We start from the raw sequence: 57,671 nt of genomic DNA, 5'->3' as shown, positions 1-57,671 counted from the left end.
CGGTGGTTCGTTCGCCTGAGCGGAAGTATAGGTTCGGGGTACTTGTTCTTACAGTTTGCTGCCAAAGGAGAGGTCGCCGGCGTCGCCGAGGCCAGGCACGATGTAGGCGTGCTCGTTCAGCCGTTCATCGATGGCGGCTACCCAGAGGTTAGCTTCGGGGATTTCGCGGGCCACGTAGGCCAAGCCTTCGGGCGAGGCGATAACGGCAGCAATGTATACCTGACGCGGCATGCCGAAACGCAGCATAGCACGGTAGGTTTGCACAAGGCTTTTGCCAGTGGCCAGCATGGGGTCGGCCAGAATCAGGACCCGCTCGTCGAGGCTAGGCGCCGAGAGGTAGTCGACCTGTACCTGCACCTGGGCCGTGCCCTCAATGCGGTAGGCCGCCACGAAGGCGCTGGGCGACTGGTCGAAGTAGTTCAGAAAGCCTTGGTGGAATGGCAGCCCGGCCCGCAGCACGGTGGCCAGGATGGGGAAATCGTGCAACAGCTTCCCGGTGGTTTCGGCCAGCGGCGTCTGAATGGTTTGCTCGGTGTAGCTGAGGTGGGCGCTGATGCGGTAGGCAATGATTTCGCCCAGGCGCTGGAGGTTACGGCGGAAGCGCAGGCTGTCTTTCTGCACGTCTTTGTCGCGCAGCTCGGCCAGGAAATGGTTGGCGATGCTGGGCTCGGCGCACACGACGTGGACCCTGGCTACGGCTTCGGCGGTGGCATCATCGGCGGCGGTGGGAACGGGTGGAACGTCCGAAGCAGAAGAAAGAGGAGTCGAAGCCATAGGAAAGGAGAAATTATAGAAAGTGAAACCGGACCCAAAACCCGGTCGGCAACCCGAAGTTGGCACACAAACCGGGGTCGGGCAAAAAATAGGCATAGGCAGACTTGCTTGCGGAGGCTCGCCATCGAGGCCACCCAGCCATTGGCACCGGGCCAGCATGCGGCGTCGGATGCCCGCCAACGGCTTGCTGCGTAGGTTTGTTAAAAATTGGCCGGCTTTTGTTTTAGCCGCACCAGTCATCCTGGCTTTTATTACTACGCTATTCGTTTCTATGCATAAAATTTTGCTCCTGCCTTCTTCTATAATGCTATTGGCAGGGCCGCTGGCAGCGCAAACGGTGCCCGCCACGGCTACTCCCCCGGCAGAAAAGTCCCCTTGGCTGGTGTTTGACCAGCCGCTGGACAGCATTCCGGCTTCGCATCCCAACAAGAACAAGGTAGACGCCACGCAGGGCGCTAACTATGTGCCGCTCGACCAGGATGTTTATCGCTTGATTGACCGTTACGCCATCAAGTTCGGGCCCGACGCATTAAATGACCCGCATACCAGCGTGCGGCCGTATTCGCGGGCCGCGGCGGCCCACTTGGGTGAGCGGATGCTGTCGGGCGATAGTAGCGCAGCTTATACTGGTGGCCTGTCGCGGGCCGACCGTTTCAATGCCCAATACCTGCTGAAGGACAACTGGGCCAACAGCGCCCGGGGCGAGGCCATCAATGCCAGCGCCAAACCGGTGCTTACCTATTTCTACCGCGACCAGACCGACCTTTATCACGTCAAGACACCGGACTTCACGCTACGTGTGAACCCGGTGCTGCTGCTTTCGGCCGGCAAGGACAACGACATCAGCGGGCTGCGCTACGTGAACACACGCGGGGTGCAGATTGAGGGCAATATCGACCAGCGGCTGGGTTTTTATACCTTTCTGGCCGATAACCAGGAGGCCGTGCCGCAGTACGTGCAGGCGCGCATTCAGCGCGACCAGATTGTGCCGCACGAAGGCTACTGGAAGTACTTTAAAACCCAAGGCGGCAGCGCCTATGATTTCTTCACGGCCCGGGGTGGCATCACGTATGCGGCCACCAAGCACATCAACCTGCAGCTGGCCCACGACCGCAACTTCATCGGCAACGGTTACCGCTCGCTTATTTTATCGGACTACAGCGCACCGTATTTCTTCCTGAAGATTAATACCCGCGTCTGGAAATTCAACTACCAGAACCTGTTTGCCGAGCTGACTGCGCAGAAGGAAAACGCCGACCAGGTGTACCCTAAGAAGTACATGGCCCTGCACCACCTCAGCTTCGACGTAGCGCCGAACTTCAACATCGGGCTGTTTGAGAGCACCATTTTGGGCGGACGCTACCAGACTGACAGCTTGGGCCAGCGCGTGCCGGGCAGCACCCGCCGGGGCTTTGAGCTGCAATACCTGAACCCGGTCATTTTCTACCGTGCCATTGAGCAGCAAGTGGGCTCGGCCGACAACGCGATTCTGGGGCTGGATTTTAAATGGAACATCAAACACACGGCACAGCTTTACGGGCAACTGGTGCTGGACGAGTTTAAGGTAAGCGAAATACGTGCCCGCAACGGTTGGTGGGGCAATAAGCAGTCGGTGCAGCTGGGCGCCAAATACGTGGACGTGGCCGGCCTGCGCAACCTGGATTTGCAAGTGGAAGTGAACTATATCCGACCTTACACTTACCAGCACGAAGATATTTACACTAACTACCAGCACTACAACCAGCCCCTGGCGCACCCCATGGGTGCCAACCTGACCGAAGTGCTGGGCGTGCTCAGCTACCAGCCCCTGCCCCGCCTGATGCTGGTGGGCAAGGCCATCTATTCGGAGCAAGGCCTCGACTTAGTCAACGGCGACGTGGCCCTGCAGAATTACGGCGGCAACGTGCTCAAAAGCTACAACACCCGCGTGGCCGAATACGGCAACCGCACCGGCCAGGGCAATAAAAGCCGGCTGCTCCACGGCGATTTTACAGCTATCTACCAGCCCCGCCTCAACCTGTTTCTGGATGCCAAGCTCATTGCCCGGCATCAGACCTACTCGCTCACGCCCGAGCTCGACGGCAACGAAGTGTACGCCTCGCTGGCCGTGCGCTGGAACATTGTGCAACGGTTACATGAATTCTAGGCCATGCCTGAAACCACTTATCTATACCGCCCCGTCAACCAGCAGGAGCTGGACCTGATTGCGGCCAGCAACTGGCGCAGTTTTCCGCCGCGTTTGCCCGAGCAGCCCATTTTTTACCCGGTGTTGAACGAGGAGTATGCCGTGCAAATCAGCCGCGACTGGAACGTGCCGTACTACGGCGTGGGCTATGTGGTGCGGTTTGCGGTTGAATCTGAATACCTCGCGCAATTTGCTGTGCAGAACGTGGGCGACCCCATGCACAACGAACTGTGGGTGCCCGCCGAGCAGTTGACCGAATTCAACCAGCACATCGACGGGCTAATTGAAGTAACCGCAGAGTTTCGGCGTCCTTAACCTGGCTTGCCGCCCTTGCCTATGAAAACGTACCTCCGCATCCTACAGTACGCTCGGCCGCTGATGGCTTTTTTGCCGCAGTACTTGCTGTACACGGTGCTCACCATCTTCTTCAGCATTGGCAACTTCACACTGATTATTCCGCTGCTGAGTGTGCTGTTCGATAAGACCGACAAGGTGCCAATGCGCGCGCCCGACCACCTACCGGCCTTCAAGCCTACCATTCAGTGGGTGACGGATACGTTCAACTACTTCTTTGCCGATGTGCTGGTCGACCATGGCAAGATGGGTGCGCTGGCCTTTGTGTGCGGTGTGGTGGTGGTATCGGTGCTGCTGAGCAACGTATTTCGCTACATGAGCCTGCGGCTGTTGGCCAAAGTGCGGGCCCGTGTGATTCGCAACCTGCGGCACGACTTGTACCACCGCATCATTGGGTTGCAGCTGAGCTTTTTCGCTGGCGAGCGCAAGGGTGATTTGATGTCGCGCTTTACGGCCGATGTGCAGGAAGTGGAAACGTCGGTGGTGAACACTTTCACCGCCGTTATCAAGGAGCCGCTCACCATCATTGCCTATTTTCTGGTGCTGTTTCACATGTCGGTGCCGCTCACGCTATTCACACTGGTGTTGTTACCGATTTCAGGTGGCATCATTGCCACCATTGCCAAGCGGCTGCGCACCCAAGCCAAGCAAAGTCAAAAAACTCTCGGCACCATGCTATCTGTGATTGACGAGACCCTGGGCGGCATTCGGGTTATTAAGGCATTCAACGCGCAGGAGTACATCAAGGGCAAGTTTGAGGAGCAGAACGACCAATACGCCCGTACCTCGCGCAACATTGATAATACCCGGGATTTGGCCTCACCTTTTTCGGAATTTGCCGGAGTTTCGGTGGTGGCAGGCCTGCTGTATTTCGGCGGCACGCTGATTCTGGGTGGACAGTCGGCGCTCGACGGCGAGACATTCATTGGGTATGTCATCCTCTTTTCGCAGGTGCTCACGCCGGCCAAGGCACTCTCGTCGTCGTTTGGCAACATCCAGCGCGGGCTCGTGGCCGGCGAGCGGGTGCTCAGCATCATCGATACCGAGCCGGCCATTCGCGACCGGCCCGATGCGAAAGTGCTGCCGCCGTTCGAGCGTGAGATTGAGTTTCACGACCTCAACTTCAGCTATGGCGAAACGCCGGTGCTCCACGATATCAACCTGACCATCAAAAAAGGCCAGACTGTGGCGCTGGTGGGCGGCAGCGGTGGCGGCAAAAGCACCTTGGCCGACCTCCTCCCCCGCTTCTACGACCCCAGCGCCGGCCAGATTCTCATCGACGGCCACGACCTGCGCGCCTGTTCTCTACACTCGGTGCGCGACCAGATGGGCATTGTAACCCAGGAAAGTATCTTATTCAACGACACGATTTTCAACAACATCCGCTTCAATACCGCCGCTACCGAGGCCGAGGTGATGGAAGCTGCCCGCATTGCCAACGCCCACGACTTCATTGTGGCCAGCCCCGACGGCTACCAAACCGTGATTGGCGACCGGGGCTCGCGCCTCTCGGGGGGGCAGCGGCAGCGGCTGAGCATTGCACGCGCCATTCTGCGCAACCCGCCCATCCTCATCCTTGACGAAGCAACGTCGGCGCTCGATACTGAGAGTGAAAAGCTGGTGCAGGAAGCCTTGCAGCGCCTCATGCAAAACCGCACCTCCCTCGTCATTGCCCATCGCCTAAGCACCGTGCAGCACGCCGATGAGATTGTGGTATTGCAACACGGCCGCATCGTGGAACGTGGCACTCATGATGCACTGATTCGGCGTGAAGGCGGGGTATACCAGCGCCTTAGCTCGATGCAGACCAACGCGGCGCTGGTTTAGGTCCAGGGAAGTAGGATTAACAGCTCAGCCGTCGAACGACCACTCCATCCTGGTTTCGGCGGTCGAATTGCGCCTCCGGAATGCTCGTTCTGCGAAAGCCAGCGTATAAGAAACCCTATCTTTCGCCCTCAAACCAGCCTTACCGCCATGCTTGCCCTCAAACGCATTATCACCGTCGCCGTCATGATTTACCTCTTGCTGGCGCTGCTATTCATCCTCGCGCCTGCCGTCCGGTCGTCGGTAATGGGCATGGGTCCGGGTCTATCGGTCATTGAGCAAGAGCGGCAGTTTTTCTACGTCATGTTCATCATTGGAGCAGTTCTTCTGGCGCTTCACATGGTAACCGAAAACCTCGATAGTGTGCTGTTGCGCCGTTCGGTGAGCCAGCACGAAGGCAAAATCAACGAGTTGAAAGCCAAGCTCTACGACACCCAGCAGCGGGCCACTGCCCCAGCAGCCATGCCCACCAGCCGCACCGTCGATGGCCGCCTGCCCGTGGCCCCGGCAGAAGGCCGCGTAGCCCACAGCAACACCGAGAACCGCACGCCCGACCACCTGCCCCAACCCACTTTCCCGCAGAGCGACCCCAGCCTGAGCAACACCCCGCCAGCCGACCGGCCGCCGCTGGCATAGGGAACCTGTCATGCTGAGCAGCACGGATGACCTTATCACGGCTGAATTTTCGAAAATCACTGCAAATCCTCCGTCAGCGGCAAGGTCCTTCGCGCTGCTCAGGATGCCGGATTTGAAACCTAATTACCGACCACCACAACAGTGTCCGCCTCCACCCTCCCCGACCTCATCCACGCCGAACTGACCGAAGCCAGGGCCGTGCTCGACCGCTTTCTGGCCGACCCAGCCCACATCGCCAGCATCGCTGCCGCCGCCGAGCTAATGGCGAACAGCCTGAAGAACGGTGGCAAAATCCTGACCTGTGGCAACGGGGGCAGCCTTTGCGACGCCCAGCATTTTGCCGAAGAACTCAGCGGCCGCTACCGCCAGAACCGCCGTGCCCTGGCCGCCATTGCCCTCACCGAAGCCTCGCACATGACCTGCGTGGCCAATGATTTTGGGTTTGAGTTCGTGTTCAGCCGCTTCGTGGAATCCCTTGGCCGGCCCGGCGATGTGTTGCTGGCCATCAGTACCAGCGGCAACTCGCCCAATATTCTACGCGCTGCCGAAGCCGCTAAGGAACTAGGGATGCAGGTAGTTTCCCTGACTGGTAAAGACGGCGGCCAGCTCGCCAGCTTGAGCGACGTAGAAATCAGAGCCCCGCACTCAGGCTATGCCGACCGGATTCAGGAAATCCATATCAAGGCGATTCATATTATTATTATGCTGATTGAAAAATTGGTAGTTGGGTAGAAATTGGTTTTTCATGCAGTGTCCCGCAGTGTTAAAAACGCAATGTCTCACAGGGTAGAATCACACCAGGAGGCTTTGCCTTTTTTAACGCTGCGGGACACTGCGTGAGAGGCTATTGGGCTTGCGGCTCTTAGCTTTACGCAACCGTTGTTTTCGCCCGCCTTTCTTTTCGCTACCGCAACCTCATGCTCACCAAAACTTTCGGCTCGGCCGTGCAGGGCGTCAATGCCTACACCATTATCATCGAAGTGGTGGTTTCGGCCGGAACGGGGTTCAACGTAGTGGGCTTGCCGGACAATGCCATCAAGGAAAGCCAGCAGCGAATCGAGGCTGCGCTGAAGTTTCGGGGCTACCGCATGCCGCGCACCAAAACGGTGGTGAACATGGCTCCGGCCGACATCAGGAAGGAAGGTGCGGCCTATGATTTGCCCATTGCGCTGGGCATTCTGCATGCCTCCCAGCAATTGCAGACCGACCGGCTGCCGGAGTATATTATCATGGGTGAGATGGCCTTGGATGGCGAATTACGCCCCATTAAAGGCGTGTTGCCCATTGCCATTCAGGCCCGTAAGGAAGGCTTCAAGGGCATTATGCTGCCAAAGGAAAACGCGGAGGAAGCCGCCATCGTGAACAACCTTGATGTGATACCGGTGAGCAGCATGCAGGACGCTATTGATTTCTTCGAGGGCCGGCTGGAAATAACGCCTACCACGGTGGATACCCGCGAGCTGTTCCAGCATTCCGTTAATAAATACACGGCCGATTTTGCCGATGTGCAAGGCCAGGAAAACATCAAGCGCGCCCTGGAAATTGCAGCGGCTGGCGGCCACAATGTCATCATGATTGGGCCGCCCGGTGCGGGCAAAACCATGCTAGCCAAGCGCCTGCCCAGCATCCTGCCGCCCCTGAGCATGCAGGAAGCGCTGGAAACCACCAAAATCCACTCCGTTGCCGGCAAGCTGGCCGGCGGTGGTTTGCTGAGCACAAGGCCGTTTCGGGCGCCGCACCATACTATTTCGGATGTGGCACTGGTGGGTGGCGGCAGCAACCCACAGCCCGGCGAAATCTCGCTGGCGCACAATGGCGTGCTGTTTCTGGACGAATTACCCGAGTTCAAGCGTTCGGTTTTGGAGGTAATGCGCCAGCCGCTGGAGGAGCGCCGCGTCACCATTTCACGCGCCAAAGTCAGCATTGAGTTTCCGGCAAATTTCATGTTAATAGCGAGCATGAATCCGTGCCCGTGCGGCTATTACAACCACCCGGAAAAGGAATGCGTGTGCGGTCCGGGGGTGGTACAGAAGTATTTGAACAAGGTTTCGGGGCCGCTGCTCGACCGGATTGACTTGCATGTGGAGGTGACGCCGGTGACGTTTGACCAGATGACGGAAACGCGCAAGGCCGAAACCAGCGCTGAAATTCAGCCCCGCATCGATAAGGCCCGCGTGGTGCAGGAAACCCGTTTTCAGGACTTCACCGACATCCATTCCAACGCCATGATGCCGCCGCAGATGGTGAAGGACATTTGCGCCATCAGCGAGGAAGGCCGCACGCTGCTAAAAACGGCTATGGAGCGCCTGGGCCTGAGCGCCCGCGCCTACGACCGGATTTTGAAAGTGGCCCGCACCATCGCCGACCTGGCTGGCACCGCCGATATTCAGATTCAACACCTGGCCGAAGCCATTCAATACCGCAGCCTCGACCGCGAAGGCTGGGCCGGATAATCCCTGCTATGTATAAAGCTCTCGTCAAACCCCTCCTTTTTCAACTCGACGCCGAGCGCGCTCACCACGTCGTGTTCAACAACCTGCGCCGCGCCGCGCAATTGCCGGGCACTAAGGCCCTGTTGCGCAGCCTGTACAATTTCCAGCACCCCAACCTAACGCGGGAAGTTTTCGGACTGAAGTTTCCAAACCCGGTGGGCCTGGCGGCAGGGCTCGACAAGAATGCAGTGCTCACCGATGAACTTGCTACCATGGGCTTCGGCTTCGTAGAAATTGGGACGGTGACGCCCCGGCCACAGTCCGGCAACCCGCAGCCGCGGCTGTTTCGCCTGCCACAGGACGAAGCGCTGGTGAACCGCATGGGCTTCAACAATGATGGCGCGGCGGCCGTGGCGGCGCGGTTGGCCCGGCGTCAGAACCGGCAGCTCATCATCGGCGGCAACATCGGCAAGAACAAAGACACCCCCAACGAGCGCGCCGCCGAGGACTACGTGGCCGGCTTCGAAGCGCTGGTCGAAGTTGTTGACTATTTCGTGGTGAACGTGAGTTCGCCCAACACGCCCAATCTGCGCCAGCTACAGGAGAAAAAGCCGCTCATTGAGCTGTTGCAGCAAGTGCAGGCCCGCAACCAGGCCCGGGCCACGCCGCGCCCGCTGCTGCTCAAAATCGCGCCCGACCTCACCGATTCGCAGCTCGACGACATTTTGGAAATAGCCCGCGAAACCAAGCTGAGCGGACTGGTAGCCACCAACACCACTATCAGCCGCGACAATCTGCGAACCGATTCGACTTATGTTTCCAGCCTCGGCGCAGGTGGCCTGAGCGGCCGACCGCTACGGGCCCGCGCCACAGAAATAATCCGTTACCTGCATCAGAAATCCGGCGGCTCATTGCCCATCATTGGCTCCGGCGGTATCCATTCTGCGGCTGATGCGCAGGAAAAGCTGGCGGCTGGCGCGACGCTCATCCAACTCTACACTGGCTTTGTCTATGAAGGGCCAGCGCTGGTGAGAAGGATTAATGAGCAGTTGGCAGCTTATTCCCACGTACCCGCCGGTGCCACCACATGATGAGCGGCACGCCCAATACGGTGGGCCAAAGGAAATTGAAAGGGAACGGGATTTCGTAGTGACCCGGCAGGAAGTGGTGCAGGCTGGTAACTGAAAACGCCGATACTGCCGCGATGTACGAAGCCAGAAAACCCGAAATGTGGTTGAGCAGCCACTGGTTTTTGGTCCAGTGCCCGGCGTTGGCATAGCCGCGCAGCTGGCGGAAGGCGGTGCCGGCGCCCAGTGCCCCAAATACGCCAACTGCAATGTTCTTCGACAGCACGGCATAAGCTACCGTGCCGAGGAAGGCCAGCAACCCCACACCCGCCACGGCCCAGTCGAAGGCGGCCACGCGGGCATCCCAGGCCAGCTGCTTCAGAAATAAAGAGCGGTAGCCGAAGCCCGCCATGTAGAGGCTAAATATCGCCGTGAGCAGGAGAAAGGTGCTGTGAATGTGCTGGGAGCCCGCTATGGCCGTGGCGCCAGCCACCACCATTGCCCAGAAAAACACCAGCCCCCAACGCCGATGCGCTGGCCCGCCCTTGCGAACGACCAGGGCTACAGGTGCCACAAAAAAGCCCGTGATGCCAGCCGCAATGTGCAGGTAGCGGTTGAGGGTGAAGAAGGTTTCCATGGCTGAAGACGCGGCTTTAATTGAACCACAGCCGAAAGATGAAAGCCAAGCGCGACTCACCCAAACCGGGGTTTCTGAAGCAGCAAAAAGGGCATCCGAAACACCCTGCCTGGCCAGCTGAAGCGCGCCAGCCCGCTACAACTTAGCGCCCACTTTGAACTCAATCACGTCGGCCGCACCACGGTGAATTTTCAAATCAATGGCCCCAAACAGCAGGTTGGTGAAGTGGTATTTCAAGCCCAGCCGCTCATAGTAGGCCGTGCTCGATTTATAGGGCGCGTACACGTAGAAGCCCAGATGTGAGTCGAAGGCCAGCCGGCCAAACAGCAGCTCATGGCCGACAAATACGCCGGCTTTTTTCACGTCGGGCTGCTTGCCGCCGGCGCGGGTAGTGTCCTCCAACGTGGCTTTCAGGCTGCGGTCGTTGAAGCCTTCCACGCCCAACAGAAGGTTGGATTTGCGGTTCATGCGCCGGCCCACGGCCAACGTGACCGAGTTTACGAGGTACTTCTGCTTGTCGCCTTCGGTGCGCTGCTTGAAGCCCAGGCTGGTGCTCACGTTGAAAAACGTGCGGCCAATGTCGTCGGGCAGAGGCGCCGGGTTATGGTAGGTTGGTGCCGGCCGCTGCTCGTGGTAATTCAGCCCCAACACCAGCGAGGGCAGGTTTACACCGAAGTTCGGCTTGGTGGTAGCGCCGTTGGAATAGTGGTTCAGCCCAATGCCGGCTAGCAAGCCCAAGTGCGGCGTGAGGGCATAATCGTATTCAAACCGCATTTGCAGCGTGGCGTTCAGGGCCGAGCTGGCGATGGTATTTTTGTGGTTCGTTTCCTGGTTGTACGGGTTGGTGAGATAGGCTAGGCCCGCTCCCAGCCGGAAGCTAAAATCGTGCTTTGGACCGCGCGAAAACGTCTTGCTGATGTACGGACTAGCCGCAAACACATAGCCCAGGATTGGGTTGTGAAAATCGTAATACGTGAGGGCCAGGCCCACTTTAGGGTACTTGTACCACTCGTGCCATGGGTCTGCACCAGTCGTCTGGCGTTGTATATTAATCTCAAACCCAGTGGGATGCGAAGCCACCAAATGCTTAATAGCGTAGGTATGAGCCATTATTATACTGCCCTGCGCATATGCCCCAATCACCAGCGGTGCCCGTGGCACTTTTGCCGTCGAATCGATTATTTGGGAAGCCGCCGACTGCGCCATCAGGCCTGTCAGCAACATTAGTACCAGCACTCTACGGACAAAAACAACCTTCATACACCTTAATTGGGCCAACTCCAAAAATACACCCAAGTCGCTTGATTGCTGGATTATGAAGGAATTATGAGCAAAAAAATAGTTGCTGGAATTATGAAACCCTACCCCCTTTCCAGCCGATATAAGCCCATACTGAAAGACACTACACAGATTGTCTTCAGAATTAATTATATCATTTTCTTAATCATGAAAAAAGTAATCCTATCACTGGGCCTGTTAGTTGGCATGGCTGGTGTTGCTAACGCTCAGACCTCTACTAAGTTTGGTGTTAAAGCTGGTGCCAACTACACGAAGTTCTCCGGCGATAACCTGGGCGACATCGGCTATAAGTTCGGTTTTGTTGGTGGTCTGGCTGCCAATTTCGGTCTGTCGGAGTCACTCTCTATCCAGCCCGAATTGCTTTACTCCATGAAAGGTGCCGAACTCAAAGGCGCTCCATTTGACGACTACAACTTCAAGCTCAACTACATAGAGCTCCCGATAATGTTCCGCTACACCCTGAGCGACGGCAAAGGTCCTTTCTTGCAGGCAGGCCCACAGATTGGCTACTTGGTGAACACCAAACTATCGGACGGCGACGGCAACGAAATTAAATTCGATAACGACAGCTTCCAGAAAATGGAACTAGGCTACGTTGCTGCCATCGGGTACCAGTCAGCTATGGGCCTGGGCATTGAAGCTCGCTTCAACGGTGGCATCAACAGCATCGGCAAAGACGACGATGCCTATGACCAACAGCGCAACCGAGTATTCTCGCTGCAGCTTGGCTACATGTTCGGCGGTAAGTAACCCCAATTCGTATTTCTGACCTAAGAAAGGAGCCAATTCTTAATTGAATCGGCTCCTTTCTCTTTTTAGCCCAATAAAGTATTGGCAAATACCTATTGTTATTGACTTAGAAATTTCCGCTAGCTTTGTATTGAAATTCACCTCTCTCGTTTCAATCATGAAAAAAGTAATCCTCTCTCTTGGTCTACTTGTAGGCTTGGCTAGTGCCGCTAATGCCCAAGAAATTCATTTTGGCGTAAAAGCTGGAGCTAGCCTGTCTTCACTTTCGGGTGATAATACTGGCGACGCTAAAAGTACGCTCGGCTTTGTTGGCGGCTTAGCTGCCAACTTTGGCTTTTCTGACCTCATCTCGCTACAGCCTGAATTGCTGTATTCGATGAAGGGCTTCAAACAGGAATCTGGCAGCGATAAAATCAATAGCCATTTGAATTACTTAGATATACCGGTGCTACTTAAAGTGAATGCCGATGGCCTTTTCTTCGAAGCTGGTCCACAGATTGGTTTCTTGCTTAGTCAAAAGACCACTTTCGATATTCAGGGACAAAGTATTCCTGACAATACGAGCACAACCGGCCTCCGTAAGACTGACCTTGGATACGTAGTAGGTCTGGGCTATCAGTTATCTAGCGGCCCTAGCATCGGCATTCGTTACAACGGTGGCATCTCAGATATCAGCGACCCGTCAGTAACTGGAGATAAACAACGCAACTCAGTATTCCAATTGCAATTGGGCTACATGTTCGGCGGCAAATAAATTGCCCCAATCCTCGTTTAAAAAAGCCCGGCTTCTCTTGAAGCCGGGCTTTTTTTATTTCATCAGCTGAGAAATTGGAACGCTGGATGGTGCATTGTCAATAATTTTTTAAACTTTTGTTAAATCAAACCTAATTTCCGATTTGAAAAGTTACTTAACACATTTATAGAAGTTGCCGTAGAAGGCGGCAATACACTCTCAATTATTGCTTTTTGTAATGCTTACTGTTCGCCCATACTTCAGCTTTCACATGAAAAAATCCTTACTCAGCCTGGCTATTGCGACCCTTGCTGTTTCTGGCGCACATGCGCAGCTTCATTCCCGCAGCAACTCCTTTGCGGGGTTCAAAGCGGGTGGTTCGGCAGCGTCCTTTGTTGGCGACGGGGCCAAAAACATGCAGTATGTATATGGCTTCCAGGCTGGCCTGTTTGCCAACCTGGCTTTGAATCGGCCATTTTCGATTCAGCCCGAGCTGCTGTACTCTATGAAGGGAGCCAAAACGCCGGCTGGCTACATCACCCAGTCGTCTATCTGGCTTAACTATATCGATGTGCCAGTGGCATTTCGCGCTACCACCAAGGACGGCCTTTTTCTGGAAGCTGGCCCTCAGGTAAGTTTTCTGATTAATGCCAAAAGCGACGCCTCAGGCGAAAAAGTGAGCGTTAAGAACAGCTATAAGTTTGTCGATGTTGGCTTCGTGCTTGGCGCGGGCTACCAGCCTCTCAAGGGCGGGCTGGGCATTGGGGGGCGCTACAACGCCGGCTTTGGCACGGCATTGAAGGCGGCAACCGACAGTCGGGTTGTGACGCCGGACCTGCGCAACAGCGCCTTTCAGGTGTACCTCACCTACTCCCGGCCCACTATCCACAAGCGAACCAAGAAGAAGGAATAACAAGCCTTTGTCATTCCCGAACGCATGAGCGCCCGGCTTCTCCCAGTAGAGGCCGGGCGCTCATGCGTTTGGAGCGGAGACGGGCCACTTTGCACAACTCGGCAAGCGGTGGGGCAGTATAACACCACTACAATTGCTTTACCCTAATAATCAACACTTTATTCATCAAAACTTCATGAAACCGACCGTTGTATTAATTGCTTTATTGGCTGCCGGCGTTGGCACTGCCTACGCCCAGAAACCAGCCCCTGCTGTGGGCATTATGGTGGCCTATGGCCGCGACCGGATTCTGAGCAACAACCAGTATACCTCCGTCAGCCATTCGGCTTACCAGGCGGGCCTCACGGCTGATGCGTACGTGAGCAGTTCCTTCTCCTTCCACCCGGAGGTGCTGTACACCATGCGGTACTTCGACACCAGCAACGACGAAGACCTGAACCGCGACCTCACAACCATTGATGTGCCGCTGCTGGCCCGCTACCATGCTGGCGGGCTGTATCTGGAGGCCGGCCCGGAAATAGATGTACCCATCAAGGCAGTAAACGAAGCCGGCGACAACGTAAAAAGCGAGGTTAACAGCATTGCCCTCAACTATGTGGCAGGTGTAGGCTACCGGTTTGGCCACGGGCCGTCGCTAGGGGTGCGCTACGATGGCGGCGCGTCGAATGTCTTCAAGAGCAACGCAACGACTGTGCTAGGTGCGGGCAAGTTTAAGTCGAGTGCGGTCTTTGTCGTACTGGGATATTCGTTTGGTGGCTAATTTCCACCTGATACGAACAAAGTGCCCGATTTCTTATGTAAGAAGTCGGGCACTTTGCTTTGAAGCCGGCCATGGATACTTAGCTTTGTCATTCTGCTTAACCTGAGTAATCATGCAAAAAACCCTTCTTACCCTTGCTTTGGTGGCCGGCTTGGCTGGTGCTGCCAATGCCCAGCGCAGTATCCGGGCACGCAGCCAGCCTTCGAGCGGCCTGTCGTTGGGCGTGAAAGCCGGCGGCTCGCTTTCCCAGTTGAACAACACTGATGATGTGAAATATGAAAGCATCTACGGCTACCACGCGGGTGTTTTCGCTAATATTACCCTAAGCAAGTACTTTGCCTTCCAGCCCGAGCTGCTGTATTCGCAAAAAGGCGCGAAAATCGTCATTAACGCCCCTTACGACTATACCCGGCGCTTGCATTATGTAGACGTTCCGCTGCTTTTCCACGTCAACACCGGTGGCTTCTTTCTGGAAGCTGGCCCGCAGGTGGGCATTCTGGTAGCGGCTCGGGACAAGGTGGGCGACGTTACGACCGTCGTCAACAAAGACGAGAATTTTACGAATGCTGACTTCAGCTTTATAGGCGGTCTGGGCTATCAGCGCAAGGCAGGCCTGGGAGTTGGCTTGCGCTATGTGGCCGGGGTCACCAGCATCAACAAACCGCTAGCACAGGGAGCCAGCACAATTCAGAAAGAAGCCCGCAACAGCGTGCTGCAACTCTACCTGACTTACTCCTTCAACGCAAGCAAATAAGCGTGTCTTCTTACGAAAAAAGCCCGGCTTCTATTTCTGGAAGCCGGGCTTTTTTCGTCAACAGCTGATATGCGGCAGCTATTCTGCCGCCGCGTAGTTGCGGTAGAAATGCGGGATGGTTTCGATACCTTTCAGGAAGTTGAAGACGCCGAAATGCTCATTGGGTGAGTGGATGGCGTCCGAATCGAGGCCGAAGCCGAGCAGGACAGTATCGAGGCCCAGCTCCGACTTGAACATAGCAACGATGGGAATGGAGCCGCCGCCGCGCGTGGGCACCGGGCGCTTGCCGAAGGTAGTTTCCATGGCATCGGCCGCCGCTTGGTAGGCCACGGAGTCGGTGGGCGTTACTACAGGCTCGCCGCCGTGGTGGGGGTGCACTTCCACCGTGACGCCGGCTGGCGCAATGCTGGTGAAATGCTTCTGGAAAAGCTCCGAAATTTCGGCCGAGGTCTGGTGGGGCACCAGGCGCATGGAAATTTTGGCGTGGGCCTTGGAGGCGATGACGGTTTTGGCGCCCTCGCCGGTGTAGCCGCCCCAGATTCCATTCACGTCGAGTGTGGGGCGAATGCTAGTGCGCTCCATGCTGCTGTAGCCCTTTTCGCCATAGCTGGCGGGGAGGCCGATGCTCTGCTTGAATTCGTCTTCGGAAAAAGGAGCCTTGGCCATTTCAGCGCGCTCGTCGGCGCTGAGCTCGTCCACGTTATCGTAGAAGCCGGGGATGGTGATGTGACCGTTTTCGTCGTGCAGGCTGGCAATCATCTCGCACAGGGCGTTGATGGGGTTTTGCACGGCGCCGCCGTAGAGGCCGGAGTGCAGGTCGCGGTTGGGGCCGGTTACGGTTACTTCATGGTAGCTCAGGCCGCGCAGGCCTACTTCGATGCTGGGCACGTCGTTGGCCAGAATGCCGGTGTCGGAGATGAGGATGACGTCGGCCTTCAGCTTCTCTTTATTGGCCCGCACGAAGATTTCGAGGTTGTTGGACCCAATTTCCTCTTCGCCCTCAAACATGAACTTGATATTGCAGGGGACGCCGCCCTGGCCGTCGCGCATCATCATCTCGAAAGCCTTGACGTGCATGTAGACCTGACCTTTGTCGTCGCAGGCGCCGCGGGCGTAGATTTTCTCGTCCTTAATCACGGGCTCGAAGGGCGGCGAGTTCCAGAGCTCGTAGGGGTCAGCGGGCTGCACGTCGTAGTGGCCGTACACGAGGACGGTTTTGGCCTCGGGGCTCACCATGTATTCACCGTACACGATGGGATTCCCGGCCGTGGGGCAGATTTCGACGTTCTGCACGCCTGCTTCTTCGAGGCGGGCTTTGAGGAAGTCGGCGGCGCGCAGCACGTCGGCGTGAAACTTGGGGTCGGCCGACACGGACGGGATGCGGAGCCAGTCCATGAGCTCGTTGAGGAAGCGGGTTTGGTTATCGGCGAGGTAAGTAGCCATGCGGAGCAAAGGTTGAAGGGGTTGGGAATGCAGGGGTAAAAGTAGCGGGGCGGGGCGGAAACACGGTGAAGCTGGTTGCCAGCCGGCTTCGCCATTGAAGTTGCAGCTATTCATGGTTACTTCGCACCAAGTTCCTTACTTTTTCTACCATTCTATGGGTTCTTTTTCCGCTGAGCTTCGGATAGGTAGCCGGGTGTACCCCGTTGTTCGCTTTCACACAGCTTTCATGCAAGCCACTGAGCAGCGGGGCCGCCCCAGTGCCAAGCTACGGCACGGGCAGCTGGAAATTGAATTGGATGTGCCACACGACGACCAGCTTTTTGCCTGGGCGGCCGACCCGCGCAAGACGTTTAAAGGCAGCTTAACCACGCTCGACGCCATGGGCCGGGCCCAGGAGCACATTTCCTTCGCCACGGCCCACTGCGTGCAGTATAGTGAGGTGTTCCAAGTTGGTGATGTTGCCACTGGAGCGTACCGGTGCCGGCTGCACATCTCGGACCCCAGTGGCTTCACCATTGGAGTGGGGGCTGCGGCCACGCCCTTTGTGCCCCCGGCCGCCCGGGACCACGGCCAGCCCCTGGCCGCTGCTCCCCAGGCGGCCCCACCCGATGCCTCCGACTGCACGCCGGCCGTCACATCCATGCTGCAAAAGCAGGTAGACCTGATGTGCAAGCCTCAAGGAGTGTCCTCGCGGTGCACCGATGCCGACTCCTGCCCCCTGCTGCTTCAGAAAATTGCCATGACCGAAGCGTGCATCGAAGCCCGCCGAACCATCAACAACCAGTGCTTCAGAGGTGGCAATGCCGGCCACCAACGGGCTATCGAAGAGCGGCAGAACGGCATCCGGAAATGCCAGGCTATCTACCTGCGGCAGTGCGGCAGCCAACAGCAGCCGGTGCCGGTGCCCCGGCGGGTACCCAGCAGCGACCCCGTTACCCCACCGCCCAACGACGTGCTGGTGCCCACCACCGTAGCCGGCGTAGGCTTGCTCATCCTGTACATTCTCTCGTCGGCATTGCGGCCCGGCCCCATCTAGTTCTTGCTTCTGCCATGCACCTAACTGCCCTGCTTGCCCTGTTTGATGAAAGCTTCGGGCATGAGCCTCACCCCGGAGAAGCCCATATTGTACACAACAATTCCGGCTACGACCTGGAAGCGGTGGGCATTCGCGAAGCCTTCAAGGCCCACACCTGGCAGACCCTGCCCGTCGAAGTGCTGCTGTATGAGCAGAGCGCCCTAGGGTTTCTCAGCAAAGCCGGTTTTAAGTACTATCTGCCCGCCTACCTGCGGCTTGCCGTGCAGCAATACGAGGCCGCCGATATGATTCCCGACAACCTTGTGCTCGCCCTCACCCTACCTACCGAAGCAGATATCGTCCTGTCGGCGCTCGACATCCGGCGCTATGACATGGATATGGACATGCCCGGAGTGGACTGGAATGATATCCTTCAGAGTCGGCTGCGCAATCTGAATCAGGACACCCACGATTTCATTGACCGCTACCGTCAGTTCAGTCCCGCGCAGGGCCTGGCCATCTACCAGTTTCTGGCCTTCATGCGCGATGAACATGGCCCGGATTTCCTGAGAAAAGAACCCGAAATAGCCATCGAGCGGTACTGGTTTCAATTTGCCTGAAGCCGCGTACCCAGGCCAGCAGCCGGGGTAGCCAGCAGCCCGCCCGGTGAGCACAGTCATTCTCTCGTCCACATCATTGCCATGAACAAAGCTGACCTGCTAGCTGAAATCACGAAACACTTCCCGGACATGCCCGATGCCGCGCTGGCTACCTCCAGCCTGGCGGCGTTGAGCAATGAGGAGTTCAGGCACTACCTGCCGGCTTTTATGGCCGCCGCGCTGCAGGCACCCGCTTCGGCAACCAGCGCAGACGTAGTGCTGGCCCTGAAGCTGCCCATTGAGCTGAATGCGGCTACGGTAGCCTCCGGCCTGCGCCTGCATGAGGAAGGAGGCAGCCCGGAAGCGGGTCCCGAAGCTCTGCTGCAAAGCCAGCTCACGCAAACGAATGCTGCTATTCATCGCTTCATTGCCCGCACTACCCTGTTCAGCCAGACGCAGGGGGCTACCATCTGCCATTTCCTGGCTTACCTGCGCGATAAACAAAGTAGCTCATTTCCCAACCACGAACCAGCGCTGGCCATTGAGCGCTACTGGTTCCAGTTTGCTTAACTAATCCCAGTTGCGGCCTAGTGGCTGGCAAGCCTTTCACTACTAGCCATTGCCAGAATCTCGTACTCGCAACCCCGACGCGGACGGGATGCGGAGCCAGTCCATGAGCTCGTTGAGGAAGCGGGCTTGGTTATCGACGAGGTAAGTGGCTATGCGAAGCGGATTTTGGAGGTTGGGAATGTAGGGGTAAAAGTAGCGGGCCCAGGCTTAAAACTCCTTTTGGTAGAAGTGCTCCTTATCGAGGAGGGCGGCAATGCGCTGCAGGTCGCGGCGCAGGTCGGCCAGCGGTGCCAACGGGCGCTGGCCGTAGTGGTCCAGCACCCATTCGCCTCGCACGGGCGAAGCCAGCAGCAGACCACAGTCGCCGGGAGCAGCATTGTTGGTGCATAAGGAAAGGCCCAGCTTTTTGGCTTCCTCGTTTTCGCTAAAATCAACGTAGCGCAGGTGCAAAATAGCCTCTTCGCCTACCTCAATACGCGGTGCTTCGGCAAATGTGATGTTACCCGAGTTGCCCAGTGGCCCGCTGAAAAGCCGCACCGTCAACGTATCGGCGGGCCGTCCCTGCCACGTTTCGGCCACCCGCACCCGGTAGGCGGAGTGGTAGCAGGCGCTACGGCTCGAATCGGGGACGAGGCTGAGCACCGTGCCATGCACCACCAGGTCGGCGAATAAGGAGGATTCCTGGAAGCCGCCCGGCCCGTCGATGCGAATGCGTCGGTCCAGTTCGCGCAGGTCGCAGCCGGCGCGGCGCAGGGCTGCTTCTTTGGTCACATCGATGCGGTACTTGTAAAACATGGCAGCAGGAAACCGGAACCCCGCCTTGCGAACCACTGCCGCGAATGCCGTTCGGTGACGGGCCGCCGCTTCGTCGGAAGCAAAAGCCGCCCGTGCGGGCAGCTGGGCACATACCGGCCGCGCCGCCAGCAAAGCGCCAACCAGCAGGGCGAACAGTCGTTGGTTTTTCATCGCTTGAAATTACTGCTTTGAGTCCAACACACCATTGGATTCCTAGTCGCAGCATACAATTACAATATCGACGGTGGAGCCAATTTCGCTGTGCTGCACGCCGGCTTATAAGGGTAAATAATGAATGGCATGTATAGCTAATAATTTTCCGGCCCATTAGTATGCATTACAAAGTACCTGCCATACATTTGTACCGCGGCTACTAATATGCCGCGCAGCTACCGCCCTTTCACGCTTCTTTTTCTGAAAACATGCTTTTCTTTCGTTCCACTACACCTTCACGCTTCGCCATATTCGCTTGGGGCTTCCTGTTGCTTGCCTGCACCTGCTGGCAGCCGGCAAAGGCCCAGAGCCCCGCATCAACCGACAGCGTCGACCTTTTCCTGACCGCGAAAATGCGGCAACTCCGGATTCCAGGCCTGCAGTTGGCCGTTATCCGGCGTGGGCAAGTGGTGAAGCTAGGCCAATACGGGCTGGCCAACATTCAGGACTCCATTCCGGTGGGCCGCAACACCCGCTTCACCATCAACTCCATTACTAAGGCGTTTGTGGGGGTGGCGGTGATGCAGCTGGTGGAGGCCGGCAAGCTGGACCTCACGGCCCCGGTGTCGCGCTACCTACCGGGCCTGCCGGCGGCATGGCAGCCCGTCACGGTGCGGCAGCTGCTGACGCACACTTCCGGCCTGCCCGAAATCATGGGCGACGACGACATGGTGACGGAAGGCAACGAAAAAGCCGCCTGGGCCAGCGTGCAGCAGAAACCGATGGAATACACGCCCGGCGAGAAGTTTAACTACAACCAAACCAACTACCTGCTCATCGGCAAAATCATCGACCAACTCAGCGGGCAGCCGTTCGCCACATTCATTCAGGAGCGGCAGCTGAACGTGGTGGGCATGCCCCGCACCGCGCTGGGCGACTCGCACGACGTGCTGCCCCACAGTGCCCGTGGCTACACCTACTCCGAAATGGTGAAAGGAGAATGGCAGCGCTCGAAGCAGCCGCGCAACCTGTTTGAGGTGTATGCCACCTCCATGCGCACGGCGTCGGGCATGAGTTCGACGTCCGAAGAAGTAGCCCGCTGGATTATGGCCCTGCAGCAAGGCAAGCTCCTGAAGCCGGCCAGCCTACCGGTGCTCTGGACACCAGGGGTGCTCAACAACGGCCAGCAGCAAGGTTTCAACCACCTGCAAAACGGCTATGCTCTGGGCTGGCCCACCGTTTCGCGGCCCGAGCACCGGGCGGTGGCGCCCACGGGCGGCGGCCGCTCGGCCCTTTTCATCTACCCCGAAGATGACCTGGCCATCGTGGTGCTGACTAACCTGATGGGCGCCAACCCCGACATGTTCATCGATGAAATTGCCGGGTATTACATCCCCGACATGAGGCCGGCCACGGGTTTTGGCATGCCTCCAGCCATCCGGGCCCTGCATACGGAGCTACGCAAACGCGGCTTTAACCAAGCTGAAGCATTGGTAAAGCAGTCGCGTAAAAAGAACCCGGCCTACCGGCTGCCCGAACAGGAGGTGAATGCCTGGGGCTACGCCTTGCTCAAGCAAGCGCAACCCCAAAACGCCCTCGAAATCTTTAAGCTCAACGTAAGTCTCTACCCGCAAAGCGCCAACACCTACGACAGCCTTGCCGAACTGTACGCCGAAATGGGCAACCGGGAACTGGCCCGCAAAAACTACCAACGCGCACTGGCGCTAAACCCTAAAAATAAGGGTGCCGCCGATTATTTGAAGAAGTCGCTGTAGCCACAATACGCGAACTGGTGCTGAATGCAAGGCTCACTGCCGTGCATCCAGCACCAGTTCGCGCACCATTATTTCCCCCAGCTTCCAGGCTTCGGCCCATTCTTTTTCGGGGCTTTCGAAGGTGAGCAGGTAGAGAGTGTCGGTTTTGGCGTTGGCCAGGGCCATTTGGTATACCACGCGGGGTTCGGCTTCGGGCGGGGCATCGCGGTAGCGCACGGTCCGCTTGAAGAAAGGGCCATCGGTTACCGAGGCTTTTTCCAACTGCTGCTTGCCCTGCCCGAAGCCGGTGCGCATCATCAGCAGCTCGGCGTATTCGGGGGCGGGGCGGCCGGTCTTGGCTTTGGCTTTGCGTACTACTTGCAGCGAGAGGCCGGTTTGAAACTCATTATTTTCGCCAATCTCCTCTTTGGTAAGGTAATAGGTGGGGGCCCCCTTCTCCCCTGCTGCGCGGTAATACCAGCCGGCCGGCAACGGTGCGGCGGCCTTGCTCTCGGGCAGCGGCTGCCAGGTGAAGCCAGCCGTCGGGGCGGCCAACTTGGCGTTGTAGCGTTGCGCGGCAGCGGGCAAGACCAGCAGCAGCGCGGCAAAGGCAAAGAAGAAACGAAACATGCCTGCTAAGCTAGCGCCGGCTACACGCCCGAGTCGAGCCGCAGCTGCTTTATCATCTCTTCGCCCAGCTTCCAGGCCTGAGGCCAGTCTTTCTCGGGGCTTTCGAAGACGAGCAGATAAAACGTGTCGGTAGTGGTATTGGCAATGGCCCATTGCTGGATGATTTTGGGACCGGCCGCCCCAGTGCCGACGCGGTAGCGCACCCCGAACAGACGCAGGGGGCCCTGCGCTTTGGTTTCCTGGCCCAGCACCTGCTGGCCAGCCCCACGCCCGCTGCGGGCGCTAAAGGCCTGAGCGTAGGCCCCGGCCGCCTGCTTGGATTTGGCCGTAATTTGCCGCACCACGTTCAACGACATGCCGGTTTGAAACTGGCCGCCGGGCACTATTTTTTCCCGTGTCAGGAAGTAGGCCTGAGCGTCGCGGCTGGTTTCGGCTTTGTAGTTCCAGGTGTAGGGCAGCAGCATGGTGGCTTTCACTTCCGGCAGTGGCTGCCAGTGGAAGCCCATGGGTGCTTCGGCCGGGGCGGTGGCAGGAGCTTGCGCCGGCGTAGGCGTTTGGGCAGCGGCGGAGCGAACCAGTAGCAGGCCGCAAAAGACGAAAATGAAGGGACGAACCATAATGATTTGAGCAATAGTGGAACGTCTCTTATACGGGAGCAGTCCGACAGTAGCCGGCAGTGGGGCTCCGTATGCCTCAACCAGCTATCCTGGCCAACATTTTCTCCAACAATTCTGTCTCGCGCTCCAGGCAAACAATAGCTTCGATTTCAAGCAGAGCCAGCCCGTTATTCTTCGCGGGCGGGGTCGCGTACCGGACTGGTCCAGGCGGGCTTGGTAGGAAATGGTCCGCTGGCGCATGTTTCCCAGCGCGTAGCGTTGGTTTTTGTTGCCCGATTTAATATCGCAGCGCGAAAAAAGTGGGAGCCGGTGTGCAGGCCGATGTTGCCGATGAAGACGCGGAACCTACTGCGCAGATACTGGCAAACTTTCCGTACCATTGGGAGTTGCTTTGGCTTTGAATCCTACAAAGCCACCGACTGCCATGACAACCACTGCGCTCAATGCCCTCTATCAGGAACTGGCTCCCTGCACCAGCCTCGACTTAAGTAAGCTGCTGCCGGGCGGCATTCAGCGCGAAGTTGGTCACTTCAACGTATTTGATTTGGCGGACTTCTGGCAATCGGCTCCGTTGCGGCCCAACACCTCCTACCCCTGCCGCTCGTTCTATAAAATCAGCCTATTGCGCAGCCGCAGTCGCGCCGAATACGCTGACTACGCCATCGATATTGAGCCCAATGCCTTAGTCTTTTCGACGTCTAAGGTGCCGTTGCAGTGGCGCCCCGCCGAGGCCCAGCAGGGGTATTTCTGCCTCTTCACTGCCGAGTTTTTGATGCCGGTCCTCGGGGGACTCATGCCCGATGAGTTGCCCTTGTTTCGGGCCGACGGATACCCCGTGTTCCAACTGACGCAGGCCGAAATGGCGCGGGCCACAGCCCTTTTCGCCCAGATGCACGAGGAGCTGGCCTCCGACTATGCCTACAAGTACGACTTGCTGCGGGCCTACGTACTGGAACTCCTGCACCTGGGCCAGAAGCGGCAGCCGGCCACCACGCTGCACCCCGCCCACTCGGCGGCGGCTCGGCTCACCTCACGCTTCGTAGAGCTATTGGAGCGGCAGTTTCCGCTCACCACGCCTCAGCAGCGAGTGCCATTGCGCACCGCCAAGGACTTTGCCGACCACCTGGCAGTGCACGTCAACCACCTCAACAAGGTACTTAAGGAGAGCACCGGCCGCACCACCACCGACCTCATTGGCGGGCGGCTGGCACAGGAAGCCAAAGTGCTGCTGCGCCAAACCGACTGGACCCTCTGGGAAATTGCCGACAGCCTGGGATTTGTCGACGTAGCGCATTTTTCGCATTTTTTCCGCCGCTACGTTACCGTGAGTCCTGGTGCTTTCCGGGCGCTGCAAGCTGTGTCGGTTTGATTTCTACAAAAAGCCGATTGGCGAATACAATACTGCTGGGAAGCGCGCAGGGGACCTTTGTCGTGTTCCATTAACACCACAAATCGCACTCGATATGAGTACTTCCAAAATCGCTCTGGTCACCGGCGGCAGCCGGGGCCTGGGCAAAGACATGGCCCTCAAACTGGCCCAGCAAGGCATCGACGTTATTCTGACTTACCGCACCCAGCAAGCAGAAGCTGCGGCTGTGGTTGCCGAAATTGAAGCCTTGGGCCGGCGGGCTGTGGCTTTACCTCTGAACGCGGCCGACCTGAGCACTTTCGCAACGTTCTTCACACAGGTCGGCACGGCTCTGCACGAAGCCTTCGGCACCGACCGGTTCGACTTTCTTATCAACAACGCCGGTACCAGTTTGAGCGCGCCCATCGCCGAAATGACGGAGGCGCAGTTTGATGAGATGCTGAATGTGCACTTCAAGGGGGTGTACTTCCTCACGCAACGGGCACTGCCCTTGCTACGCGACGGCGGCCGCATCATCAATATTACCTCCGCAGTCACGCGCAATGCCTTCGCGGGCGTCTCGGCCTACGCCACTATGAAAGGGGCCGTGGAGGTATTCACGCGTTACTTGGCCCTTGAATTGGGAAGCCGGGGTATTGCAGCCAACGCCGTAGCACCAGGCGCGGTATTTGGCGGCGGGGCCATGATAGACACCCCCGAAATACGTGCCTGGGTAGCCCAGGCCACGGCCCTGGGCCGCACCGCTGAGCCCGATGACATCGGCGGAATAGTTGCCTTTCTCTGCACCGATGCGGCCCGCTGGCTTAACGGCCAGCGCCTTGAGGCCACGGGTGGGATGACTCTGTAGTAAACGGGCAGCGACCTATCCGTCTGCTTGCCCAGCCGAAAAGAGCGCAGTGACTGGTTACTCAGGTCACTGCGCTCTTTTCATTTTATGCGGCATTGGCCCTTTTCAGTAACAGCGCTTAGCAGGCAAGCCCAGCCATTGCAGGAATGGTTTCTCACGGTGGAGCAACACGGGTTGAAAACGCGCGCCAGCAGCAAGCCAATAAAGCGCTCACTACTTATTCACCATGCTTTATGGGCTGGCAACGGTTTTCTGAACATCACCGAAATCGTGTCGTACACGGCCACTATTTCGCCGTTTTGCCGGGCCGGTTCGAACGTGAGCTCCTGCACGGCGCGCAAGGCTTCGTCGTCGAAAGCCCCGCCGCCCAGGCCTTGGGTTACCTCGGGGCTGTACACTCGCCCATCAATTCCCACGACATAGCGCAAACGTACGCGCCCGGAAATTTGGTCGGCTCGAAGCAGTTCCGGGTAGCGCACCCGGCGGTGGAGGCTGGCCCAGAGCGAGTCGGCCCCACCCGGAAATGTGGGCATCTGGTCGGCTTGGTCAAGCACGCGGGTGGCGTCGGGGCCACTGGGCAGCGGGGTAGCGTCGATAATAGCTTTCTCGGCAGTCGCCTCCTTAGAGCGCTGTCCGGCGGCAAATGCCAGCAGGCTAGTGGCCAATAGCACGCTGCTCAATACAATACCCAAGGCCATGCTGGGGCGCTGGTTGCGCCACAACCAGCCAGCTAAAACCACGGATGGCAGGGCGTAGAGTCCGCCCACAAGCAACTCATTCGGCAGCAGCCTTTCCGTAGAAAGCAGGTGGAAAGGGAACGCAAGCAGGGACAACGACAGGTATAGCCAGAACAAGTTCGGCAGCACGGCCAGCAGCGCTACCCGCGCTACCAACACCCACCGAAACCGCGAGGCGCGGCTAGTGGGCACGGCCGTTGGCCAAACAATCTGCCCGGGCGTGGTAGCCGGGGCTGGGGCAGGCATAGCAGGCGCTTCCTGCTTTTGGAGCGTCTTAATGAATAAGGCGATGAGTTTAGCTACTCCCGCCGTGGCTAACACTCCACCTACAACTAGCAGCAACAGCCCCTTGAGGATGTCAGTGACGATGTCGTCGCCTAAGGCATGTGCTGCCAGGGGCAGGACATAAAGCAGCATTACTGCGATTACTCGCGTTGATTTGGCGGAAGAACCCATATCGCACTGAGCGTAGTGTAAGCAACTAGGCTTCCCATAGAATTACCCGACACTTCTTACTTCTTCACCCATGGCAAGGGCACGCGGCTCTCGGTGCCGCTGCGCAGCCGGCCAATATTGGCCCGGTGAGTGTAAATGAGCAGCGCCGCCAACAGGAATCCCACATACACCAGAAACGGCTGCGCCGGCCGGAACTGAGGTAGCAATTGCAGCAGCGCAAAACAGACGCCCGCCGTCATGCTGGCCAAGCTCACGTAGCGAAATAGCAGCAGCATTACAATAAATACGAGCATGCATACGCCCACCGTAGCGGGAGCCACGCCCAGCATCATGCCCAGGATAGTGGCCACGCCTTTGCCGCCCCGGAACTGCGCAAACACCGGATAAATGTGGCCCACCACGGCCAGCGCCCCGCAGGCCAGCCGGTAGTACAGTTCGTGCTCAGGCGCAACGGCGCTCTGCGCCACCAGCCACTGCGGCAGGAAATACGCGGCCACGAACCCCTTTAGCGCATCAATCAGCAACACGCTGGAACCGGCCTTGGGCCCCAGCACCCGGAAGGTATTGGTGGCGCCCGCGTTGCCGGAGCCGTGCTCACGGATATCGGCCAGGCCAAAGAAGCGACGCCCCACCCATAATGCCGTGGGGATGGAGCCCAGCAGGTAAGCAAGCAGTAGGGCGAGGGCGATGTAGAGAATGGTCATGCGGGGATAAATGTAGGGTCAGAAGGCCATAACGATGTAGCGCGAAGTTTGTAGTTCGCGTCCCTGTCTCGTCACAACAAGTTGCTAACGGTGGGGGACGCGAACTACAAACTTCGCGCTACGATGCAGAGCGTACTCCTTGGCCTAGCTGTCGCCGAAGGGGTCGTCGCCGGCTTTCTTCTTTTTCTTTTCTTCTTCCTGCTTGGCCTTTTCGGCGGCCTTAGCAGCTTTCTCTTCCTCTTTTTTCAGGCGCTCAGCTTCTTTGGCGGCTTCCTTGGCTTGGCGGTCAGCTTCTTTTTTAGCGGCGGCATCGTCAGTAGGTGCTTCGGTGGCAGTAGGTGCTGGGGCATCGGCGGTTTTTTCCTTTTTGTTCGAAGCGTCGGCAGGTGGTGTGTCGGCCGGCTGTTCCTTAGCCTGCGCCTTTTTAGCCTTTTCCTCCTCCTTCTTGGCCTTTTCGGCTTCTTTGGCCAAGCGGGTCGCCTCCTTCTTGGCCTCGGCTGCATCGGCCGTCGAGAGTTCTTCGGCAGGAGGTGTATCCGCGGGTGTTTCTTTCGTCTTCTCCTTTTTCTTGGTGGGTTCGGCCACGGCAGCCGCTGGGTCTTCCGTCACGCCATCGCCGAAGGGGTCGTTATCCTTTGCCTTCTTTTTCTTCTTGGCCGGCTCAGGCGTAGCTGCCGCGCTGCCGGGGTTGGCATTGGGGTCCTCCATCACACCATCGCCGAAGGGGTCGTTGTCTTTGCCCTTTTTCTTCTTCTTTGCCGTTGCCGCTGCATCGGCCGGGGCCGCACCAGGGTTGGCGTTCGGGTCTTCCATCACGCCATCGCCAAAGGGGTCGTTGTCCTTGCCCTTTTTCTTTTTCTTCTTGTCGTCAACTGGCTCCGTTTTCTCCACGGGCGGCGGGGCAGCGGGGCGAGCTGCCAGCTTGCCGGATTTGCCCAGGTAATCTTTCTGGAAATGCGAGCGGAAGGCATCCACATCTGAGAAATCGCCGAGGAAAACGCCGTAGCTAGACGCAGTTTCGTAGTCGCCCTTGGCCTTCGAGCCGATTTCGCCGTCGTAGGTTTCGTTCTGCGACTTGGTCAGCAGCAGGTTGTTGTTATACTTCAGGTAATACCAGGCCTGGGGGTCGGGCTCGAGGTAGATTTCAACTACATCGGTCGAATTCTCGCGGCGGATTTCGATGTAGCCGTCAATCAGCGCATTCATCGACTGTTTGCCCACACCGGCAATGCCAATCTGGCCTACCGAATACCAGGCGCGCTTCTTGTCGTTCCAGCGCAGGTTCACTTTGCTCAGCAATATGGTGTGGTTAGCCAGCTTGGGCGAGAGCTTGGCCAGGGGGTCGACGGCAGCGCCCCGGCGCGCGGAATAGGCCTCTACGCCCTTGTTACCGATGAATTGCCCCAGCTTGTACAGCTCGTTGGTGGAACCGTCCTGGGCTTCGGGCGAATTCTTGGTAAGCTTGACCATTTCCAGGCCCATGGCGTCCACGGCCTTGGCGGGCATCACGATGTCGAAGCCCATCAGGGCATCAATGGTGTACCGGGCGCTGTCGGGGTTGGCGGTGCCCACGCCGCTACCCATCATCTTATACTCCTTGTTGGAATTGATGAAAGACATTGGCCCACGGAATTTTAGCGAGTTGGTGCTGTCGGCGTAGGTCATCGAGGCACCTTCGTAGGCGTTGATGTCGTCCGGGTCGTTGCGAGAGATGGTGTACAACGCCTTACGGTCGTCGTAGCTCAGCTTGCCATCCACCTTGAAAATGGAAACATCGGTGGGGTTGGGCACGGCGGACGCGTACAGTGGGTACACCTTATTGCTCTGGTCCGACATGAAGAGGCCAGTCACAAGTGGCGTGCCATCCTCGGCCTTGATGTCCTTCAGGTTCATGCTGAAGTGCTTGGGGTCGATGGAGTCCTTCACTGCAATCCACTCAGCTGTGCTGCCATTCTTGCCGAACTGCAGCTGTACCTGCCCATCGAAGGCGAACCCGCGCCGCTGCGAGCTAAGCTGCACCCCGCCCCGGTAGCCGATGCGCGGGGTGAGCTTGAACTTGGCGTTGGCTTCCACGTTGGCCACGGCAATGGTGGGCGGGCCAACGGCGTCGGCATTCTCATCGGTTTTACGGCTCAGCAAGCCCTTTTTGCCCTTCTTGCCAGCCAGCATTGAAGTCGAATCACTCTGGAAATTACTGAATTTCAGAGCGACCGAATCGCGGGCAGTTTTGAAGCTATACAGAGCATTGCCGCTGAATGCTGCCTTTGAGAGGACCTGCACGTTGCCGTTGTAGAGCTTGTGGAACTTGGCCAGCGAGTCGAGCAGGATACCGGCCCGTTTCAACTGCTGAATCTTGCCATTGCCCCCGATGGCCACCTTGCCCGAGTCAGGCAGAATCCAGGCATCAGCCGAGGCAATGTAGGGCACCCCGCCTACCTTCATCTGGTACTTGGAGAGGTCGTATACGCCCGTAGCAGCCTTGAACTTCAGGCCCAGCTGCTCGGGGTTGGTGGAGTAGAAATACGACTTGGTAGAGTCGGCGCCGGGGGCCACGCGCAGTTGCACCAGCTTTTTCTTGAAGTCCCAGCGCCCGCCGCTAAGCGTGGTTTTAAACTTGGAATACGGCAGGTCGATGCTGGCTTTGCTGCCTTCTTCGCGGGTGAACTCGGCATAGCCCTTCTTCAAATCGTAGTTGAACGCCACGTCGTTGGCAGTAAGAGCAGGCTTATTGGGCTCGCCCGATTTCACACTGAGCGAAGCCTTTTTACCCGAGTAGCTATCGGATTTAAAGGTGAACTCTGGCGACTTGATGTACGACTGCGGCCCATCGAGGCGGCCATTGCCACCGGCATTCTTAGGCGTCAATAGGGCCGTGCCCTTGAAGTTGTAGCCAGCGGCGGCCGCCTTGGTTTTGGGGTCGGTAACGGCAGCCGAGTACAAGTGAATGGGTTCGCCGGAGCGCGGTGTGGTCAGATACATCGAGTCCTGGCGCACGTTCCAGTTCATGAGATAGCCGGTGGGCAGGCTCATACGCGGGATGTCGACGCCTTCAGCTTTTTTGGCCAGAATGGTGCCGGTTTTGCCCACCGTCACCACCGAGTCGCGGTAGAATACGAAGCTATTGGACGTGAACGTGCCCGTCTGATACGTGACAGTGCCGTCGGCTTGCAGGCCCTTGCCGTCCATCTTCACCTTGTTGAAAACCCGGCCCCGGCCCTTGTAGAGCGGGAAGCCTTCCTTCGGCACATCGTAAACAAAGCCCAGCGAGCCATCGGGCTGCATGGTGAGCTTGGTTTTGATATCCGGGATGATGCCGCCACTGCGGAACGTGCCATCGAAACCCTGCGCCGACTTGCCAATGCCATTGAGCGAATCAAGCTTAAACGGCGGAATGTCGAACACCATGGTGGAGTCGTAGGCCCCGCCCAGCACGTCCTGCTTGCCGAAGTACACATTGGCCCCACTCTTCGAGTCGAAGGACGGGTATTGTTTCATCTTCTTGCGGCCCGACTTGTTGCGCGGGTCGTTGAGAAACAGGCGGCCAGTCGACACCTTGCCTTTGTTGGTCAGGGCAAAGTCGGCATGCTTGCCAGTGGTTTTGCCCTTGGAATCCTTGGCCTCGCTGCGAATAACGATGGAGTCAATCTTGGCCATGTCGACGTAAAAACCGTCGTAGTCGAACTTGAATTCCCGGCCTTTGAAGCGCATGGCCGAGGCCACCACGGCGCCGTTGAAGGTGATATTCCGGTTCTTACCGATGCGGATAATGGCGCTGTCGGGCTTCACAAACACGGTTGCCGAGTCGTCGGAGAAGTTAAAACGGTCCACGCCGCGCACCAGCAGCTCGTTGGTGTTCAGGTTGAGCGTGGCATTGCGCCCCGAGCCCGACAGGGACTTGATAGCGATGTGGTCGTAGTCTTTTTTATCGCGGGCCGAGGCCACGTAGTGCGTGCCCTTGGGCAAAATGGTCACCTCGCCATTTTGGGGGTTCCAGGCCACGTAGCCGTCGCGGGCCAGGCCGGCCATGTCGGAGCGCATGTTGGCTTCCGACGTTTTCAGGTCCGTGGCCAGGTCGGTTACGCTCACGGTTTTCACATTGCCGTGGGCCTGGGCATAGCCCACCAGCATCTGGAGCGGGTGCAGCCGGTTGATGCTTTTCAGCTGCTGGTAGCGCGTGTTGGTGAAGAACTCTTTGCTCTCAAAATCGGCTGAGCTCTGGTTTTTCGACGACAGCACGGCGAAGTCAATGGTGGGTTCGCGCAGGTTCCAGGTCAGGGCTTCCGTGCGGATGTCCATCTGGTGGTAGGAGTCATTATAAGGGGTGTTCTTATACAGACCTTCCTCGCGGTTGAGCTTCAGCTGCTGCTTGCCTTTCAGGTATTTAAGCTTGGTTCCGGGATGCGTAATGGAATCTTTTGACCCTTCGTAAATAGTTACGGCGGCCCGGGTGGCGGTGATGAGGGAGTCGCTCAGCACGTAGGCCCGCGAGGCCGCTTTGAACTTGGGCTTGCCATCCAGGCTCACCGTGATGTTGGCCAGCGAGCCATCGAGCGCCGCACTCAGCACCCGGCCGCCGGCCATCGACAGGCCGCCCCGGTACTTGATGTTGTCGCCCAGGTTCTTGATAACGGCATCGTTGGTTAGCGAGATGAAGCGCGGGTAGCCGGTGTCGGGGGCGCCGGGCTTGCGCCGCACGCTCTTGTAGCTGAGGGCGCCTTTTACGGGAGCTTCCAGCACGGCTGCGTAAGTCAGCGTCACGGGCTGGGCCGTGAATTCGGGCTTGGTGTAATCGAAATCGAAACCGACCAAGTCGGCCGTCACCGGATTGTTCTTCACAGTCCAGGCCATTTGGCCACCCGTGGCAATGAAGCGAGTGGAGTTGGGGACGATGGTACCGCTCACCTTCTTCAGCACAACCGAGTCGCCGGCCGTGGACATGAACAGGTCGGCATCCTTTACCACAATAACTGCGCCCCGGGCAGGTGGGGCCAGATACTCGTCGTACTGCGCGGCAGGTGTGAACGAAGCCGTGGGCGCATCAAAATCTGAGGGCTTGGGCGCAGCTTCGGTATCCTTGGCAGGGGTGGCAGCCGGGGTGGTTTTGGCCGGCGTTTTGGCGGCCGCAACAGCTGGCTTTTTAGCTGCGGCTGGCTTTTTTTTCACGGGTGCGCCCCAGCCGTCGTCATCGCCCCAGCCGCCGCCCGAGGGCGACGACCACATATCGGCCGAGTCCCAGCCGCTGCTGCTGGCTTTTTTCTTGGGCGCGGGCTTGGGAGCCGGCTTAGGGGCGGGCTTGGTAGTTGCCGCGGGCTTTTTGGCTACCGGCTTGGGGACATCAGGCAGCGGCTCTTCCTTGGGCGCGGGTGCGGGGGCACCAAAATCAAAGTTGCCAGCCGGAGCCGCGATGGGCGAATAGGCGAAAGAAACAGTGCCACCGGCGGCCCGCAATGCGTTGTAGCCCGAGCGGTAGAGGTAGCCGCCGTTCAAAAACCGGTTGGTGCTCACGATGAACTTCTCGGTTTCCTGCGGGGCTTCCTTGTCCAGGGTCTGGCCCAGCACGTCGAGGAACTGGTCCATCTGTGCGTCGCTGAGCTTGGCTACTGTGGCTCCGCTCACAATGCTGCCAAACAGCAGCTCAAAGTGCGGGCGGGGCTTGAACTTCTTGGCCAGCATGGTTTGCGACAGCGCCACAATACGGGCCTGCTGCGAGCTGGTGAGGCGGTTGGAGCCCCATAGCTCTTTCAAACGGGCGCCCATTGCTTTGGCGCTGGCGTTGTTGGTGCTCGCCATCATGGCTTGCACATCCACCATGTATTGGGCGGGGTCAGTTGAAAGCTTGCCAGGCTGGTAGCGCGGCGGGGCCGTTGCGCCGGGCGCGGCGGCCGGAGTTCCAGCCGGCTTGGTCTGGGCCTGGACCACCGAAAACGGGTTCAGCAATAGACCTAACCAAGCGGTAAATAGAACAGCTATTTGCTTCATAGAAGGTAGTTATACTGGAATTTTAGCGCGCTGTGCGAGCCGCGGGCCGCCCCCGATTATGTAAATATTGCGTTATCCTGCCGGGTCGGGAGCTACGCATCACAAAAACGACACGGCCCCGGCCCCACCGGCTGCTTTTCCAACCCCAACACCGAACACGCAGAATAGTGACCGGACCGAGGCTGAAAAACCCGGTACAAGTTAAGCACAATCAAAAAAGCAATTTGCTAAAGCAGTTCAAAACCCGACCCATCGGCTGATTTTCGCGTATTATCCGGCCTTTATGCCCCTTCAGCAGTAGGTTTATGACTCCACTTTACGCCTCTTTTTCATGACCCCCTCCCCTATCCGCACCGCGCTACTGGCTTATGGCATGTCGGGCAAGCTGTTTCAGGCGCCCTTTCTGGCGGCTCATCCCGGCTTCGAGCTGTACGCCGTGGTGGAGCGCACGGAGCAGCGCATGCACCTCGACTACCCCAGCATTCGCAGCTACCCCGGCGGGGCCGAGGTCCTGGCCGATGCCAGCATTGAGCTGGTGGTGGTGAACACGCCCAGCTACACGCACTTCGACCTCGCCAGCCAAGCCCTGCGGGCTGGCAAACACGTGCTGCTGGAAAAGCCCGTTGCCACCTCCGTTGCCCAGTGGCAGGAGCTAACGGCGCTGGCCGAAAAGCAGGACCGCCACCTGTTGGCCTACCAGAACCGCCGTTGGGACAGCGACTTCATGGCCGTGCGTCGGGTAGTAGAAAGCGGGCAGCTGGGCCAGCTCATCGAAGTGCATATTCGCTACGACCGGTATAAGCCGGCGCTCAATCCCAAAAAATTCAAGGAGGACCCCAACCCCGGCGCGGGCTTGCTCTACGACCTGGGCCCGCACATCATTGACCAGGCTATCAGCTTGTTTGGTCGACCACTCGCGGTGCATAAAGTGGTGGGGCAGTACCGCCCAAACTCCCAAGTCAACGACTTTTTCTCGCTGCAATTGAGCTACCCGCATGGCCTCAACGTGTGGGTGACTTCGGGCCTGCTGGTGGCCGCTCCCGGCCCGGCCTACGTGCTGCACGGCACCCTCGGCAGCTACCAGAAAGGCCGTACCGATGTACAGGAAACCCAGCTACAACAGGGCATCTCACCCCTTGCCCCTGAATACGGACACGAAAAACCTGGTCAGGAAGGCCGCCTCACCCTGGCCGCCCCCGACGGCACCCTCACGACCACGCCCGACCCGGCCGCGCCCGGCGACTACATGGGTTTGTTCGAAGCCGTGTTCCAGGCTATCCGTCACGAAGTGCCCTATCCCATCACCAGTGAGCAACTGCTGTGGCAAAACCAGTTGCTGGAAAGCCCGGCGGCCGGCGCTTGAGTAGTTATACATGCAACAAAAACAGTCCCCGGCTACTACCCTTGCTGCAATAAGCAGGAATAGTAGCCGGATACTGCTTTTTATTACTGAGTCCTATCAACGAGCAACTTACTTACTAAGCATTAGTTTCTGCGTCAGCACGTTTTGAGCCGTTACCAGCTTTAAAACATAGAGGCCTGAGCTTAGCCCCTGCGCATCTATAGGGAAGCGCTGAGAAATCCCGGCGTCGCTGGGCCCCGCTAACAGCTGCCGCACCAGCTTGCCCTGCACATCATACACCGCCAGATTCACCGGGCCGGCAGTGGTCAGATTGAACTGCACCGAGGCTTGCTGCGAGAACGGGTTGGGCGCAACCAGCAGTTCGGTAGCGGTGCTACCCGGCTGGGCCACCACTGGAGTAGCGCCAGTGCTTCTGATACCCCGGGCCGACGCTGGCACGAAAGGCGAGAGGCGGGTTCCGGGGATGGGCTCCTCGGTGCTGCCGCTGGGCAGGCGCCAGGCCACGGCCACGTAGCCCGGGCCCCAGCCCTGCTTGTGGCGTGCTTCCAGGTAGTAGCGCGTGCCGGCCACGAGCGTGATGGCGGCCGACTGCTGGCTGGCGTAGCGGTAGAAGTCGTGGGCCGAGGACGTCCAGCTCAGGCAGCTGGCAATGCGCGTGGCGTGGGCCGGGTCGGCATCGGAACTGAGCCAGAGCTCGGCCTGGTCGTCGCCGGTTATATAAAACGTGTAGGCCCCAGTCTGCGGCGGGCACACGTAGCCCCGCAGCCGCGCCCCGTAGTTAAAGCCATACGTATCCGCTGCCTCTAGCTGCGACAGGGCCGAACTGCTGCTTACGGGTGCACTCAGGGGAATGTCGGCGATGTCGCCCCCCGATACTCCCGTCCATTGTTCGCGGAGCAGCGAGCCGGTGGCCGAGCAGGTAACGGCTGGCGGCTGTACTGGCGGCGTGACTACTGGCACGAAAGGCGAGAGGCGGGTTCCGGGGATGGGCTCCTCGGTGCTGCCGCTGGGCAGGCGCCAGGCCACGGCCACGTAGCCCGGGCCCCAGCCCTGCTTGTGGCGTGCTTCCAGGTAGTAGCGCGTGCCGGCCACGAGCGTGATGGCGGCCGACTGCTGGCTGGCGTAGCGGTAGAAGTCGTGGGCCGAGGACGTCCAGCTCAGGCAGCTGGCAATGCGCGTGGCGTGGGCCGGGTCGGCGTCGGAACTGAGCCAGAGCTCGGCCTGGTCGTCGCCGGTTATATAAAACGTGTAAGCTCCACTCTGCGGCGGGCACACGTAGCCCCGCAGCCGCGCTCCGTAGTTAAAGCCATAATTATCGCCCGTTTCCAGCTGCGGCAGGGCACTGCTCGTACTCACGGCGGCTGTCAGCGGGATGTCAGCCAGCGTTGCGCCCGAGGCGTTGCTCCACTGCTCCCGTAGCAATGAGCCGGTGGCCGAGCAGGCAACAACCGGCGCACTGCTTGAAGGCACAAAAAAGGCTGGTGTTTCGGTCAGAGCAATGCCAACGGCGCCTTGCGTTGTTTTTACTCCGGTTACGGAGTAATCCCATTCGTAACGTTGCACACCACTTAGGTTCAGGGCTACCGGAAAGCTGTACGTAGTAGCCGCCTGCTCCAGATTATCTACTAAAGCTTTGGCCCAGAGCACGTACACGTAGGCACCGTTATTACTGAATGCGGCACCATCTACAGCAGTGGGCAGGTTTAGGGCCGCTGTCCGGGTAGCATCATACTTATAGCCATACAGCATTTTTGAAGTGGTGGCGAAAGCATGACCGGCCTGCACTAGCTTGGCTGCACCAATGCCGTCGCGGTACAGGTTTTCGTACAGGCCCATCAGCCCGATTTCGTCGCCGCCCGATACCGACTGTCCCACGGCCGGAGCGTCCACCTTTTCGCCGATGGCATAGTAGTAGAACTGCTTCACGTCGTTTTTCTGAGTGAGCACCAGCGACTTGATGGCGAAATTCCGCTGGGCTTCGTCCGAGCTGATGCGGTCGTCGCTGGTGCGGCGGCCCACATTCGACTCATTGAGGGTGATGTACTTGGCGGGGTGCAGGGTGCCGTCGTAATGGTGCCGGCTCAGCACGGCCGTCATCTCATTTTTGAACTCAATCACCTTATTGGCAGCGTAGTCCGAAGTGCGGGTGTAGCGGAAACCCCCGATGCTGTTGTCCCAATAGTGGAGCGAGTAGTTGGGGTAGGCATGGTAGCTCACCACATCAAAATAAGCGCCACCCGTGCGCGGGTACTGGCTGGTGGCCGCGCCGGCATTGGGCTCGTCGGTGTAGCGCATCAGGGCATCCACGTACTCGGGGTAGCCTGCACCCACGGCTATGTATGCTTCGGGGTGATACTTCTTGATTACCTCGTAGCTGATGCGCAGCATCCGGATATAGAAGTAAAAGGGAGCCTGCGTGTTAATCTGCTCGGCTGGCGTGGGAGCGCGGGTTAGCCAGGCCGCACCGCTGCCGCCATTGGTAAAGTCCGGCTCGTTCATAATTTCCCAGAACCGTACCTTATCGCCATACAGCTGCAACAACTGGTAGAGGTAGTAGGCGTAGTAGTTGTTCTTGTTTACCGTGCCATCGGCGTTCCAGATGGGCTCGTACATGTGCGAAAACATCTTCGATGGTTCTGAGCATCCCGGGTAGGTGGTGAAGTCGCGGTGGCCGGGAATGGGGTCGCCTACAAAGCAACTCATTTCCTTCATCTCCAAATTATTAACGTAAGTATTGAAGGTATTTACCCGGGCATTGTAGCCGAAATACTCAACCAGCCATTCAGGCAGCGTCGGACGGAGCGAATGACCACCAGCCTGGTGCAACAGGTTTGCCAGGCTTTCATCATCCCAACCGGCGCCGTAGTATCCCATGTTGGCTCCATACTGGAACGCTTCGGTGTAGGGACGCATGTAGGTATCAGCTGTCTGGGCTACCTGAGCCACAGCAGCAAAGCCTGGAAAGCAGAGCCATAGCAATACCACTCGCCTCATTAAGGAGAAGAAATTTTTCATCGCAACCTGATTTTTGGTGGGTTTAAGCAGAGCAATACCGCGCTCTGCCTGGAAAGAAAAGAGTTATTAAGCCTAAAAAAGCTTTGAATAGTTAAAATTAACAATAAATATAACAATCCCCCAAAAAGGCATACTATTATTTTCAAAAGTCTATTATTAAGACATGCTTATTCGAATTGTATAGTAAATGCCCGCCAAAATTTTATTTAAACCGCGTCTTGGAATATGCCTTTACACAATGCGAAAGAGGCGTTTCCCGGACTTGACTTGATATTCAAAGCCCTACGTGGCTTTGCCCGTATAATTAAGATAGCCTGGCCTTTAAGTATGACGAGCCGCTAGAGTAGCTCCACCCGGCTGCCAAGGACGCGCAGCAAGTCCGCCAAGTCGTAGTGCTGCAATATTCCCGGCAACACGTTAGAATAAGTGTCCTTCGCAGCGGGCTGCATCAGCAACTGCTCGTATGAGCGTGGACGCTCTGGCAAATGCACGCGAGTAATCCTTGGCTGCAATGCAGCAGCGTGCAGCGCCACCAGAGCCGACGCCTGCCCTTCAGCCCACAGCTCTACTGGCGTGGCCTTGAATGCCGGCTCGGCCCCCAGAAAGCCAACCACCGTCAGCACGTCTTTGACACGCTGCGCGGGCAACGGCTCGTCCAGATGCAGGCCAAGCATGACCAGTCGGTACTCGCGGTTGTAATACTTTGGGTCGTTGAAGGCAGAAGGGTCGGTGGTTTCGCCCTGCCCGCGCAGGTCCACGAGCAGCACGGCGGCGCGGCTGGCCAGTAGCGCGCGCAGGCGGGCCGCGCTATCAGCCAGCATGGCTTTGCCTCGGTCCGAGAAACAAACCACTACCCGCTTGGGCCGCGCCTTACCAGTTGAGCACAGCAGTACCGGCACCGGCGGGCCATAGGCGCAACGCAAAATCAGCTTTTGAAATAGCAGGCCATCCCGGCGCACGGTATCGCGGCGCTCCACAAGTGGCATTCCCACCAACGGCGGAATGGCCAATTGTCGGTTTATCAATTTGCTGATTTCTGGTACCGACAGCACCGACCGGGCCGCCGCCACCTGGCGGGCTTCGTCCTGATAGCGCGCGGCCAGCGACTCTTCATCCGGAAAGCTTGTGGCTACCTGCCCGGTGGTGGTGCATTGCAGCTCTTGCACCGTAGACACTGGCAGGCTGCCCTCCGATATCGGCCGGGCATCCGCATAAAACCAGCGCCGAAACCACGCGACGGCAGCCTCGCGCTTGGGCTGCGAAATACCATGCCCGTCGTCGTAGCTGAATTCATCGAGCTGCTCCGGCTTGCCCATTGCTTTATAGATACGCCCGGTTTCGACCATCGTGGCCTGAATCTGGGTGTAATCCACGAAATCGTAGCGCCCGGCCAGCATGAGCAGCGGCCGGGGCGCAAACATGATGGGCCAGTCGGCCAGGTCCAGCCCGGCCCGACCAGCGCCGGGGAGCTGCACGCAGCCGTCGGCGGGGCCGGTCAGCTCCAGGTTTCGCTCGCCGCTGGCCACGTAGCTGCACAGAGCCGCCACCTTCATGCGCGGCTCCAGCGCCATGAAATACGCCGTTTGGGTGGCTCCACCCGAATTACCGAGACAGCCCAGGCGGGTAGTATCCACCTCCGGGCGGGTGAGCAGGTAGTCGAGGCCCCGGGCATTGTCCCACAGCTGTTCGGCTGGCAGGGTGCGGCCCAGCAGCGCGGCGCTGGCATTAAGCAACGTGTGCTCGGTGGTGCCGCCCCGTGTAAGGGCCTTGCCAGTGGCATCCGTCAATTGCATGCGCTCGCCCTGCGAAACAGGGTCGATTACCAACACCACAAAGCCGTGCTGTGCAAACAGCACCGCCGTTTTCTGGTACGAAACCGTCGCTTTCGATTCTGCCTCATGCCCGCAAAAAAGCAACACGCCCGGCTTCTTCTCCGCTCCGCTAGGCACGTATAAATTGGCCGTGACGTGGTGGTGCGGGGTGCTTTCGTAGATGACTTTCTCAATTCGAAAGCCTGCCCGTACCAGCTGCCCGGTCACCTGCGCGTGCAAGGGTGTACGGTCCGGCAAGGGCCCCAGCACCCGCCGAAAACGGGCTCGCACACTGTCGCGGTACGCTACTGCGCCAGCGGCCGACTGCGCCGCTTGGCTTAGCTGAGTGGTGCGGGGCGTGTACTGGGTGTGTAGCTGCTGGAGCAGGTAGGTGCTGAGGGTAGCCGAAGCTTTCCAATCCAGCACGTTGGTGCTGGGCTGCTGCGCGTGTGCCCAATGGCAGACCAACACGGCCAGCAACGCCAACACAACTGCTTGCCCACGCAGCTTCATGGCCTTAGCGCGCGGCTACGGCTTGCAGCTCCTTCACCAAATCGGCGGAGCCCACAAAGAGCGGAGCCCGCTGGTGCAGGTCAGAGGTGGGCGATACGTCGAGCACGACATCGGCCCCGGTCACAGCCATGCCACCGGCCTGCTCAATGAGGAAAGCCAGCGGGTAGCACTCGTAGAGCAGACGCAGCTTGCCGCCGGGCTTTTCCACGGTGGGTGGGTAGAGGTAGATGCCGCCCGTGAAGAGGTTGCGGTGGTAGTCGGCCACCAATGAGCCCACATAACGGGCCGTGAGGCGGCGTTCCTTGCAGGTAGTCAGGAAAGTGCGCACAAACTCCGGGTAATCGAACCAGTTGCCCTCGTTGCAGGAAAACACCGGACCGTGCTGCGGAATCTTGATGTCGGGGTGCGAGAGGAAGAATTCACCCAGCGAGTTCTCGTAGGTAAAACCCGTAACGCCATGCCCCGTGGTGTACACCAGCATGGTGCTGGAGCCATACAAGATGTAGCCAGCGGCAATCTGCGCCCGGCCGCCCTGCAGGAAATCCTCTTTCCGCGCCGGACCGCCAATGCGCGACACCCGCCGGTAGATGCTGAACAAGGTGCCAATGCTCACATTCACATCGATGTTCGACGACCCATCGAGGGGGTCGATAGCCACCACGTATTTGCCGTTCTGGTTACCCGTTTCGATGATATTTTCGTTCTCTTCCGAAAGCACGGCACAGGCCTCGCCCCCGTTTGTGAGGGCCCGGATGAAGCGGATGTTGGCTTCCACATCGAGCTTCTGCTGGATTTCGCCCTGTACGTTCTGCTCGCCCATGGCCCCGGTGATGCGCGAGAGCCCGGCACGGTTTACCTCCCGGTTCACGATTTTGCCGGCCAGGGCAATGTCGCGCAGCAGCTGGCTCAACTCGCCGGTAGCGTAGGGAAACTCGGCCTGCTTGCGCATGATGTAGCGCTCCAGCGTAGTGCCGACGGGGGTAGCCAGCTTGTTTTCGGTAATCTGGGACATGTTACAGTTAGCAGTTAACCGTGAGCAGTTAACGGATTATGTTTTGTTAGCAATAGAAATGTTAACTGCTCACGGTTAACTGCTAACTGAAATCAGGAGGCTTGTTTCTGGGCTTGCCACAGCACTACCTGCCACCCTTTTTTCTTGTCTTTGATTTGCACCACCACGTATTTGATGTGGGCTATGCTGGTGCTGCCGTCGGGCTTCACGGGCGAGGTGATGAAGATGCTGCCGTTCACCACAGCCGTTTTGGCATCGTTGTAAACCCGCACGTTTAGCGCTTCCACCTCAATCTTGCCGTACTGGCTTTTGCCATCCTTGATGCTCTGGATGTACTCGGCCTTATTGTTCTGGTGGCCGTCGCCATGTGTGTACACCAGGTCGTCGGAGAAGGCTTTTTCCAGAAAAGCATAATCCTTCTTCACCTGGGCCTCAAAACGCTGTTTTTCCAACGCTTCAATCTCTTTTACAACACTTTGTGCATCCGTAGATACCTGAGCGAAAGACAGTACCGGGAGGGCCAGCCCGAAGGCCAGCAGAAAAGCAAGTTTTTTCACTTGGTTCAGCTATGAAAGGAAGGAATAAAAACCGGGCCCAACTCCGCACCGATACGGCCAGATAAGCCTAGGTGGTGCGAAGCTTAGTTAGCTACTGGGCGTCGTCATCAAGCTTAATGGGCTCCATACGGGGCACCAGCGCGAACATTATCACCCACGCCAACAGGTATGCCGCACCGCAGATGAAGAACATGATGTAATAGGCTTTTTGAATTTGCCCGATACCTTCGAAATACACGAACATGCGCTTCTGCACCAGGGCCGTGAGGGCAATGCCACCCAAGCCGCCGGCCATGCCACCAATGCCCGTCACCGAACCAACTGCCCGCTTCGGGAACATGTCCGATACGGTGGTGAATATGTTAGCGCTCCAGGCTTGGTGGGCGGCGGCCGCAATGCCAATGACCAGCACGGCCAGCCACATGTTCATGCCGCCCAGCCACTGCGCGAACACAATCGGGAACACGCAGCAGGCAATAACCAACATGGCCGTCTTGCGGGCCTGAAAGGCGGGCATACCACGCCGCATGAAACCCAGCGGCAAGTAGCCCCCACCAATGCTGCCCACGCTGGACAGAATGTAGACGGTGGCCGTAGGCAAGGCCAGTTCCGTCGTTGTCAGGTGATACTGCTTGCCCAGAAAATCGGGCAACCAGAACAGGTAGAACCACCAGATGGGGTCCGTCAGGAACTTACCCAGCACGAAGGCCCAGGTTTGGCGGTAGCCCAGCAGCGTCGCCCAGGAGGCTTTGGGCTTTTCCTCCACTACACCCTCAGTGGGCAAGCCAGCCGGAATATCGGCGTTGATGTAGTCAAACTCTGCTTTGCTCAGGCGCTTGCTGTCGGCCGGGGTCTCATAGATTAGCATCCACAGCACCAGCCACACAAAGCCCAGCGCTCCGGTAATTACAAACGCCCATTGCCACCCATAGTGAGCGGCAATAAACGGGACGGTGAGCGGAGCAACGATGGCTCCCACATTGGCCCCCGAGTTGAAGACACCCGTAGCTAAGGCCCGCTCCCGCTGCGGAAACCACTCGGCTATCGTCTTGATAGCCGAAGGAAAATTGCCGGCCTCCATCACTCCCAGTGCCCCACGGGCCACACTGAAGCTAAATGTGCCAGTAGTCAGCGCGTGGGCCATAGCGGCCACGCTCCACAGGGTCGTGGCCAGGGCGTAGCCCAGCTTGGTCCCCAGCTTGTCGATGACGCGGCCCACCCCAGCCATGCCCAGCGCGTACGCCACTTTAAACGTCAGCTCGATATTGGCGTAATCTGCTACTCCCCAGCCAAATGCCTTTTCCAAGTCGGGCTTGAGGTAAGAAATAACGGCCCGGTCGAGGTAGTTAATCGTAGTGGCGAAAAACACCAGTCCGCAGATGGTCCAGCGGTACTTGCCAATGGCGGCGTTGGCGGAGGCCAGCGGCGAAGCGGGAGGCGGTTGGGTGGAGGATGGTGTCATCGGGTGGGGAATGTTAGAAGGTCGGGCAAGCTGGGCGGGGCCCGTCGTGCAGCGCGTCTCTTATTTCTTCAGGGTTGCCACAAACTGCATCAGCTCGCCAATGCTAGCGGCTAAGGCGTCGGTATCGTCGGAGTTTTTAAATAGCTGTGAGCCCATGCCTACAGCATTCACACCCGCGCCAAACCAGGCGCTGAGGCTTTCATGAGTGGGCTCCACTCCGCCGGTCACCATGAGTTTGGTGTGGGGCATGGGGCCGCGCAGGGCTTTTACGTAATCGGGACCGACCACATTGCCGGGGAAAATCTTTACCACGGCCGCGCCCAGTTCGGTGGCATTGTAAATCTCGGCGGGCGTCATGGCACCGGGCAGCCACGGAATGTCGTGGGCTCGGCACACGTCGGCTACTTCGGCGGTGGCCAGCGGCTGCACCACGAACTCGGCGCCAGCGGCAATGAACTGCTCCGCATCAGCCGCCTTGTAAATCGTACCAATGCCAAGCACCATCTCGGGGCACTGTTCCCGCACAAAATCCTGAATGGCGGTAAATACCGTTAAGGCCTGCTCGCCCCGGTTCACAAACTCAAATACCCGGATACCGCCCGTGTAGCACGCCTGCAAAATGCGCTGCGTATGCGCTACATCAGGATGATAAAAAACCGGCACCACGGGGGCGCGGAGCAAAGTATCGAGCGTTTCAGAAGCAGTGTGTCGGGGCATTTCGTATTAGCCAGTAGCGGTTAGCTAGTAGCTGTTAGGGTGAGGTTCTGTAAGAAAGCTTTCAGTTGATACCTATTCAACTGAAAACTCAAATTTAGCGCAGCAAGCGGCCGCTGGTGTTGCCCCGCATGATATCTTCCACCTCAGCCACGGTCACTAAGTTAACATCACCGTGAATGGTGTGTTTGAGCGCCGAAGCTGCCACGCCGAAAGTGAGGGCCTGCTGGGGGTTGTTGTAAGCGAGTGAGCCGTAGATGAAACCGGCCATAAACGCATCACCGCCACCAATGCGGTCCACAATGGGGTTGATGTCGTAAGTAACCGTTTCCAGGAATTGCTGGCCGTCGTAGAAAATGCCTTTCAGGCCGTTGTGCGAGGCGCTGTGGGTTTTGCGGCGGGTAGTAATCACCTGCTTGATTTGTGGGAAGCGCGCCATTACCTGCCGGGCTACCGACACAAACTTGTTGTCCGTCCCGGGCTCGGGCACGATGCTGAACAAATCCTCCGCGTCGTTCTCGGAGCAAACCACGATATCGCAGCCTTCCACCAGTTCCGACATCACTGCTTGGGCCGTTTGGCCATATTGCCACAGGTTGCGGCGGTAGTTCACATCCGCCGATACGGTGATGCCCAGGCGGCGCGCGGCGGCAATGGCCTGGCGCGTGGCCTCGGCCGTACTGGCCGAGATGGCGGGCGTGATGCCCGTCCAGTGCAGCCAGCCGGCATCCTTCAGGATTTCATCCCAGTTGAAGGCGGCCGGGTCGAGGCTGGCGAAGGCCGAGTTGGCGCGGTCGTATACCACCTTGCTGGCGCGCATCCCCGCCCCCACTTCCAGGAAATACAGCCCAAGCCGGTCGCCTTGGAAAACGGTGGAATCCATGTTCACGCCTAAAGCGCGGAAATACTGCGCGGCCGAGTGGCCGAGGTCGTTGGCCGGGAAGCAGGTGACGTGTGCGGCGGGCACCCCCAGGCCAGCCAGCGAGGCGCCCACATTGGCGTCGCCGCCGCCGTAAACGATTTCCAGGCTCTGGGCTTGGGCGAACCGATAGTTCAACGACGGCGAGAGCCGCATCATGATTTCGCCAAACGTGACAACTTGCTTCATTCTTTCTTTGGGGACTTGAGGTCTTCGGAAATCGGTTGAAAGGAACGTCATGCTTCGCTACGCGCTGCATGACGTTCCTTTTTTATCGGCAGCTACGCGGTTACAACCGCCACTTCGGCCACTTTGCCAAAGCCAAAGTACTGCTTGGCGTTGCCGTAGCAAATGTTTTGCACCATCGTGCCCAGCAATTTCAGGTCGGCCGGCAGTTCACCGTTTTCCACATCGTTGCCGAGCAGGTTGCAGAGTACGCGGCGGAAATACTCGTGGCGTGGGTACGAGAGGAAGCTGCGCGAATCGGTGAGCATGCCTACAAAGCGCGACAACAAGCCCATGTTACTCAAAGCGTTGATTTGCTTTTCCATGCCGTCCTTCTGGTCGAGGAACCACCAGCCGGAGCCGAACTGAATCTTACCCGCCACCGAGCCGTCGTTGAAGTTGCCAATCATCGTGGCAATCAACTCGTTGTCGGCGGGATTGAGGTTGTAGATAATGGTTTTCGCCAGCTTGTCCTGGCCGTCGAGACGGTCGAGGAAGGTGCTCAGGGCGCGGCCCTGCGGGAAGTCGCCGATGCTGTCCCAGCCCGTATCAGGGCCCAGTTCGCGGAGCATACGGGAGTTGTTGTTGCGGAGAGCCCCGATGTGGTACTGCTGGGTCCAACCTTTTTCCCAGTCCATCAAGGCCAGCAGCACCAGCATGGCTGATTTAAACTGCACGTTCTCCGTAGCGGTCAGCTCGCTGCCACCACGGATTTTGCTGAAAATGGCGTCGATTTCAGCATCGGTATAAGCGGCGGCATAAATCTGCTCCAGGCCGTGGTCCGAAAGGCGGCAGCCCACGCTGGCGAAGAAATCGTGGCGGCGACGCAGGGCGGTTTCGAGGTCGGCGAAGGTGGTAATTTCCACTTCGGCCACGCCCGCCAGTTTGTTCAGATAGGCGTTGTAGCTGGCGGCGTCATCCACAGCCATTGCCTTATCGGCGCGGAAGGTGGGCAGCACGTTCACGGCAAAGCCGGAGGCAGCCAGCGCCTGGTGATGTTCCAGCGAGTCGGCGGGGTCGTCGGTGGTGCAGAGGGTTTCCACCTGCATCATCTTCAGCAGGTTTTGCACAGAGTACTCGGCCGTTTGCAGCTTGGCGTTGCACTCGTCGTAAATGCGGCGGGCGCTGTCCTTGTTCAGCAGCTCGGTGATGCCGAAGTAGCGGCGCAGCTCCAGGTGCGTCCAGTGGTAGAGCGGGTTGCGCAGCGTGTACGGCACCGTCTCCGCCCATTTCTCAAACTTCTCCCAGTCGGAAGCATCGCCGGTAATGTAGCGCTCGGGGATGCCGTTGGCCCGCATGGCGCGCCACTTGTAGTGGTCGCCGTAGAGCCAGATTTGGGTAATGTTCTCAAACTGCTTATCCTCGGCTATCTGGTCGGGCAGCAGGTGGTTATGATAGTCGATGATGGGCATCTGCTCGGCATACTCGTGGTAGAGCGTGCTGGCCGTGGCCGTTTGCAGCAGAAAGTCGTCGGAGAGAAAGGGCTTCATAAGCAACGAAAATGAGGATGGGTGGGAGCCCTGATAGTGCGGATGCTTCGGGGACCGAAGGTAGGCCGCTACCGAGGCCATATCTGTCATGAAGGCTCCTGCGTTCGGTTTTTATTAACGAAAACGGTTGCGCAAAAACATTTAGCACGTGTCGTAAGCTCGTCACACAGCGCGCAACGAAGCATGGCGAACTACAGCGAAACGCCGCGTTTCCACGGAATGAAGTCGGTCTGGTCGTGGCGCACGGCAGCAATTTCTTCCTCGCCGCTGGCCACGCGAATCACGTAGTCGAGAATGCGCTCGCCAGCCTGCTCGATGGTTTCCTCGCCGTCAATCACTGTTCCGGTGTTCACGTCGATGATGTCGGGCATGCGGTTGGCGAGGGCGGTGTTGCTGGCTACTTTGATAACCGGGGCAATGGGATTGCCGGTCGGGGTGCCCAGGCCAGTGGTAAACAGCACGATGTTGGCACCCGAGCCGACTTCGGCTGTGGTCGATTCCACGTCGTTGCCGGGGGTGCAGAGCAGGTTCAGGCCGGGCTTGGTTACCAGCTCGGGGTAATCGAGCACGGCCACTACGGGCGAGGAACCGCCCTTGCGGGCCGCGCCGGCCGATTTCATGGCGTCGGTAATCAAGCCGTCGCGGATGTTGCCGGGCGAAGGGTTCATGTCGAAACCCGAGCCAACCGCAATGGCGCTGTCGCCATAGGCCTTCATGAGGCTACTGAACCGCTCGGCAATGGCGGGTTCCACGCTGCGGTCCACCAACTCCTGCTCCACGCCGCACAGCTCCGGGAACTCGGCCAGGATGACCGAGCCGCCGAGGGCCACCAGCAGGTCGGAGACGTGGCCCAGGGCCGGATTAGCCGAGATGCCGGAGAAGCCATCGGAGCCGCCGCATTCCAGGCCGATGTTCAGAGCCTTGAGCGGTGCGGGCTCGCGGCGGGCTTGGTTGGCAATCATCAGGCCGGCAAAGGTCTGGCGCAGAGCGGTGCTGATGAGGGTTTCCTCAGTCCCAAGCTTCTGCTGGTCGAGGATGTAGAGGGGCTTCGAAAAGTTGGGGTCACGCTTGGCAATCTCATCCTGCAGCATGCTGGCCTGCGCGTTCTGACAGCCAAGGCTGAGCACGGTGGCGCCGGCCACGTTGGGGTGCGTGATGTAGCCAGCCAGCAGGCCGCACAGCGTCTGGGCATCCTGCCGGATGCCGCCGCAGCCGCCCTCGTGCGAGAGAAAGCGGATGCCGTCCACGTTCGGAAACGGGCGCGAGCTGCGGGCGGCATTTTCGCCAGCTTCGAGGTCGGCACTCAGGATTTCTTCTACCGAGCGGCCGGCCTGCATCAGCTCCACCAGCTTGCGGGTTTCGGGCTGGTAATTTTTGCGGCGGGCGTAGCCAAGGTCGGTAATCAGGGCATCTTGGAGAACCTGAATGTTGCGGTTTTCGCAGAATACCAGCGGAATTACCAACCAATAGTTGGCGGTGCCCACGCGGCCATCGGCACGGTGGTAGCCCATGAAGGTGCGGTCCTGCCAGTTGCTGACATCAGGAGCCTGCCAGGCAGCGCGCTGGTGGCCTTGCTCTTCGTAGCTGTTGGTAGCGTGCTTAATGTTGGCAGTGGTGAGGCGGCCGCCGGGACGAATGGCCTCGCGGGCAGTGCCCACCAGCACGCCGTACATGGTTACGGGCTGGCCTACGCTCAGGCCCAAAGGCGTCAGCTTGTGCTTGGCCGGAATGGGTTCGGCGGTGGTTACGAATCCGTTTTCCCAAGGCACTTCGGTTCCGACGGGCAGGTCGACCAGCGCGACGAGCACGTTATCAGCGGGATGGATGCGGGCAACTTGATGTTTCATAGGGAGGCTAAACAATCAACAACCAATACTAATTAGCCAAGGCTGTTTTTTTGGTGAAAAACGCGGCCAGTGTGGCCGGGGCACCTTCTTCTAACAACTGGGTCAGGTACTGGCTCACCTTATCGGCAAAGCCGGGCAGGCGGGTGAGGTCAGAACCCCAGAGGACGGTATTGCGCAGCACGGCGTTCGTCAGCTCCGCGGGCGAGAGCTTGGTCCAGAGGTCGGCGAAGTAGCTGGCGCGGTCGTCCTGAATGGTATAGGCATGCCCGTCAACCTCGCCTTCCCCCGTGCTGGGGCCGGTAGTGGTGTTGCGCATAAACAGCAGGTAGGCCGCAAAGCCCAACGCGATGTAGTGCGGCACGACGCGATGCTGCTGGTAGTAATGCACCAGGGTCGGCACGTTGCGCATCTGCATTTTCATGGTGCCCTGCATGGCAATGGCCAGCCAGCGGTGCTCCAGAAACGGGTTGCGGAAGCGGTCCAGCACCTGCATGCCGAAGCGCTGGCCCATTTTTTCGTCGACCTGGTACGGGATGCCGGGCAGCAAATCTGCCAGCATCAGGTTGTGAACGAAGCGAGCCAGATACTCATTTTCCAAAGCTTCACGCACCGTGACGCAGCCACTTAGGTGGGCCAGGGCAAAGCTGAGCGTGTGCGTACCGTTAAGCAGGCGCAGCTTCAATTCGCGGAACAGCGTGATATCGGGCCGGATAACCACGCCCTTGGCTACGCGGTGGAACGAGAGCACTTCGCTCACGCGCTCGCCACCCTCAATGGCCCACAGTGCGTAGGCTTCGGCCACAGTCAGGAGGTCGTCCTGATAGCCAAAATCGGCCTGTAGCTGGGTGTAGGTGGCATCGTCGGGCTTGCCGGGCACGATGCGGTCGACCAGGGTATTGCAAAAGTGGTTGGCCGATTCGAGCCAGTCGAGGAAGTCGCTGCTCAAGTTGTTGCGGTGCGCCAGCTCCAGCACGATGGCTTCGAGCTTGCGGCCGTTGTCGGGAATCAACTCGGTGGGCACTATCACCAGCCCGCAGTTCACATCGCCTTTGAAGGCCACAAAGCGGGCGTGCAGCACGGCCAGCAGCTTGCCCGGGAATGAGGTAGGCGGCGTGAGGTGGATGTCCTCATTCACCAGCTGAATACCCACTTCGGTGGTGTTGGAAATCACCACTTGGAGGTCGGGGCTTTTCGCAAATTCCAGCACGTCGGCCCACTGGCTTTTGGCCGAGAGCACGCGGCTGATGCTGCTGCACACCACGTTTTCTTCCACCGGCTTGCCATCGTCCACGCCGCGCACGCACACCGTGTACAGGCCGTTCTGGCGCTCAAAAGCGGTGGCGTCGCCGCCATCGGTGCTTTTCACCACCACAATGCGACCGTTGAATACGCCCTGGCGGTTGGCCTCGTCAATCATGAAGTCGGGCAGGCCGCGCAGCAGCACGCCCGCCCCAAACTGCAATACCTTTTCGGGCAGCTCAAACAGGGCTGGGGTAGGCCAGGCCACTGCAACGGTGGTGCTGGGGGCGGCTAATGCCAGTTGTTTATTCAGAGTGTCCATTGTGGGTACGATGGGAGTAATTGTTATTGCAAAACGAAGCTAGAGGCGGAGGTTATTTCTTCTCTCCCGTACTCACCCGCTTCTGCCAAGCAGGATATTCTTTGGTCAATAGTTTCTCGGGCCAGGTACCGGCGTAGAGGTAGCCGGCCCGGCGCTCGTTCTCGATTTCGGTCAGCTGATAATGCACCTGACTATCACGGCCTACATAAATCGGCCGGTCGGTATCCAGCTCGTAAAAGCGCGCCCAGAGCGTCGCGCCGGGCTCGGATACGATGACCCGGTCACGACCGGATTTTTCGCTGGGTGCCGCAATTTCCTTCATCATGGTGTCCTTCAGCTTCACTTTTTCAAACCAGGCCACGGCGCTTTCAATGGCTGCTTTCACTTCGGCAGAAGGGTTCTCAATTCCCATCAGGAAACGCACGATTTCTACCGACTCGTCGCCACTCAGCGAGGCCAGTTCGAAGGCGCGGGCCTTGGCGGGCAGCAGGGTTTTCTCGTCGTATTGCGCGCACCAGGCCGTGAGCTGGCCCTCGCGGCGGTACTGCGTTTTCAGAATGCAGTCGATGCCCCGGTCCACGGCGTCTTTGGCGCGCTGGGCATAGCTGGCATCGAGCGCGGCAAATGGACCCGTCTGAGTGGCCACTTTGCGCAACACCACGAGCACGCGTATCATGGCGTTGTCGTTGTAGGTAATCTGGTGGCGGTAATTGCTGAAATCGGGGTAGTACTGCGGAAACCCGCCGTTGGCGTACTGCATTTTCAGCAGGAAGCTCACTCCGGCTTCGGCAGCCGTGCGGTAGGCAGGATTGTTGGTTTTCTGGTACGCCTCCACGAGGTAGTTTATCTCGCGGGTGGTGGCGTTGTTATCGATGGTGGCGTCGTTACGGTTCTTATCGGCCAGGGTGCTGTTCCGGACGGCGGCCGTCAGGGGGTGGCTATAGTCCACTTTCTCGTTACCCACGGCCTTGGGCCAGCCGCCTATGCCACGCTGAAACACCAGCATTTTCTCAGCAATGCTGTCGGTAACCACCGGCGCGGCGACTGGCGCGGGAAGCGGAGGGCGGCTCTTATCTACATTCCAACGCCCGCCGAAAGTCCAGTTGGCGGTAATCTGCTCGGGTTTGGGAGCACCGGCGGCGGTGGCTAGGTTGTCGCGCATCCAGGCATAGTCGCCGCCCTGGCGGTGGCAGCCAAAGTAGTATACACGCCGCCCCCAGCGCTTAGCCCCTGGGCCCGATTCGGCCCAGTAGATGTCGGCATCGGCCATGTTCTGCGGGAATTTGCAGCCCACTAGGTAAAACTGCGCCTCGCGGTGAAAGCGGCCCAGCTTGAAATTGTCGTCACCGGTGAAGGTGCAATTTTTTAGCACCGTTTTCGAGTCCTGGTTACCCGAGCCGTCGTGCCAGATGGCGGCACTGGTACTGTGGCACTCAAAGCGGCAGTTTTCAGCGTAGGACCACCCGCGCGGACAGTAGAAGTCCACGCCGCCCTCCATGGTGCAGTCCTTAAAGTAGAACAGGCCGTTTTCCGTATCCCAGGGGCTCACGGTGTCGCCACCTAGCGCCCGAAACGTACAGTGCCGCACGGTAATGCGCGCCGAGCCTGCGAAGGTGCGCATGGCCATCTGATGGCCGTTGGCACTGATTTTTTTTTGGGCTCCTGCTTCAGCAGATGGACAATTTATTTCCTCATCGGGCTGGCCCTTGTGGTCGAAGCCGTAGGTATTGAGCACCGTCAGGTTTTCGAGGGTCAGGTCGGGCGATTTGCGCACGTTGAGGGTGGCTACGCCCCAGTCGTCGGGGTTGGTGCAGTGCCAGGCATCGCGGGCCTGGGCCACGGTCAGGATAACCCCCTTTTCGCTTTCGCCTTGCAGCACGACCTTGTCCTTGCCATCGATATAGATTTTCTCGCGGTACGTGCCATTCTTAATCAGCACGGTGCGGGGCTGCTCGGCATGGGCTGGCAGGCTGTTGATGGCCTCCTGCACGGTACGGAAATCGGCCTTACCGCTCGCTGATACCACTATGGGCCGGGGCGCAGCCGCTGGAGCCGCCCACCCTCCGGGCGCGGCAGCCAGCAGCCAGCCAAAAATCAGCGCTATTTTCATGAGGTTGCATAAGCCCGAAGGCTACAAAAATTCGGTCTAGAGAAAGTCGTCGCGCCGGGGCGTGAACGTGTCGATGAGCACGCCCGCTACCAGGCAGCGCACACCGTGCAGGGTATTGCCAGACACCAGGCAGGAATCACCGGAGCCCAGCAGCCGTTTTTCGCCGGCAATGGTGTATTCAAACTTTCCGCTCTCGACATAGCTGATTTGCTGGTGCGGGTGCTCGTGCAGCGCGCCCACGGCGTCCTGCTCAAACGTCACCCGCACCAGCATCAAATCCGGCCCCTGGGCCAGCACCTGGCGTTGCACGCCGGGGCCCATGGGCACCAGGAGCAGTTCGGCGGCGCTGAAAAAGGGTGATGGCATTGGATTATCAGCTATTGATTTAATAACCAAAGTTTTGCTTCAGGGCAGGGTCAGCAATAATCGTAGACTGCGGAATGGGTAGAAGCTCTTTGCCGCGCCCAGGCACATACTCCGCGGCTAGGCCTGAGCCCACGCTCCGCACGGCTGTAGTGGTAGAGCCAGGCAGGGCGTAGCTGGTACCTGCTGGCTTGGTATTAGCTACATAAGAGGCATCTATGACCTGACGCCAGTTTACACGAGTGAGGCCAGCTGGGGCCGGGGCAGTCGGCGTGGCAGGAATAAGGGCTGCAGGCGTAGGACGGTAGAAGGAGCGGGCCCACTGAACGGGTTGCACGGCGAGTGAAGGTGCGGTAGGTATGCGGTAGAATTGATACAGCGGCACGTTGTCGTAAGGAAACTGGCCTAGCGCCATTTTCTCGATATTGGCCTTTACCTCCGAAATTTTAGTTTCGAACAAGTTCCAGCGTAGCAGGTCGTACTTGCGGATGCCTTCACCACCGAATTCGAGGTAACGCTCGTTTACAAGAGCGTTAAAAAACTCGGTCTTACTGCCTAGGCTAAAACCTGCCCGCGTGAGCGTAGAAGAGGCCAGGGTACGGTTACCACCGAAACCACGGGCGCGCACTTCCATGAAGGCATCCTGAGCAGCTTGGGTGGGGCCGTTGAGTTCGTTCTCGGCTTCGGCAAACATCAGCACCACATCTGCATAGCGGATAATAGGCCAGTTGTAATCCAAGTAGTTTACCGTACCCGTGACGGGTGGAATGTGCCAGTCGCGCCGCCACTTGCCATCAGCAGCCCCGTTGAGGGCCACACCAATTTGGAATGTTCCACTGGAAGCCATTCCGTACGTGGTCAACGTAACGTCCCGGCGCGTATCGGTCGAGTCAAAAGCGTAGAAGTAAGGCGGCGCAATGGTCACCCCACCCTGCGAGGAACCATAAATGCTCGATTGATTTTGCAGACGCGGGCCGTTGTAGTAGCCCAGCTTACTGCCCGAAGCACCGGTGGCCGTGGCCATGCCGACTTGGAACATGATTTCGTTGGCAGCCTCGCTCCGCAACTCGTTGATGCTCTTGAATGTTTCCAAGAAACTGGTGTTCAAGTTGTGCTCTTGGCGAGCCGTGACGGTCATCAGGTCCGCGCACTCCTGACGGGCAATACGGTAGTAATCGAGGTAGTCGGTGGCCCGTGTCATTTGCGCGCCCTGCAGCGAGTAGCCGCCGCGGTATAGCGCAATGCGCGCCCGCAGGGCCTTGGCAGCACCTTTGGTAATGCGCTCGTTTGCTGGGCCCGCCTGCGAACGCCAAGGCAGCAATTCCTCGGCGGCCAGCAGGTCGGCCACGAGGTGCTCTAGGGTCGCGTTGCTGTTGGAGTTGGGCAAGTTGAAATCCTGGCCCGACACTACCGGGGTGAACTGTACAGGCACGTTGCCCCAGTTACGCACCAGTTCAAACAGGTACTGAGCCCGTAGCGTGAGTGCTTCGCCGTGCAGCCGGCGCAGGGCGGCTACATCGGCCGCGCTTCCGCTGGTGTACAACGCCATTTTTGGAATCTGGTCAATGCAGATGTTCGTGCGCTCGACCCCCTGATAAAGTTGGTTCCAGCATTTGGTTACGTCATCGTTGTTCGGCTGAACGGCGTAGCGTGCAATCTGGCGGCGTGCATCAGCTGGAGCACCAGCCGAGCCAATAAGCTCATCAGAGTCCAGGGGGAAATACAAGCTAACGCGCTGCCCATAACCATAATCACCCGACAGCGGGTCGTAGGCTCCAATAACGGCGGCAGTAGCACCGCTCACGTTGCTGAACGTGTATTCCGTAGTGTTAAGCGCGAGGGGGTCAACTTCGAGGTAGTCTTTGCACGATGACAATAGCCCGGCAGTACCGGCCAGTACCGCTGCGGCCAACGCAGCCCGGCCAAAAGAATGAAACGATTTCATATAATTCAGAACTAAAAGCGGGTGGGAATTAAAGCGACAAGTTCACGCCGAATAAGAAAGCCCGGCTGCGGGGATAGGCAGCGTAGTCCACACCTGGGGTGAGGGGCGAAGAGCGACGGGTGTTCACTTCGGGGTCGTAGCCGGTGTATTTGGTGAACGTATAGAGGTTGTTGAGCGTCACGTAGAAGCGCAGGGTCTGCACTTTGGCACGGGACATCAGCGTCTTGGGCAGGGTGTAGCCGAAAGTCAGGTTGTTTATGCGCAGGAACGAGCCGTCTTCTACAGCCCAGGAGTGAAATACCAACCCGCGAGTCGGAGTCCAGATATTGGCGTTCTGGTTCACTTCGTTTAGGCGCGCAATCGTAGTGATGGGGCTACCGTCGGCTTCGATGATGCGATACCGGTCGCTCATAATGCCCAGCAGGTTGTTGAAGGCCGTGTTGGCTGTATTGGTCGTGAACTCGATTTTATTAGCATTGTAGACATCGTTGCCCAACACGAAGTTGAGGAACAAGCTGGCATCAAAGCCTTTGTAAGTAAACTGCTGGTTTAGGCCACCCACCATTTTAGGGTTAGCGTTGCCAATCACCGTTTGGTCGTAGGGGTCAACCTTGCCATCAGGCACCCCGTTGGGGCCGCTGATGTCCTTTAACTTCAGCAAGCCAGGCCGGTAGCTGTTTTCTCCAATGAGGCCCAGGTCATCCACAAACTTAATGTCTGTACGTGGTGTCCAAGTGCCGGCAATACTGCTGGAAGCCGTGGCAGGTGCCACGTAGCCTGAGAAATCGTTGGCCGTAAGAAAACCATCGGTCACGTAGCCATACATCTCCCCCACAGGCCGCCCCACGCGAGCCAAGTAGTCCTGGGTGAGAGCAGTACCACCCCAGCCTGAGGAAATACCCAGAATCTCGTTCTGGTCCCCGCCCAGGCTTTCAATACGACCACGGTTGAACGAAGCGTTGGCCGTGGCGGTCCAGGTGAAGTTCTCGTTGCGCACCAGCGTACCGGTCAACTGCAGTTCCAAGCCGCGGTTCGACGTCGAACCCACATTTTGCAGCTGCGTGCTGTAGCCCAAGAAAGCAGGTACTGGCTTGTTGAGCAGCAGGTCGTCGGTGGTATTGTAGTAAGCATCAGCTGTAAACTGCACCCTGTTTTCGAACAGCGCCAGGTCAATACCAATATTGCGCGAGGTGGTCGTCTCCCATTTGAGGTTGGGATTGGCCAAGCCAATGGCCGATGAACCGTACACGAGTGTATGGTTCAGCGCATATGGTGCGCTGCCAGCTTGGAACAACTGGTTGTAGAGAAAGTCACCAATGCGGTTGTTGCCAGCTTTGCCGTAGCTTAAACGCAGCTTCAGGTCGTTGATGAAAGAAATATCTTTGAAGAATTCCTCACGCGAAACGCGCCAAGCCAACGAGGCACCAGGAAAATAGCCGACCTTATTGCTCGACGGAAACTTCGACGAGCCATCGGCCCGGAACGTGCCCGTGAACAAGTACTTGTCATCATAAGAGTACGTCAGGCGACCAAAGCCGGACAGCAGCGTGTAATCGTTCGGTATGCTCGTCTGGGGCAGTACTGGCTGCGATGTCTGACCGGCTGGCAGCACGCCTTGGTTAATGTTAGCCAAAGCCCGCTCAGCGGTAATTTCCAGCGGCAGGAAGTTGGTTTGGATGTATTGCTGCGTGCTGCGCTGCTGGTAGGTTTCCTCGCCCAGTAACACACCTACCGAATGCTTATCCTTCTTGAAGCTGTAGTCCAGAACGTTCGAGTTATTGAGTGTGGACTGCGTAGTGGTGGTGATGGTAGCGAAAGGCAGGTTGGCATAGCCTCCCGACGCAGAGCGCAATGTAGGCGAATACCGCCCGTTGAACGTACCCAGATTGATGTCGGTGATGTCGAAGCCCGCCGTAGAGCGCAGGGTCAGGCCTTTCACAATTTCAAAGGACGCGTTGCCTCCAATGTTGATGGTACGGCGCTTATCGTTGCGGTACTCGCTATCGATGGTCACGATGGGATTAACCAAGTTGGAGTTGTCGGCAAAATCCGGGTCAAAAGCCGCTACATCAGCCACAGTCCCATTCGCCTTCGGTGCCAACAGGGGCTGATACTGTACAGTGTTGCGCAAGCGCGAAGTAGTAGACGAGCCCGAGGAGGAAGTACCAGCACCCAAAGTACCCTGGTCGTTATAACGGGCGTTCAGGCCAATGCGGAACTTGTCCGAAGCTTTGGTATCGAAGCGGAAATTGAGCAGATTGCGCGAATAGTCTGAGCCCCGCTGAATACCCTGCTCGTCGTTGCGGGTCAGGCTGAGCGCATACGTTGTCGCTTTCGAGCCACCGGTTACCGATACGTTGTGCGTCTGCTGGAAGGCTCTGCGGCCAAACACCTCGTCCTGCCAGTCCACGAATGGGGCATTGCGGGCCCGTTGTATTGTATCACTGTTAAAATTAGTGCTGCCAAACAAACTCTTGAACGTGGGGAGGCCCGTACTCGCACTGCCCACAAGGCGGGCCCGCTCATACTGGTAGTTGAGATAATCCTGCGGTTCCAGCACGTCCAGGGTTTTGGTAATCTTGCGGAAGCCACCGAAGCCATTGTAGCTTACTGTCGTACGGCCGTCGAAGCCTTTTTTGGTGGTAATGATGATAACACCATTGGCACCACGAGCACCATAAATAGCTGTAGCTGAAGCGTCTTTCAGTACATCAACTGATGCAATGTCCTGCGGGGCAATCACACTCAGTGCATTCTCAATCTGGATGCCGTCTACCACATATAATGGCGAGTTGTCCTGAGTGATTGACCCACCGCCCCGCACGCGAACCTGAACGTTAGGGTTACCGGGTGTACCTTCAGAACTCGTTAGCTGCACACCGGCCAGACGGCCCGTCAGAGCCTCCGCGGCCGAATTCACCGGAATGTCCTTAATCTGTTGCGCGCTTACTGATGATACTGCGCCCGTTACATCGCGGCGAGGCACGGCCTGATAACCAATAACCACCACATCCTCAAGCTGTTTACTATCTACGGCCAAGGTAATATTGATGGTAGACTGGCTGCCTATCTTCACAGCCTGCCCCACATAGCCCACATAGCTGAAGCGCAAGGTGGCATCGTTGCTACCTGCTGGGAGGTTGATGCTGTAATCACCATTCACCCCGGTCGAAGCGCCATTGGTGGTGCCTTCCACAAGTACCGTAACGCCGGGCAGGGCTTCGCCTTCCGCTGATTTAACGACGCCCTGAATCTGACGGCTTTGGGCTGCAGCCAGCCCGATGCTCCCCAAGAGCAGCAGCCAGAACAGGAGAATATGTTTTTTCATAAAGGGTAAGAAATTGGGTGGGAGTTAAAAAATTCGTTCTAAAAGCCGGTCATTGGGTGGCGCGGCGTCAGTATTCAGGTAGCAGCCCCTAGATAGCTGGGCCGTATTTTGAGTTGATGAATGAGGACGATGCAAAGACTGCTACTAAGCCAAAAAGTGCTTATCCAGAGGGAGGAAGCCAGTCTCGCTTCATAAATGTTTCATGCAACTCCAGCCAAAAGCAAGAGTTGGACAATATTTTTTTGTGCAATCGATGCCGGGAACGTTGCCACTCCAAATTCGCCCTATTGGATTATGCGCTGGCATTAGCTAAACAGCCCAAAAAAGCAAAAGCCAGCCCTGAACAAATCAGGACTGGCTTTTGCTTTTGAATTTGAACTATACCAATAAAATCAACATCCGCACATAACTTGTGCCCACTTCAAAAACTAGCATCGAGACATGGTAGCTCAGGGCTCTTGCCCCGCCATGGCAATGCCCTTTACTACTCGCTCGTAGCTGTCGGGTCCCAGCCGCCTAGCACGGCTTCGCGGGTATAGAAGGCGGCTTGCTGCGGCGTGAGTTGACGCGACCACAGGATGCGGGTTTTGGGCGAGGCCCCAGGCCCGATGGATTTAAATTCGGCAAAAAAGGCGTCCTGCTTGTTGCTT

The 57,671-nt window shown here is 58.2% G+C and carries 45 protein-coding genes (1 of these 45 cut by a window edge); 19 read left to right on the top strand and 26 right to left on the bottom strand.

Translation table 11 applies throughout. The features are described from left to right. Positions 1–48: 48 nt before the first annotated feature. On the bottom strand, positions 49–774 hold the full coding sequence (gene upp / locus J4E00_RS23645; protein WP_208177836.1) for a uracil phosphoribosyltransferase: 726 nt from the start codon (positions 772–774) through the stop codon (positions 49–51). A 271-nt stretch (positions 775–1,045) separates the two neighbouring features. Between upp and J4E00_RS23640 the strand changes: the two genes are divergently transcribed. The 7 genes from J4E00_RS23640 to J4E00_RS23610 all read left to right on the top strand — a co-directional run bounded on the left by J4E00_RS23640 (position 1,046) and on the right by J4E00_RS23610 (position 9,296). Further along, positions 1,046–2,920, top strand: a complete 1,875-nt coding sequence (locus J4E00_RS23640) for a capsule assembly Wzi family protein (RefSeq protein ID WP_208177835.1) — start codon at positions 1,046–1,048, stop codon at positions 2,918–2,920. Positions 2,921–2,923: 3 nt separating this feature from the next. After that, a complete protein-coding gene (locus J4E00_RS23635) occupies positions 2,924–3,274 on the top strand; it encodes a hypothetical protein (RefSeq protein WP_208177834.1) in 351 nt (116 codons plus the stop codon). A gap of 21 nt (positions 3,275–3,295) precedes the next feature. Continuing rightward, entirely contained in the window at positions 3,296–5,140 is a 1,845-nt protein-coding gene (locus J4E00_RS23630; RefSeq protein WP_208177833.1) for an ABC transporter ATP-binding protein, read from the top strand. A gap of 147 nt (positions 5,141–5,287) precedes the next feature. Next, the gene (locus J4E00_RS23625) at positions 5,288–5,773 is read left to right on the top strand and encodes a hypothetical protein (RefSeq protein WP_208177832.1); all 486 of its coding nucleotides are present in this window, start codon (positions 5,288–5,290) and stop codon (positions 5,771–5,773) included. 141 nt (positions 5,774–5,914) lie between these two features. Continuing rightward, positions 5,915–6,505, top strand: a complete 591-nt coding sequence (gene lpcA, locus J4E00_RS23620; RefSeq protein ID WP_208177831.1) for a D-sedoheptulose 7-phosphate isomerase — start codon at positions 5,915–5,917, stop codon at positions 6,503–6,505. A gap of 185 nt (positions 6,506–6,690) precedes the next feature. Beyond that, the gene (locus J4E00_RS23615; RefSeq protein ID WP_208177830.1) at positions 6,691–8,226 is read left to right on the top strand and encodes a YifB family Mg chelatase-like AAA ATPase; all 1,536 of its coding nucleotides are present in this window, start codon (positions 6,691–6,693) and stop codon (positions 8,224–8,226) included. An 8-nt stretch (positions 8,227–8,234) separates the two neighbouring features. Next, entirely contained in the window at positions 8,235–9,296 is a 1,062-nt protein-coding gene (locus tag J4E00_RS23610) for a quinone-dependent dihydroorotate dehydrogenase (protein WP_208177829.1), read from the top strand. Here J4E00_RS23610 and J4E00_RS23605 read toward each other — a convergent pair. Then, a complete protein-coding gene (locus J4E00_RS23605) occupies positions 9,244–9,909 on the bottom strand; it encodes a hypothetical protein (protein ID WP_208177828.1) in 666 nt (221 codons plus the stop codon). The genes J4E00_RS23610 and J4E00_RS23605 overlap by 53 nt on opposite strands. A gap of 135 nt (positions 9,910–10,044) precedes the next feature. Beyond that, positions 10,045–11,019, bottom strand: coding sequence for an acyloxyacyl hydrolase (locus J4E00_RS23600; protein ID WP_208177827.1), 975 nt, complete (start codon positions 11,017–11,019; stop codon positions 10,045–10,047). Positions 11,020–11,355: 336 nt separating this feature from the next. Between J4E00_RS23600 and J4E00_RS23595 the strand changes: the two genes are divergently transcribed. The 5 genes from J4E00_RS23595 (at position 11,356) to J4E00_RS23575 (ending at position 15,118) form a co-directional block, all read left to right on the top strand. Continuing rightward, a complete protein-coding gene (locus J4E00_RS23595) occupies positions 11,356–11,958 on the top strand; it encodes a porin family protein (protein ID WP_208177826.1) in 603 nt (200 codons plus the stop codon). A gap of 157 nt (positions 11,959–12,115) precedes the next feature. Further along, the gene (locus J4E00_RS23590) at positions 12,116–12,712 is read left to right on the top strand and encodes a porin family protein (RefSeq protein WP_208177825.1); all 597 of its coding nucleotides are present in this window, start codon (positions 12,116–12,118) and stop codon (positions 12,710–12,712) included. 250 nt (positions 12,713–12,962) lie between these two features. Continuing rightward, positions 12,963–13,604: a porin family protein gene (locus J4E00_RS23585; RefSeq protein ID WP_208177824.1), complete on the top strand. Its 642-nt coding sequence runs from the start codon at positions 12,963–12,965 to the stop codon at positions 13,602–13,604. A gap of 175 nt (positions 13,605–13,779) precedes the next feature. After that, the gene (locus tag J4E00_RS23580) at positions 13,780–14,364 is read left to right on the top strand and encodes an outer membrane beta-barrel protein (protein WP_208177823.1); all 585 of its coding nucleotides are present in this window, start codon (positions 13,780–13,782) and stop codon (positions 14,362–14,364) included. Positions 14,365–14,476: 112 nt separating this feature from the next. After that, complete coding sequence (locus J4E00_RS23575; protein WP_208177822.1) at positions 14,477–15,118, top strand: porin family protein; 642 nt, start codon at positions 14,477–14,479, stop codon at positions 15,116–15,118. Between the two features lie 78 nt (positions 15,119–15,196). On the opposite strand, the gene J4E00_RS23570 is transcribed toward J4E00_RS23575, so the two are convergent. Further along, entirely contained in the window at positions 15,197–16,561 is a 1,365-nt protein-coding gene (locus tag J4E00_RS23570) for a dipeptidase (RefSeq protein WP_208177821.1), read from the bottom strand. Between the two features lie 154 nt (positions 16,562–16,715). On the opposite strand from J4E00_RS23570, the gene tssD reads away from it, so the two are divergent. From tssD to J4E00_RS23555, 3 genes are all read left to right on the top strand, one after another. Continuing rightward, entirely contained in the window at positions 16,716–17,597 is an 882-nt protein-coding gene (gene tssD / locus J4E00_RS23565; protein WP_208177820.1) for a type VI secretion system tube protein TssD, read from the top strand. A 14-nt stretch (positions 17,598–17,611) separates the two neighbouring features. Then, the gene (locus J4E00_RS23560) at positions 17,612–18,196 is read left to right on the top strand and encodes a DUF6714 family protein (protein WP_208177819.1); all 585 of its coding nucleotides are present in this window, start codon (positions 17,612–17,614) and stop codon (positions 18,194–18,196) included. Positions 18,197–18,277: 81 nt separating this feature from the next. Beyond that, positions 18,278–18,745, top strand: coding sequence for a DUF6714 family protein (locus tag J4E00_RS23555; protein ID WP_208177818.1), 468 nt, complete (start codon positions 18,278–18,280; stop codon positions 18,743–18,745). Between the two features lie 207 nt (positions 18,746–18,952). On the opposite strand, the gene J4E00_RS23550 is transcribed toward J4E00_RS23555, so the two are convergent. Further along, entirely contained in the window at positions 18,953–19,711 is a 759-nt protein-coding gene (locus tag J4E00_RS23550) for a hypothetical protein (protein WP_208177817.1), read from the bottom strand. A gap of 251 nt (positions 19,712–19,962) precedes the next feature. Between J4E00_RS23550 and J4E00_RS23545 the strand changes: the two genes are divergently transcribed. Beyond that, positions 19,963–21,468 (top strand): serine hydrolase, encoded by a 1,506-nt coding sequence (locus tag J4E00_RS23545; RefSeq protein ID WP_208177816.1) that lies wholly within the window; start codon positions 19,963–19,965, stop codon positions 21,466–21,468. Positions 21,469–21,501: 33 nt separating this feature from the next. Here the strand turns inward: J4E00_RS23545 and J4E00_RS23540 are convergent, their stop codons facing one another. The 3 genes from J4E00_RS23540 to J4E00_RS23530 form a co-directional block, all read right to left on the bottom strand. After that, positions 21,502–22,077 carry a hypothetical protein gene (locus J4E00_RS23540; protein ID WP_208177815.1) on the bottom strand — a complete coding sequence of 192 codons (576 nt, stop codon included), beginning with the start codon at positions 22,075–22,077 and terminating at the stop codon, positions 21,502–21,504. A 20-nt stretch (positions 22,078–22,097) separates the two neighbouring features. Next, a complete protein-coding gene (locus tag J4E00_RS23535) occupies positions 22,098–22,694 on the bottom strand; it encodes a hypothetical protein (protein WP_208177814.1) in 597 nt (198 codons plus the stop codon). Positions 22,695–22,861: 167 nt separating this feature from the next. Continuing rightward, positions 22,862–23,074, bottom strand: a complete 213-nt coding sequence (locus J4E00_RS23530; protein ID WP_208177813.1) for a hypothetical protein — start codon at positions 23,072–23,074, stop codon at positions 22,862–22,864. A 44-nt stretch (positions 23,075–23,118) separates the two neighbouring features. Here J4E00_RS23530 and J4E00_RS23525 point away from each other — a divergent pair, with 44 nt between their 5' ends. Together J4E00_RS23525 and J4E00_RS23520 are read left to right on the top strand one after the other, a co-directional pair. Then, positions 23,119–24,063 carry a helix-turn-helix domain-containing protein gene (locus J4E00_RS23525; protein ID WP_208177812.1) on the top strand — a complete coding sequence of 315 codons (945 nt, stop codon included), beginning with the start codon at positions 23,119–23,121 and terminating at the stop codon, positions 24,061–24,063. A 94-nt stretch (positions 24,064–24,157) separates the two neighbouring features. Then, on the top strand, positions 24,158–24,910 hold the full coding sequence (locus tag J4E00_RS23520) for an SDR family NAD(P)-dependent oxidoreductase (protein ID WP_208177811.1): 753 nt from the start codon (positions 24,158–24,160) through the stop codon (positions 24,908–24,910). Positions 24,911–25,131: 221 nt separating this feature from the next. Here J4E00_RS23520 and J4E00_RS23515 read toward each other — a convergent pair whose 3' ends face one another. The 3 genes from J4E00_RS23515 to J4E00_RS23505 form a co-directional block, all read right to left on the bottom strand. After that, entirely contained in the window at positions 25,132–26,064 is a 933-nt protein-coding gene (locus tag J4E00_RS23515) for an energy transducer TonB (protein ID WP_208177810.1), read from the bottom strand. A 95-nt stretch (positions 26,065–26,159) separates the two neighbouring features. After that, positions 26,160–26,807: a glycerol-3-phosphate 1-O-acyltransferase PlsY gene (gene plsY / locus J4E00_RS23510; RefSeq protein WP_208177809.1), complete on the bottom strand. Its 648-nt coding sequence runs from the start codon at positions 26,805–26,807 to the stop codon at positions 26,160–26,162. Between the two features lie 144 nt (positions 26,808–26,951). Next, positions 26,952–32,786 (bottom strand): hypothetical protein, encoded by a 5,835-nt coding sequence (locus J4E00_RS23505; protein ID WP_208177808.1) that lies wholly within the window; start codon positions 32,784–32,786, stop codon positions 26,952–26,954. A gap of 331 nt (positions 32,787–33,117) precedes the next feature. Here J4E00_RS23505 and J4E00_RS23500 point away from each other — a divergent pair, with 331 nt between their 5' ends. Beyond that, positions 33,118–34,149, top strand: coding sequence for a Gfo/Idh/MocA family oxidoreductase (locus J4E00_RS23500; RefSeq protein WP_208177807.1), 1,032 nt, complete (start codon positions 33,118–33,120; stop codon positions 34,147–34,149). Between the two features lie 108 nt (positions 34,150–34,257). Here J4E00_RS23500 and J4E00_RS23495 read toward each other — a convergent pair whose 3' ends face one another. The 15 genes from J4E00_RS23495 to J4E00_RS23420 all read right to left on the bottom strand — a co-directional run. Then, positions 34,258–37,164 (bottom strand): PA14 domain-containing protein, encoded by a 2,907-nt coding sequence (locus J4E00_RS23495; protein ID WP_208177806.1) that lies wholly within the window; start codon positions 37,162–37,164, stop codon positions 34,258–34,260. Between the two features lie 338 nt (positions 37,165–37,502). Then, complete coding sequence (locus J4E00_RS23490) at positions 37,503–39,488, bottom strand: alpha/beta hydrolase family protein (RefSeq protein WP_208177805.1); 1,986 nt, start codon at positions 39,486–39,488, stop codon at positions 37,503–37,505. Between the two features lie 4 nt (positions 39,489–39,492). Beyond that, entirely contained in the window at positions 39,493–40,500 is a 1,008-nt protein-coding gene (gene fbp, locus J4E00_RS23485) for a class 1 fructose-bisphosphatase (protein ID WP_208177804.1), read from the bottom strand. Positions 40,501–40,592: 92 nt separating this feature from the next. Next, complete coding sequence (locus tag J4E00_RS23480) at positions 40,593–41,057, bottom strand: nuclear transport factor 2 family protein (RefSeq protein WP_317196666.1); 465 nt, start codon at positions 41,055–41,057, stop codon at positions 40,593–40,595. A 91-nt stretch (positions 41,058–41,148) separates the two neighbouring features. Continuing rightward, on the bottom strand, positions 41,149–42,519 hold the full coding sequence (locus J4E00_RS23475) for an MFS transporter (RefSeq protein WP_208177803.1): 1,371 nt from the start codon (positions 42,517–42,519) through the stop codon (positions 41,149–41,151). Between the two features lie 60 nt (positions 42,520–42,579). Next, on the bottom strand, positions 42,580–43,236 hold the full coding sequence (locus tag J4E00_RS23470; protein ID WP_208177802.1) for a bifunctional 4-hydroxy-2-oxoglutarate aldolase/2-dehydro-3-deoxy-phosphogluconate aldolase: 657 nt from the start codon (positions 43,234–43,236) through the stop codon (positions 42,580–42,582). A 94-nt stretch (positions 43,237–43,330) separates the two neighbouring features. Then, entirely contained in the window at positions 43,331–44,341 is a 1,011-nt protein-coding gene (locus J4E00_RS23465) for a sugar kinase (RefSeq protein WP_208177801.1), read from the bottom strand. A gap of 92 nt (positions 44,342–44,433) precedes the next feature. Further along, the gene (uxaC, locus tag J4E00_RS23460; RefSeq protein WP_208177800.1) at positions 44,434–45,867 is read right to left on the bottom strand and encodes a glucuronate isomerase; all 1,434 of its coding nucleotides are present in this window, start codon (positions 45,865–45,867) and stop codon (positions 44,434–44,436) included. Positions 45,868–46,058: 191 nt separating this feature from the next. Then, on the bottom strand, positions 46,059–47,714 hold the full coding sequence (locus J4E00_RS23455) for a UxaA family hydrolase (protein ID WP_208177799.1): 1,656 nt from the start codon (positions 47,712–47,714) through the stop codon (positions 46,059–46,061). 28 nt (positions 47,715–47,742) lie between these two features. After that, the gene (locus J4E00_RS23450) at positions 47,743–49,275 is read right to left on the bottom strand and encodes a tagaturonate reductase (RefSeq protein WP_208177798.1); all 1,533 of its coding nucleotides are present in this window, start codon (positions 49,273–49,275) and stop codon (positions 47,743–47,745) included. A gap of 52 nt (positions 49,276–49,327) precedes the next feature. Next, the gene (gene pelA, locus J4E00_RS29650) at positions 49,328–51,385 is read right to left on the bottom strand and encodes a pectate lyase (protein ID WP_236050090.1); all 2,058 of its coding nucleotides are present in this window, start codon (positions 51,383–51,385) and stop codon (positions 49,328–49,330) included. 36 nt (positions 51,386–51,421) lie between these two features. Next, positions 51,422–51,751, bottom strand: a complete 330-nt coding sequence (locus tag J4E00_RS23435) for a cupin domain-containing protein (protein ID WP_208177797.1) — start codon at positions 51,749–51,751, stop codon at positions 51,422–51,424. Positions 51,752–51,770: 19 nt separating this feature from the next. Further along, positions 51,771–53,693: a RagB/SusD family nutrient uptake outer membrane protein gene (locus J4E00_RS23430; protein WP_208177796.1), complete on the bottom strand. Its 1,923-nt coding sequence runs from the start codon at positions 53,691–53,693 to the stop codon at positions 51,771–51,773. A gap of 28 nt (positions 53,694–53,721) precedes the next feature. After that, complete coding sequence (locus tag J4E00_RS23425; RefSeq protein ID WP_208177795.1) at positions 53,722–57,021, bottom strand: SusC/RagA family TonB-linked outer membrane protein; 3,300 nt, start codon at positions 57,019–57,021, stop codon at positions 53,722–53,724. Between the two features lie 484 nt (positions 57,022–57,505). Next, positions 57,506–57,671: the 3' portion of a pectinesterase family protein gene (locus J4E00_RS23420; protein WP_317196665.1), read on the bottom strand. 728 nt of this gene lie beyond the right edge of the window; only the last 166 of its 894 coding nucleotides appear in the window; the start codon falls outside the window, past its right edge — the gene reads right to left on this strand; its stop codon occupies positions 57,506–57,508.

The sequence above is a fragment of the Hymenobacter negativus genome, from assembly GCF_017571495.1.
GTDB lineage: Bacteria > Bacteroidota > Bacteroidia > Cytophagales > Hymenobacteraceae > Hymenobacter > Hymenobacter negativus.
The sequence above is the reverse complement of the archived record's forward strand: the minus strand, read 5'-3'. Positions and strand labels throughout refer to the sequence as shown.

Coding starts and splice junctions, on each gene's coding strand:
- upp (WP_208177836.1), bottom strand. CDS start 774: ATGGCTTCGACTCCTCTTTCTTCTGCTTCGGACGTTCCACCCGTTCCC.
- J4E00_RS23640 (WP_208177835.1), top strand. CDS start 1,046: ATGCATAAAATTTTGCTCCTGCCTTCTTCTATAATGCTATTGGCAGGG.
- J4E00_RS23635 (WP_208177834.1), top strand. CDS start 2,924: ATGCCTGAAACCACTTATCTATACCGCCCCGTCAACCAGCAGGAGCTG.
- J4E00_RS23630 (WP_208177833.1), top strand. CDS start 3,296: ATGAAAACGTACCTCCGCATCCTACAGTACGCTCGGCCGCTGATGGCT.
- J4E00_RS23625 (WP_208177832.1), top strand. CDS start 5,288: ATGCTTGCCCTCAAACGCATTATCACCGTCGCCGTCATGATTTACCTC.
- J4E00_RS23615 (WP_208177830.1), top strand. CDS start 6,691: ATGCTCACCAAAACTTTCGGCTCGGCCGTGCAGGGCGTCAATGCCTAC.
- J4E00_RS23610 (WP_208177829.1), top strand. CDS start 8,235: ATGTATAAAGCTCTCGTCAAACCCCTCCTTTTTCAACTCGACGCCGAG.
- J4E00_RS23605 (WP_208177828.1), bottom strand. CDS start 9,909: ATGGAAACCTTCTTCACCCTCAACCGCTACCTGCACATTGCGGCTGGC.
- J4E00_RS23600 (WP_208177827.1), bottom strand. CDS start 11,019: ATGGCTCATACCTACGCTATTAAGCATTTGGTGGCTTCGCATCCCACT.
- J4E00_RS23595 (WP_208177826.1), top strand. CDS start 11,356: ATGAAAAAAGTAATCCTATCACTGGGCCTGTTAGTTGGCATGGCTGGT.
- J4E00_RS23590 (WP_208177825.1), top strand. CDS start 12,116: ATGAAAAAAGTAATCCTCTCTCTTGGTCTACTTGTAGGCTTGGCTAGT.
- J4E00_RS23585 (WP_208177824.1), top strand. CDS start 12,963: ATGAAAAAATCCTTACTCAGCCTGGCTATTGCGACCCTTGCTGTTTCT.
- J4E00_RS23580 (WP_208177823.1), top strand. CDS start 13,780: ATGAAACCGACCGTTGTATTAATTGCTTTATTGGCTGCCGGCGTTGGC.
- J4E00_RS23575 (WP_208177822.1), top strand. CDS start 14,477: ATGCAAAAAACCCTTCTTACCCTTGCTTTGGTGGCCGGCTTGGCTGGT.
- J4E00_RS23570 (WP_208177821.1), bottom strand. CDS start 16,561: ATGGCTACTTACCTCGCCGATAACCAAACCCGCTTCCTCAACGAGCTC.
- tssD (WP_208177820.1), top strand. CDS start 16,716: ATGGGTTCTTTTTCCGCTGAGCTTCGGATAGGTAGCCGGGTGTACCCC.
- J4E00_RS23560 (WP_208177819.1), top strand. CDS start 17,612: ATGCACCTAACTGCCCTGCTTGCCCTGTTTGATGAAAGCTTCGGGCAT.
- J4E00_RS23555 (WP_208177818.1), top strand. CDS start 18,278: ATGAACAAAGCTGACCTGCTAGCTGAAATCACGAAACACTTCCCGGAC.
- J4E00_RS23550 (WP_208177817.1), bottom strand. CDS start 19,711: ATGAAAAACCAACGACTGTTCGCCCTGCTGGTTGGCGCTTTGCTGGCG.
- J4E00_RS23545 (WP_208177816.1), top strand. CDS start 19,963: ATGCTTTTCTTTCGTTCCACTACACCTTCACGCTTCGCCATATTCGCT.
- J4E00_RS23540 (WP_208177815.1), bottom strand. CDS start 22,077: ATGTTTCGTTTCTTCTTTGCCTTTGCCGCGCTGCTGCTGGTCTTGCCC.
- J4E00_RS23535 (WP_208177814.1), bottom strand. CDS start 22,694: ATGGTTCGTCCCTTCATTTTCGTCTTTTGCGGCCTGCTACTGGTTCGC.
- J4E00_RS23530 (WP_208177813.1), bottom strand. CDS start 23,074: ATGGTACGGAAAGTTTGCCAGTATCTGCGCAGTAGGTTCCGCGTCTTC.
- J4E00_RS23525 (WP_208177812.1), top strand. CDS start 23,119: ATGACAACCACTGCGCTCAATGCCCTCTATCAGGAACTGGCTCCCTGC.
- J4E00_RS23520 (WP_208177811.1), top strand. CDS start 24,158: ATGAGTACTTCCAAAATCGCTCTGGTCACCGGCGGCAGCCGGGGCCTG.
- J4E00_RS23515 (WP_208177810.1), bottom strand. CDS start 26,064: ATGCTGCTTTATGTCCTGCCCCTGGCAGCACATGCCTTAGGCGACGAC.
- plsY (WP_208177809.1), bottom strand. CDS start 26,807: ATGACCATTCTCTACATCGCCCTCGCCCTACTGCTTGCTTACCTGCTG.
- J4E00_RS23505 (WP_208177808.1), bottom strand. CDS start 32,786: ATGAAGCAAATAGCTGTTCTATTTACCGCTTGGTTAGGTCTATTGCTG.
- J4E00_RS23500 (WP_208177807.1), top strand. CDS start 33,118: ATGACCCCCTCCCCTATCCGCACCGCGCTACTGGCTTATGGCATGTCG.
- J4E00_RS23495 (WP_208177806.1), bottom strand. CDS start 37,164: ATGAAAAATTTCTTCTCCTTAATGAGGCGAGTGGTATTGCTATGGCTC.
- J4E00_RS23490 (WP_208177805.1), bottom strand. CDS start 39,488: ATGAAGCTGCGTGGGCAAGCAGTTGTGTTGGCGTTGCTGGCCGTGTTG.
- fbp (WP_208177804.1), bottom strand. CDS start 40,500: ATGTCCCAGATTACCGAAAACAAGCTGGCTACCCCCGTCGGCACTACG.
- J4E00_RS23475 (WP_208177803.1), bottom strand. CDS start 42,519: ATGACACCATCCTCCACCCAACCGCCTCCCGCTTCGCCGCTGGCCTCC.
- J4E00_RS23470 (WP_208177802.1), bottom strand. CDS start 43,236: ATGCCCCGACACACTGCTTCTGAAACGCTCGATACTTTGCTCCGCGCC.
- J4E00_RS23465 (WP_208177801.1), bottom strand. CDS start 44,341: ATGAAGCAAGTTGTCACGTTTGGCGAAATCATGATGCGGCTCTCGCCG.
- uxaC (WP_208177800.1), bottom strand. CDS start 45,867: ATGAAGCCCTTTCTCTCCGACGACTTTCTGCTGCAAACGGCCACGGCC.
- J4E00_RS23455 (WP_208177799.1), bottom strand. CDS start 47,714: ATGAAACATCAAGTTGCCCGCATCCATCCCGCTGATAACGTGCTCGTC.
- J4E00_RS23450 (WP_208177798.1), bottom strand. CDS start 49,275: ATGGACACTCTGAATAAACAACTGGCATTAGCCGCCCCCAGCACCACC.
- pelA (WP_236050090.1), bottom strand. CDS start 51,385: ATGAAAATAGCGCTGATTTTTGGCTGGCTGCTGGCTGCCGCGCCCGGA.
- J4E00_RS23435 (WP_208177797.1), bottom strand. CDS start 51,751: ATGCCATCACCCTTTTTCAGCGCCGCCGAACTGCTCCTGGTGCCCATG.
- J4E00_RS23430 (WP_208177796.1), bottom strand. CDS start 53,693: ATGAAATCGTTTCATTCTTTTGGCCGGGCTGCGTTGGCCGCAGCGGTA.
- J4E00_RS23425 (WP_208177795.1), bottom strand. CDS start 57,021: ATGAAAAAACATATTCTCCTGTTCTGGCTGCTGCTCTTGGGGAGCATC.